General features: G+C 68.8%; 47 protein-coding genes and 4 pseudogenes (2 of these 51 cut by a window edge). 22 read left to right on the top strand and 29 right to left on the bottom strand.

All coding sequences use genetic code 11. From position 1 onward, the window contains the following. From asnB to HAV39_RS26770, 3 genes are all read right to left on the bottom strand, one after another. A protein-coding gene (asnB, locus tag HAV39_RS26780; protein WP_239120804.1) for an asparagine synthase (glutamine-hydrolyzing) crosses the window boundary here: on the bottom strand, nucleotides 1-1,090 show its 5' portion. The gene continues 836 nt to the left of window position 1, outside the view; the window shows 1,090 of its 1,926 coding nt (coding positions 1-1,090); it begins with the start codon at nucleotides 1,088-1,090; its stop codon lies off the left edge, out of view. A gap of 280 nt (nucleotides 1,091-1,370) precedes the next feature. Beyond that, the gene (locus tag HAV39_RS26775; RefSeq protein WP_191841923.1) at nucleotides 1,371-2,819 is read right to left on the bottom strand and encodes a putative bifunctional diguanylate cyclase/phosphodiesterase; all 1,449 of its coding nucleotides are present in this window, start codon (nucleotides 2,817-2,819) and stop codon (nucleotides 1,371-1,373) included. 247 nt (nucleotides 2,820-3,066) lie between these two features. Then, nucleotides 3,067-5,865, bottom strand: a complete 2,799-nt coding sequence (locus HAV39_RS26770) for a helix-turn-helix transcriptional regulator (RefSeq protein WP_191841922.1) — start codon at nucleotides 5,863-5,865, stop codon at nucleotides 3,067-3,069. 326 nt (nucleotides 5,866-6,191) lie between these two features. Between HAV39_RS26770 and HAV39_RS26765 the strand changes: the two genes are divergently transcribed. After that, nucleotides 6,192-7,409, top strand: a complete 1,218-nt coding sequence (locus HAV39_RS26765; RefSeq protein ID WP_191841921.1) for an epoxide hydrolase family protein — start codon at nucleotides 6,192-6,194, stop codon at nucleotides 7,407-7,409. Between the two features lie 58 nt (nucleotides 7,410-7,467). On the opposite strand, the gene HAV39_RS26760 is transcribed toward HAV39_RS26765, so the two are convergent. Continuing rightward, on the bottom strand, nucleotides 7,468-8,286 hold the full coding sequence (locus tag HAV39_RS26760) for an alpha/beta fold hydrolase (protein ID WP_191841920.1): 819 nt from the start codon (nucleotides 8,284-8,286) through the stop codon (nucleotides 7,468-7,470). A 189-nt stretch (nucleotides 8,287-8,475) separates the two neighbouring features. On the opposite strand from HAV39_RS26760, the gene HAV39_RS26755 reads away from it, so the two are divergent. Then, nucleotides 8,476-8,736, top strand: a complete 261-nt coding sequence (locus HAV39_RS26755) for a hypothetical protein (protein WP_191841919.1) — start codon at nucleotides 8,476-8,478, stop codon at nucleotides 8,734-8,736. A 154-nt stretch (nucleotides 8,737-8,890) separates the two neighbouring features. Here HAV39_RS26755 and HAV39_RS26750 read toward each other — a convergent pair whose 3' ends face one another. After that, entirely contained in the window at nucleotides 8,891-9,922 is a 1,032-nt protein-coding gene (locus tag HAV39_RS26750; protein WP_191841918.1) for a LacI family DNA-binding transcriptional regulator, read from the bottom strand. 245 nt (nucleotides 9,923-10,167) lie between these two features. On the opposite strand from HAV39_RS26750, the gene HAV39_RS26745 reads away from it, so the two are divergent. The 7 genes from HAV39_RS26745 to HAV39_RS26715 all read left to right on the top strand — a co-directional run bounded on the left by HAV39_RS26745 (nucleotide 10,168) and on the right by HAV39_RS26715 (nucleotide 19,585). After that, on the top strand, nucleotides 10,168-11,706 hold the full coding sequence (locus HAV39_RS26745) for a sugar ABC transporter ATP-binding protein (protein ID WP_191841917.1): 1,539 nt from the start codon (nucleotides 10,168-10,170) through the stop codon (nucleotides 11,704-11,706). Next, nucleotides 11,703-12,665: an ABC transporter permease gene (locus tag HAV39_RS26740; protein ID WP_191841916.1), complete on the top strand. Its 963-nt coding sequence runs from the start codon at nucleotides 11,703-11,705 to the stop codon at nucleotides 12,663-12,665. Before HAV39_RS26745 ends, HAV39_RS26740 begins: the two co-directional genes overlap by 4 nt. Further along, a complete protein-coding gene (locus tag HAV39_RS26735) occupies nucleotides 12,662-13,678 on the top strand; it encodes an ABC transporter permease (RefSeq protein ID WP_191841915.1) in 1,017 nt (338 codons plus the stop codon). The genes HAV39_RS26740 and HAV39_RS26735 overlap by 4 nt, the downstream gene beginning before the upstream one ends. A gap of 92 nt (nucleotides 13,679-13,770) precedes the next feature. Then, nucleotides 13,771-14,745, top strand: a complete 975-nt coding sequence (locus HAV39_RS26730; protein ID WP_191841914.1) for a substrate-binding domain-containing protein — start codon at nucleotides 13,771-13,773, stop codon at nucleotides 14,743-14,745. 86 nt (nucleotides 14,746-14,831) lie between these two features. Beyond that, nucleotides 14,832-15,998, top strand: coding sequence for an L-rhamnose isomerase (rhaI, locus tag HAV39_RS26725; RefSeq protein WP_191841913.1), 1,167 nt, complete (start codon nucleotides 14,832-14,834; stop codon nucleotides 15,996-15,998). Then, complete coding sequence (locus HAV39_RS26720) at nucleotides 15,995-18,043, top strand: bifunctional aldolase/short-chain dehydrogenase (protein ID WP_191841912.1); 2,049 nt, start codon at nucleotides 15,995-15,997, stop codon at nucleotides 18,041-18,043. Before rhaI ends, HAV39_RS26720 begins: the two co-directional genes overlap by 4 nt. A gap of 39 nt (nucleotides 18,044-18,082) precedes the next feature. Continuing rightward, complete coding sequence (locus HAV39_RS26715) at nucleotides 18,083-19,585, top strand: rhamnulokinase (protein ID WP_191841911.1); 1,503 nt, start codon at nucleotides 18,083-18,085, stop codon at nucleotides 19,583-19,585. Nucleotides 19,586-19,613: 28 nt separating this feature from the next. On the opposite strand, the gene HAV39_RS26710 is transcribed toward HAV39_RS26715, so the two are convergent. The 4 genes and pseudogenes from HAV39_RS26710 to HAV39_RS26695 all read right to left on the bottom strand — a co-directional run bounded on the left by HAV39_RS26710 (nucleotide 19,614) and on the right by HAV39_RS26695 (nucleotide 22,868). Further along, nucleotides 19,614-20,252, bottom strand: a complete 639-nt coding sequence (locus HAV39_RS26710) for a hypothetical protein (RefSeq protein WP_191841910.1) — start codon at nucleotides 20,250-20,252, stop codon at nucleotides 19,614-19,616. Between the two features lie 74 nt (nucleotides 20,253-20,326). Continuing rightward, nucleotides 20,327-21,337 (bottom strand): LacI family DNA-binding transcriptional regulator, encoded by a 1,011-nt coding sequence (locus tag HAV39_RS26705; RefSeq protein WP_191841909.1) that lies wholly within the window; start codon nucleotides 21,335-21,337, stop codon nucleotides 20,327-20,329. A gap of 13 nt (nucleotides 21,338-21,350) precedes the next feature. Then, on the bottom strand, nucleotides 21,351-22,295 hold the full coding sequence (locus tag HAV39_RS26700; protein ID WP_191841908.1) for an RNA-guided endonuclease TnpB family protein: 945 nt from the start codon (nucleotides 22,293-22,295) through the stop codon (nucleotides 21,351-21,353). After that, a pseudogene (locus HAV39_RS26695) lies at nucleotides 22,292-22,868 on the bottom strand (IS607 family transposase). The gene HAV39_RS26700 and the pseudogene HAV39_RS26695 overlap by 4 nt, the downstream one beginning before the upstream one ends. A gap of 425 nt (nucleotides 22,869-23,293) precedes the next feature. On the opposite strand from HAV39_RS26695, the gene HAV39_RS26690 reads away from it, so the two are divergent. Continuing rightward, nucleotides 23,294-23,671 carry a cysteine hydrolase family protein gene (locus HAV39_RS26690; RefSeq protein ID WP_203736463.1) on the top strand — a complete coding sequence of 126 codons (378 nt, stop codon included), beginning with the start codon at nucleotides 23,294-23,296 and terminating at the stop codon, nucleotides 23,669-23,671. A 12-nt stretch (nucleotides 23,672-23,683) separates the two neighbouring features. Here the strand turns inward: HAV39_RS26690 and HAV39_RS26685 are convergent, their stop codons facing one another. Both HAV39_RS26685 and HAV39_RS26680 read right to left on the bottom strand, forming a co-directional pair. After that, nucleotides 23,684-25,045, bottom strand: coding sequence for a PQQ-dependent sugar dehydrogenase (locus tag HAV39_RS26685; protein ID WP_191841907.1), 1,362 nt, complete (start codon nucleotides 25,043-25,045; stop codon nucleotides 23,684-23,686). 46 nt (nucleotides 25,046-25,091) lie between these two features. After that, a complete protein-coding gene (locus HAV39_RS26680) occupies nucleotides 25,092-25,988 on the bottom strand; it encodes a helix-turn-helix domain-containing protein (RefSeq protein WP_191841906.1) in 897 nt (298 codons plus the stop codon). A 147-nt stretch (nucleotides 25,989-26,135) separates the two neighbouring features. Here HAV39_RS26680 and HAV39_RS26675 point away from each other — a divergent pair, with 147 nt between their 5' ends. Both HAV39_RS26675 and HAV39_RS26670 read left to right on the top strand, forming a co-directional pair. Continuing rightward, complete coding sequence (locus tag HAV39_RS26675; protein ID WP_191841905.1) at nucleotides 26,136-26,993, top strand: aldo/keto reductase; 858 nt, start codon at nucleotides 26,136-26,138, stop codon at nucleotides 26,991-26,993. Between the two features lie 35 nt (nucleotides 26,994-27,028). Continuing rightward, nucleotides 27,029-28,012 carry an aldo/keto reductase gene (locus HAV39_RS26670; RefSeq protein ID WP_191841904.1) on the top strand — a complete coding sequence of 328 codons (984 nt, stop codon included), beginning with the start codon at nucleotides 27,029-27,031 and terminating at the stop codon, nucleotides 28,010-28,012. 33 nt (nucleotides 28,013-28,045) lie between these two features. Here the strand turns inward: HAV39_RS26670 and HAV39_RS26665 are convergent, their stop codons facing one another. Continuing rightward, nucleotides 28,046-28,828, bottom strand: a complete 783-nt coding sequence (locus tag HAV39_RS26665; protein ID WP_191841903.1) for a hypothetical protein — start codon at nucleotides 28,826-28,828, stop codon at nucleotides 28,046-28,048. Nucleotides 28,829-29,174: 346 nt separating this feature from the next. On the opposite strand from HAV39_RS26665, the gene HAV39_RS26660 reads away from it, so the two are divergent. Beyond that, entirely contained in the window at nucleotides 29,175-30,008 is an 834-nt protein-coding gene (locus HAV39_RS26660) for a hypothetical protein (protein WP_191841902.1), read from the top strand. Nucleotides 30,009-30,263: 255 nt separating this feature from the next. Here HAV39_RS26660 and HAV39_RS26655 read toward each other — a convergent pair whose 3' ends face one another. Next, complete coding sequence (locus HAV39_RS26655) at nucleotides 30,264-30,959, bottom strand: hypothetical protein (protein WP_239120803.1); 696 nt, start codon at nucleotides 30,957-30,959, stop codon at nucleotides 30,264-30,266. A 31-nt stretch (nucleotides 30,960-30,990) separates the two neighbouring features. On the opposite strand from HAV39_RS26655, the gene HAV39_RS26650 reads away from it, so the two are divergent. Beyond that, on the top strand, nucleotides 30,991-31,587 hold the full coding sequence (locus tag HAV39_RS26650) for a TetR/AcrR family transcriptional regulator (RefSeq protein WP_191841901.1): 597 nt from the start codon (nucleotides 30,991-30,993) through the stop codon (nucleotides 31,585-31,587). Here the strand turns inward: HAV39_RS26650 and HAV39_RS42880 are convergent. Both HAV39_RS42880 and HAV39_RS42875 read right to left on the bottom strand, forming a co-directional pair. Further along, nucleotides 31,563-31,667: a hypothetical protein gene (locus HAV39_RS42880; protein ID WP_239120802.1), complete on the bottom strand. Its 105-nt coding sequence runs from the start codon at nucleotides 31,665-31,667 to the stop codon at nucleotides 31,563-31,565. The genes HAV39_RS26650 and HAV39_RS42880 overlap by 25 nt on opposite strands. Further along, nucleotides 31,667-32,107, bottom strand: coding sequence for a cupin domain-containing protein (locus HAV39_RS42875; RefSeq protein ID WP_239120801.1), 441 nt, complete (start codon nucleotides 32,105-32,107; stop codon nucleotides 31,667-31,669). The genes HAV39_RS42880 and HAV39_RS42875 overlap by 1 nt, the downstream gene beginning before the upstream one ends. A gap of 334 nt (nucleotides 32,108-32,441) precedes the next feature. Between HAV39_RS42875 and HAV39_RS26635 the strand changes: the two genes are divergently transcribed. Next, nucleotides 32,442-35,414: an NACHT domain-containing protein gene (locus tag HAV39_RS26635; RefSeq protein WP_191841899.1), complete on the top strand. Its 2,973-nt coding sequence runs from the start codon at nucleotides 32,442-32,444 to the stop codon at nucleotides 35,412-35,414. 26 nt (nucleotides 35,415-35,440) lie between these two features. Here the strand turns inward: HAV39_RS26635 and HAV39_RS43350 are convergent, their stop codons facing one another. From HAV39_RS43350 to HAV39_RS26620, 3 genes are all read right to left on the bottom strand, one after another. Further along, nucleotides 35,441-35,842 carry a transposase gene (locus HAV39_RS43350; RefSeq protein ID WP_191841898.1) on the bottom strand — a complete coding sequence of 134 codons (402 nt, stop codon included), beginning with the start codon at nucleotides 35,840-35,842 and terminating at the stop codon, nucleotides 35,441-35,443. Nucleotides 35,843-35,951: 109 nt separating this feature from the next. Then, nucleotides 35,952-36,431 (bottom strand): peptidoglycan-binding domain-containing protein, encoded by a 480-nt coding sequence (locus tag HAV39_RS26625; protein ID WP_191841897.1) that lies wholly within the window; start codon nucleotides 36,429-36,431, stop codon nucleotides 35,952-35,954. A gap of 826 nt (nucleotides 36,432-37,257) precedes the next feature. Continuing rightward, the gene (locus HAV39_RS26620; RefSeq protein ID WP_191841896.1) at nucleotides 37,258-37,968 is read right to left on the bottom strand and encodes a hypothetical protein; all 711 of its coding nucleotides are present in this window, start codon (nucleotides 37,966-37,968) and stop codon (nucleotides 37,258-37,260) included. A 222-nt stretch (nucleotides 37,969-38,190) separates the two neighbouring features. On the opposite strand from HAV39_RS26620, the pseudogene HAV39_RS43770 reads away from it, so the two are divergent. Together HAV39_RS43770 and HAV39_RS26610 are read left to right on the top strand one after the other, a co-directional pair. Next, nucleotides 38,191-38,385, top strand: a pseudogene (locus HAV39_RS43770) (IS701 family transposase); the annotation flags it as partial. Between the two features lie 406 nt (nucleotides 38,386-38,791). Next, entirely contained in the window at nucleotides 38,792-39,526 is a 735-nt protein-coding gene (locus HAV39_RS26610; RefSeq protein ID WP_191841894.1) for a DUF1963 domain-containing protein, read from the top strand. Nucleotides 39,527-39,537: 11 nt separating this feature from the next. Here the strand turns inward: HAV39_RS26610 and HAV39_RS26605 are convergent, their stop codons facing one another. The 5 genes and pseudogenes from HAV39_RS26605 to HAV39_RS42865 all read right to left on the bottom strand — a co-directional run. Then, on the bottom strand, nucleotides 39,538-39,732 hold the full coding sequence (locus tag HAV39_RS26605; protein WP_191841893.1) for a hypothetical protein: 195 nt from the start codon (nucleotides 39,730-39,732) through the stop codon (nucleotides 39,538-39,540). A gap of 199 nt (nucleotides 39,733-39,931) precedes the next feature. Continuing rightward, a complete protein-coding gene (locus HAV39_RS26600; protein WP_191841892.1) occupies nucleotides 39,932-40,882 on the bottom strand; it encodes an RNA-guided endonuclease InsQ/TnpB family protein in 951 nt (316 codons plus the stop codon). Continuing rightward, entirely contained in the window at nucleotides 40,879-41,427 is a 549-nt protein-coding gene (locus tag HAV39_RS26595; protein ID WP_191841891.1) for a hypothetical protein, read from the bottom strand. Before HAV39_RS26595 ends, HAV39_RS26600 begins: the two co-directional genes overlap by 4 nt. Further along, nucleotides 41,363-44,938: an NACHT and WD repeat domain-containing protein gene (locus HAV39_RS26590; protein ID WP_239120800.1), complete on the bottom strand. Its 3,576-nt coding sequence runs from the start codon at nucleotides 44,936-44,938 to the stop codon at nucleotides 41,363-41,365. Before HAV39_RS26590 ends, HAV39_RS26595 begins: the two co-directional genes overlap by 65 nt. A gap of 260 nt (nucleotides 44,939-45,198) precedes the next feature. Further along, nucleotides 45,199-45,481 (bottom strand): annotated as a pseudogene (locus HAV39_RS42865) (DDE-type integrase/transposase/recombinase); the annotation flags it as partial. A gap of 248 nt (nucleotides 45,482-45,729) precedes the next feature. Here HAV39_RS42865 and HAV39_RS26580 point away from each other — a divergent pair. Continuing rightward, complete coding sequence (locus HAV39_RS26580; RefSeq protein ID WP_191841888.1) at nucleotides 45,730-48,102, top strand: endo-1,4-beta-xylanase; 2,373 nt, start codon at nucleotides 45,730-45,732, stop codon at nucleotides 48,100-48,102. Nucleotides 48,103-48,206: 104 nt separating this feature from the next. Continuing rightward, nucleotides 48,207-49,091 (top strand): tetratricopeptide repeat protein, encoded by an 885-nt coding sequence (locus HAV39_RS26575; RefSeq protein WP_223124433.1) that lies wholly within the window; start codon nucleotides 48,207-48,209, stop codon nucleotides 49,089-49,091. A 427-nt stretch (nucleotides 49,092-49,518) separates the two neighbouring features. Here HAV39_RS26575 and HAV39_RS26570 read toward each other — a convergent pair whose 3' ends face one another. From HAV39_RS26570 to HAV39_RS26555, 4 genes and pseudogenes are all read right to left on the bottom strand, one after another. Next, entirely contained in the window at nucleotides 49,519-49,827 is a 309-nt protein-coding gene (locus HAV39_RS26570) for a hypothetical protein (RefSeq protein ID WP_191841887.1), read from the bottom strand. Then, a pseudogene (locus HAV39_RS26565) lies at nucleotides 49,824-50,414 on the bottom strand (transposase); the annotation flags it as partial. The gene HAV39_RS26570 and the pseudogene HAV39_RS26565, both read right to left, overlap by 4 nt. After that, the gene (locus HAV39_RS26560; RefSeq protein WP_191841886.1) at nucleotides 50,413-50,568 is read right to left on the bottom strand and encodes a hypothetical protein; all 156 of its coding nucleotides are present in this window, start codon (nucleotides 50,566-50,568) and stop codon (nucleotides 50,413-50,415) included. The pseudogene HAV39_RS26565 and the gene HAV39_RS26560, both read right to left, overlap by 2 nt. A gap of 86 nt (nucleotides 50,569-50,654) precedes the next feature. Further along, complete coding sequence (locus HAV39_RS26555) at nucleotides 50,655-51,884, bottom strand: barstar family protein (protein ID WP_239120799.1); 1,230 nt, start codon at nucleotides 51,882-51,884, stop codon at nucleotides 50,655-50,657. Between the two features lie 558 nt (nucleotides 51,885-52,442). Between HAV39_RS26555 and HAV39_RS26550 the strand changes: the two genes are divergently transcribed. Then, the gene (locus HAV39_RS26550) at nucleotides 52,443-52,997 is read left to right on the top strand and encodes a hypothetical protein (RefSeq protein ID WP_191841885.1); all 555 of its coding nucleotides are present in this window, start codon (nucleotides 52,443-52,445) and stop codon (nucleotides 52,995-52,997) included. Between the two features lie 143 nt (nucleotides 52,998-53,140). Next, on the top strand, nucleotides 53,141-53,998 hold the full coding sequence (locus HAV39_RS26545; RefSeq protein ID WP_239120805.1) for a TrmH family RNA methyltransferase: 858 nt from the start codon (nucleotides 53,141-53,143) through the stop codon (nucleotides 53,996-53,998). Between the two features lie 199 nt (nucleotides 53,999-54,197). On the opposite strand, the gene HAV39_RS26540 is transcribed toward HAV39_RS26545, so the two are convergent. Further along, nucleotides 54,198-55,265: a hypothetical protein gene (locus HAV39_RS26540; protein WP_191841883.1), complete on the bottom strand. Its 1,068-nt coding sequence runs from the start codon at nucleotides 55,263-55,265 to the stop codon at nucleotides 54,198-54,200. A gap of 7 nt (nucleotides 55,266-55,272) precedes the next feature. Here HAV39_RS26540 and HAV39_RS26535 point away from each other — a divergent pair, with 7 nt between their 5' ends. Further along, nucleotides 55,273-55,710 carry a winged helix-turn-helix transcriptional regulator gene (locus HAV39_RS26535; RefSeq protein WP_203736458.1) on the top strand — a complete coding sequence of 146 codons (438 nt, stop codon included), beginning with the start codon at nucleotides 55,273-55,275 and terminating at the stop codon, nucleotides 55,708-55,710. 334 nt (nucleotides 55,711-56,044) lie between these two features. On the opposite strand, the gene HAV39_RS26530 is transcribed toward HAV39_RS26535, so the two are convergent. Beyond that, nucleotides 56,045-57,671: the 3' portion of a WD40 repeat domain-containing protein gene (locus tag HAV39_RS26530; RefSeq protein WP_191841881.1), read on the bottom strand. It continues 563 nt past the right edge of the window; only the last 1,627 of its 2,190 coding nucleotides appear in the window; its start codon lies beyond the right edge, outside the window; the stop codon is at nucleotides 56,045-56,047.

Genomic DNA, 57,671 nt, shown 5'->3' with positions numbered 1-57,671 from the left:
CGGACAGCACCACGGTGACGTGCTCGGCCGCCGACCTGGCCAGGAAGTACAGCGGCACCAGCGACGGATCGGCCACCGGGTCGTCCAGGTGCCACACGATGCGGGGCAGTGCCGCCATCACCTCCTGCGCGGTGACGACGGTCGGGATGGTGCGGACCCCCAGGGCCTGGGCGGATTCGCGGGCGACGTCGGTCTCGGAGTAGCCGGCGATGTCGAAGCCGACGGTGAAGGTCTTCAGGTCGGGGTGAGATTCGCGGGCCAGGGCCACGATCGCGGTGGAGTCGATGCCGCTGGACAGGAACGCGCCGACGGGCACGTCCGCGCGCAGGTGCATCCGGACGCTGTCGCGCAGCGCGTCGGCGATCTGCTCGTACAGGTGCTGCGGGGCCGGTTCGGGCGCCGGTGCGAACTGCGGCCGCAGGTAGCGGCGTCGGCGCAGCCCCTGGGCCGGTGTCCAGGTGAAGCACTCGGCGGCGGCCAGCCGCTCGACGCCGAGGTCGAGGGTGCGCGGTTCCGGCACGTACTGATACGTCATGAAGTACTTGAGGCTGGTCGGGTCGACGCGCTGCGGTGCGGCCGAGGTGCGGTCCAGGAACGGCAGCAGCGCCTTCTTCTCGCTGGCCAGGTAGAGGCCGGTCCGGTCCTGCATGAGGTACATGGGTTTGATGCCGAACTGGTCGCGTGCCCCGAACGCCTGCCTGGCCTGCCGGTCCCAGATCACGAAGGCGTACATGCCGCGCAGCCGGTCCAGCACCGTCTCGCCCCAGTAGTGGTAGCCGGCCACGATGACCTCGGCGTCACCGTCGGTGCTGAACTCGGCCCCGCAGTCGCGCTGGAGTTCCTCGCGCAGCTCCAGGTAGTTGTAGATCTCGCCGTTGAAGGTGAGCACGTAACGGTCGTCGCGGTAGTACAGCGGTTCGTGTGATCCGGCCAGGTCGATGACGGCGAGCCGTTTGTGGGCGAAGACCGCGTCGCCGTCGATGAGCACGACCCCGGTGTCGTCCGGGCCCCGGTGGTGCAGGCCGCGCAGCGCGTCCGCGATCGCGTCGACACACGTGCCGGCGGTTCCGTCGGTGCTGAAGTGAGCCAAGATTCCGCACATCGTGCTGCCCCCGTTCCTCTGTGGCCGCACCGGAGCGCAGCAGCGCTGGCTCGGTGCGGTCACGGTCACGCCGGTCCCTGCTCGACGAGCACGCGTTCCACCTCCGTCCGCGCGTGCCGTGCGTGGGCGCTGAACTCGGTCAGCACTCGCTTCTCCTCCCTTAGACGGAAGTTTCGTGGCCGAAGGTTGTATCGCCGCCACGATTCGTCACGCGTCACGGTGCGGCCCGCGCGTACGTCCGTGACGTCGGCAGTCGGCCGCAGGACGCTCAGGGCGCGCGGCCGGGCGAGGCGCTGAGCCGGGCCTCGATGGCGTCAGGCGACTGCGGCTTGCCGTACACGTATCCCTGGAAGACGTCACAGCCGAGCCGCCGCAACAACGTCGCCTGCGCCTGCGATTCCACTCCTTCGGCGATGACGCCGAGCCCGAGGCTGCGGGCGAGCCGGACGACCGTGTCGACCAGGGCGCAGTCGACCCGCTCGGCGAACTCGTCGACGGGCGCGGTGACGAACTGCCGCGGTATCTTCAGGTGGTGCACCGGCAGTGACCGCAGGTTCGTGAGGTTGGCGTAGCCGGTGCCGAAGTCGTCGATGGCGATCCGCACGCCGAGGCGGGCCAGGGCCCGCAGCGTGTCGAGGGCAGGTCCGGCGGTCGGCATCATGCTGCTCTCGGTGATCTCCAGCTGGAGCATGGCCGGGTCAATGCCGTGCTGTGCCAGCAAGCCGGCCACCAGGACGGGCAGCGCCGGGTCGTCGGTCTGCGCCGGGGCGAGGTTGACGCTCATGATGAGCCGGCGTCCCGGATGGCGGGTGTGCCACGTGCCGGCCTGCGCGCAGGCGGTGCGCAGCACGAACCGGCCGACCGCGCCGATCATCCCGTGTTCCTCGGCCACGGGGATGAACTGCGCCGGTGCGACCAGGCCGAGCCGGGGATGCCGCCACCGGGCCAGTGCCTCGACGCCGTGCAGCCGGCCGTCGTCGGCGCGCACCATCGGCTGGTACTCCACGAACAGCTCGCCGCGGGCCAGCGCCTGCGGCAGCGCCCAGGCGATCTCGTGCCGTGCCTGCTGGCGGGCGTGCAGGTCGGGGTCGTACCGGCGGTAGCGGTCGCGTCCGGCGGCCTTCGCCTGGGCGAGGGCGGATTCGGCGGCGCTCATCAGCTCGGCGGCGGAATCGTGGTGCGGTTCGCAGGCGACCACGCCGATGCCGGCGGTCACCTGCAGCCGCCGTCCGGCCAGGCGCACCGGCTGCCGGATCGCCCGCAGGATCGTCTCTGCGATGTCAGTGATGTCGGCGGTGTGTGCGGACGCGGTGACCAGGATGGTGAATTCGTCGCTGCCGGTGCGGGCGAGCAGGCAGCCGTCGCCGAGCCGCTGGGAGATGCGCCGGGCGATGGTCTGCAGCAGCTGGTCGCCGATGTCGTGTCCGAGGATGTGGTTGATCGCGGCGAACCCGTCGACGTCCACGTGGCACAGCCCGATCGGGCGCTGTGCGGCCGTGGGGGACAGGGCGGCGAACAGGGCCTGCTTGAGCATGATCCGGTTGGGCAGCCCGGTCAACGGGTCGTACGTGGTGTGCCGGCGCGCCAGGGGCAGGTGCTGCGGCGGCGGGTGGAGGTCGTCGCCGCGGCGTTCGGCGAGGTATGCGCCCAGCGCCAGGTCGCCGGGGCTCGCGGCGTCACAGGGGTTGCGGGTGATATCGATCTCTGGAAGATTCACGTGCTCATGCCCTCCGGGGGTGGCGCCCGTGCAGGCTCGCCATGGGGAAGCCGGGCGGTGTCGCGCCGACGGGATCCACGATCGCCGGGAAGCACCGGCGTCGCCCCCGGGTCGCTCCCGGGGTCGCGCCCTTGGCCGGGAACCCCGGGTGCTCGGGACGCCGCGAATGTCGAACGGTTCGTGGCAGTGAGCGACCTGGTGAGATGGGTGTCCGATTCCGGGTGCCGGCGCGACAATGTCGGCCGGGTCACGCGGGCGTCGCTGCCGGGTTCGGGGCGAGCAGCACGGAACGCAGCTCCTTGCGAGAGCTGACCCCGAGCTTCGTGAAGACGTTGCCCAGGTGCCATTCCACCGTGCGCGGGCTGATGAACAGCTGGGCGGCGATCTCGGAGTTGGTGTTGCCGTCCCTGGCCAGCCTGGCGATCTGGGCCTCCTGGCCGGTGAGCTCGGCGATGGCGCTGACCGTCCGCTTGCGGACCGTCTCCCCGGTCGCCTGCAACTCCCTGCGGGCGCGTTCGGCGAAGCCGGCGGCCCCGATCCGGCTGAACGTGTCGTACGCCGAACGCAGGTGTTCCCGGCTCTCCTGGCGGCGGTTGTGGCGGCGCAGCCACTCGCCGTACAGCAGGTGCGCGCGGGCCAGGTGCATGGCCATCCGGCAGCTTCCGAGCTGGCCGATCGCCTCCTGGTAGAGCGCATCGGCGTGCTGGTCGTCGCTGAGCAGTGCGCGCGAGCAGGCCGCCACGCCCGCGGCCCAGGCGGTTTTGCTGGCGTCGGTGCGTGCGGTGAGCTGGTCCAGCGCCGCCGCGGCGGTCTCGGGCTGCCCGCTGCGGGCCGCCGCCTCGATCAGTTCGACCAGTGCCCAGCCGTAGATGCCCAGATCCTGGTACTCGCAGGCGCGCGTCGCGGCGGCCAGTGCGGCGTCATAGCGGCCGAGACCGTTGTACAGCACCGCGGTCGCGTACTCGGCCAGGCCGAGGGCGCGTCCTTCACCACGGGCGCCCACATCTTTGACGCTCGCTTCGACGAGGTCCATGGTCTGGGACTCCTGTGCCCGCCAGGCGCTGAGCACCAGGGACGGATACGTCATGGGCGCGCTGTCCATCGCTGCCGAGATCGCCGTGGCCTCGTCGATCAGGGCGGACGCCGTGTCGAAGTCGCCGGCGTGCACGTGGAAGCACGCCTGGTAGGTCAGCGCCATCGGGAGGACGCCGAGCGTTCCGGCTTCGCGGGCGAGGTGCACGGCGCGGGTCACCAGTTCGTGCCAGGCGTCGTCGTCCCACAGCTCCGGTGCGAGCGGTTCGGGGGTCACCGGGCACGCCAGCCACAGCCAGCGCCTGTCCGCCCCGGCGGTGCCGGAGTTCTGCTCCTGCCGCACGGCGCGCAGCGCCCGCCGTAGCGCGTCGACGCTGCCGGGATAGCCGTCGATGATCAGGCTGGTGATGCTGTCGAGGACGATGTCGACCGACCGCGGGGGCGACGGTGGCGGCGGTCCGGCGCGAGCGGCCTCGGCCACCTCGCGCAGCCCGGGTTTCTCACCGAGACGACCGGCGAAGATCGCCGCCCCGGCGGCTTCGAGCAGCGCGTCGCGGGCGATGGCAGCGTCCAGGGGTGCCAGGCGTCGGGCGGCGTCGAGCAGCAGCCGGGGCGCGTCGCTGCCGCGGACCTGGGCGAACAGCAGCTTGGCGCGCAGCCGTTCGAGCCGGGCGCGCTGCAGGTCGTCGAGCGGGCCGGCCTCGGCGAGCGCCAGCATGTCGTATGCCTGGTCGGCTCCGCCGGCGTCGATGCCGGCCTGGGCGGCGGCCAGGGCGCGGGGGATCCGGCGGGCGGGGTCGGGCGTGAGCTCGGCCGACCGCTGCAGGAACGAGGCCGCCGCGGCGGCTCCGCCCCGACTCCGGGCACGTTCGGCGGAGCTTTCCAGGTCGGCGGCGACGTCTTCGTCGGGCCAGGTGGCGGCGAGGGCGCGGTGCCAGGCCCGGCGATCAGGATCGAGCCGGGGCTCGGTGGCTTCGGCCAGCGCCCGGTGCGCCGCCCGGCGGTCCTGCGCGGAGGCGCGGTGATAGACGGCCGAGCGGACGAGAGGGTGGTGGAACCGCACTCTCGTACCGAATTCGACCAGGCCAGCAGCCTCGGCGGGCGCGGCGGCGTCCATCGGCGTCTGCTGCAGTCCGGCCGCGCGCCGCAGCAGTTCGACGTCGCCGGTCGGGTCGGCCGCGGCGGTCAGCAGCAGCCGGCGGCTGTCCTCCGGAAGTGATCGGAACTGCTGGTAGAAGCTGTTTTCGAGGTAGCTCGCCAGGGGGCGACCGTCCGGCACCCAGAATCCGCCTGCCAGCTCCGCCGGTGCCAGCGCGCGCGGCAGTTGCAGCAGGGCCATCGGGTTGCCGTGCGCCTCGGCCACGATCCGGTCCCGGACCGCCGGGTCGAGCGGCACGCGGAGGTTCGAGGCCAGCAGGCCGCGTGCGTCGGGCTCGCTGAGGCCCTCGACGGTCAACTCCGGCAGTCCGGCCAGGTGTCGATCCTCGTCAGGTTCCCGCACCGCGAAGATCAAGGCCACTGGCTCGGCCTGCAACCGCCTGGCGACGAAGGCCAGCACCTGCCTGGACGCGTCGTCGAGCCATTGCGCGTCATCGACGAGGCACACCAGCGGCCGGTCCCGGGCAGTGCCGGCGAGCAGGTTGAGCACGGCCAGGCCGACCAGGAACCGGTTCGGCGCCTCGCCCTGCCGCAGTCCGAACGCGACGGAGAGGGCCTCACGCTGCGGCCCGGGCAGCTCGCCCAGCCGGCCGAGCAGGGGCGTGCAGAGCTGGTGCAGGCTCGCGAACGCGAGTTCGAATTCCGATTCGATGCCGACCACCGACGTCTTGTGGAAGCCGACCGCCTGCCTGGCCGCGTGGTCCAGCAACGCGGTCTTGCCGATGCCCGCCTCGCCGCGAAGGACCAGCACCGCGCTGCCACCCGCTCTCGCGCCGGCCAGCACTCGCTCCAGCGACGCCAGTTCTTGCCGCCGGCCCCGTAGTTCGTCCCGCGCGCCTACGACGGACACGCCCATGCCTTCATTCTCCCCGTCCGTGACCCGGCCCGCTGGCGGCTGGACCCGGCCTGACGTCACCGGATGTCGCGTCTGGGCCTTTCGCTGCCTGGCCGCGGGCGCCGACGCGGGGCCGAATGCCCCAATCGGCACGGGACGTCGACAACCGTCAACCGCGTTCGGGTAGCCCCGGGCATCGGTCCCCGGCGCCGACCCCGGGGGTATCCAGGTGGCGGCTCCGGGGGCCACCGGCGTCCGCCGAAGCGATGGTTTACCGGACGGCCGGTCGAGGATGCCCGCGTCGACTCAAGCTTCTTTCCCGAACGAGCATCAGCAAGGAAGTCCACATGGCTGCCACACCCGAAACGCCCGCGATCAGGCCGTTCATGGTCGAGATCCCCGTCGGGGAACTCACGGAGCTGCGTGAGCGCATCATGCACACGCGCTGGCCCGACAAGGAGACCGCCACCGACCAGTCGCAGGGCCCGCAGCTCGCCACGATCCAGGAACTCGCGCGCTACTGGGCCGAGGAATACGACTGGCGTCGATGCGAGGCGCGGCTGAACTCCTTCCCGCAGTTCATCACCGAGATCGACGGGCTGGACATCCACTTCGTCCACGTCCGGTCCAAACACGAGGAGGCGCTGCCGCTCGTCGTCCTGCACGGCTGGCCGGGTTCGATCATCGAGCAGCTGAAGCTCATCGAGCCGCTGACCGACCCGACCGCGCACGGCGGCACCGCGGCCGATGCCTTCCACGTCGTGATCCCGTCGATGCCCGGCTACGGCTTCTCGGGCAAGCCGACGGCCACGGGCTGGGGCCCCGACCGCATCGGCCGTGCCTACGTACAGCTGATGAAGCGCCTCGGCTACGACGCGTTCGCGGCACAGGGCGGCGACTGGGGCGCGATCATCGCGGACGTGATGGCCGCAGAGTCGCCGCAGGGGCTGCTCGGCATACACACCAACCTGGCGGGCACGGTGCCGGCCGAGATCGACCGGCTGTTCCAGCAGAACATCGTCGGCGCCGCCGACGCGCTGGGGTCGCTGCCGTCCGATCTGCCCGCCGAGGAGCGGCGGGCTTGCGAGCAGCTCGACTTCCTGTGGCAGCACGTCGCGATGTTCCTGCTGCTGGGCTCGCGCCCGCAGGCCCTGACCGCGCTGGCGGATTCGCCCGTCGGTCTGGCGACCTTCGTCCTCGACCACGATCCCAAGAGCATGGCCCTGATCTCCCGGGCGTTCGCCGGGCGGCCCGAAGGCCTGACGCGTGACGACGTGCTCGACAACATCACGCTGTTCTGGCTGACGAACACCGCGGTCTCCGCGGGTCGGCTGTACGCGGAGAACAGGTTCTCGTTCCTGGGTGTCAAGGGCGTCACGATCCCGGTCGCGGTCAGCGTCTTCCCCGACGAGGTCTACCAGCCTCCGCGGAGCTGGGCCGAGCGGGCATACCCGAATCTGATCCACTACAACCGGCTCGACAGGGGCGGGCACTTCGCGGCGTGGGAGCAGCCGCAGCTGCTCGTCGAGGAGGTGCGCACCGGCCTGCGGTCGCTGCGCAGCTAGCCGATCACGGCAGGGCGGCGGCCGGGCGACTCGACACCGAGCCGCTCGGCCGCCCGCTTCAGGCGTTCACGGGGGAGCCGGCCAGGAATCTGGACAGGGGCCGGACGAACTCGTCGTGGGCGACGGTGGGGGCGTCGTGGGCCGATCCCGGGATGATGATCGCCTGCCCGTGGGGGATGGCCTCGGCCAGCGCCCGGCAGTTTTCGGCGAAATGCTCCGGGCTGCGGGCACCGGCGGCGAGCAGGACCTCGGCGGTGATCGCGGCGTAGTCGCCGGGCGGCCCGTCGTGCTCGTGGATGCGGCGGAACTCGGCGGCCACGGTGGGCAGCAGGTCCGCCAGGGCGCGGTTGCCGGGTCGGCGTAGCAGCATCCGGTTGAGCCGCAGGACGAGGCCGAACGGGAGCTTGGCAGCCGGCCCGTCCGGATGCGTGGCCCGCTTCAGCAGGGTCAGCGCGCGGGCCTGGTCACCGGCGTGCAGTGCCTGCTCGAACTGGTCGAGGAGGTCGTGGCCGGGGACGGACAGGATCGGGTCGTACACCGCGACGCGGTACAGCGGCAGGCTCAGCGCCGCGCGCAGGGCGAGGAAACCGCCGCTGCCGTGCCCGAGGATGCTGCGGGCGCCGGTGTGCTTGAGCACGGCGGACAGGTCGGCTAGGTCGGTCGCGACGGTCTCGGCACCGTCCAGCGGGGCGGCGTCCGGCAGCCCGCGGCGGTGGTATAGGTGCACCGTGAACCGGTGTTCCAGCGCCTCCGCCAGCCCGTAGTAGTGCTGCTGTGGGGCGATGCCGGCGTGGAGGACGACGACCGCCGGCCCGGTGCCGGTCGTGTGCACCGCGATCGGCACGCCATCGGCCGAGGTGATCCTGTCGACCCGCATCGAGCCCTCCTCCAGCGGCGAACCGTGACCAGCAATGCTAGAACGCCCGAGGGGGCGTGGCGGGTCAGGCATGCGGCTGCCGGCGTCGCGGAAGCAGCACTGACGGGTGGATCGTGAGTCGTGGTCACCCCACCCGGGTCCGAAGTCGGATAAGGTAGCGGGCATATGGCTACTTATCGAAGTCCCGCAGTGCTGCTGTCCGCGGACGGCACCAGAACATCCGGCACCGCCGCCCTCTTCTCCGAGCCTGGGCGCAAGGGTGGCCTTCGGCCGTGGGCGGGCGATTTCCGGGTCGCGACCGACGCCACCGGCGTAGAGATCCCGGTCGGCATGGCCCTGACGCTGGAGATGCCCGACGGCCGCTCCGGCAAGGTGATCGTCCAGAGCCGTAAGGGCGGCTCGAAGAACACCATCCTGGCGCTGCTCGGCGAGGACCAGGCTCCTTTCTGACCGGTCCGGTCTCCGCAGGTCGATCGTCGCGGCGGGGGTCCGCCGCAGGACCGCATTCTTGACGTATGGCCGAGCGCCTGGAGCGCCCGGCCATACGTGTCGTGTGCAGCCGACGCGTGGCGATGACGCCGCCGCCCGGTGCCGGGGCCTCCGGTCAGCTGCGGCCGTGGTCGGCCGGGGTGGCGGATGAGCTTGATTGGCGTACGACGAGTTCGGGCCGGAAGAGCACGTGGCGGTGCTGATGGGTGTCCGGCTCGGTGACCTCCTCCAGCAGCAGCCGGGTCGCGGCGCGGCCCAGCTGCTCGCGTGGCTGGCGCACCGAGGACAGCGGCACCGCCGCCGCGGCGGCGAACTCGATGTCGTCGTAGCCGACGATCGCGACGTCGTGCGGCACTCGGACGCCCCGGGCGGTCATCTCCTGTAGCACCCCGAGGGCGATCAGGTCGTTGGCGCAGAACACCGCGGTCGGGCGTTCGCCGGCGGGCAGGTCGGCGATCTCGCGGCCCGCGTTGCGTCCCGCGGCGACGCTGAGGTTCGCAGTGGTCACCAGGCGGGGCGGCGGGCCGTCGCCCAGTGCGGCCGTCAGGCCGGTGTGCCGGTCGGCGACCTGGCGGAGCGAGAACGGGCCGCCGGCGAAGGCGATCCGGTGATGGCCCTGCCCGCGCAGGTGGTCTCCGGCGAGCCGGCCGCCGAGGACGTCGTCGACGGCGACCGAGCAGCGGTGGAAGCTGCTGGATCCGCGGTCGACGAGGACGACCGGGATGCCGCGCTCGACCAGCCCGTCCAACTGCGCGTCGTGGGTCTCGTCCACGGGGGTGATCAGCACGCCGAGCACCCGCTGCTGGCTGAGCAGGTCGAGGTGGCGTCGTTCGCGCTGGGGGTCTTCGCCGCTGTTGAAGACCATGACGTTGACGCCGCCGTCCTCGGCGGCGATCTCGGCGCCGCGCATCACGTCGGTGAAGAAGGGGTTGGCCAGGTCGAGGGCGACCATCGCCACCGTCCGGCTGCGTCCGGCGCGAAGCTGGCGGGCCGAGTCGTTGCGGACGTAGCCGAGTGCGGCGATCGCGTCGAGCACGCGGCGCCGGGTCGCGGCGGCGACGGTGGCGCGGCCGTTGAGCACATTGCTCACCGTGCCGACCGAGACGTGCGCGCGGCGGGCGACCTCCTTGATGCTGACGGTCGCCATGGCTCCTCCCGGCGCATGTGGATGCGGGCAGCCCCAGGTCCGGAGCGGGCTTCAGCGTACGCCCGAAATGAAACGTGTCAACCTACATCGGACGGACGCTGAGTAGTGGAAAACGCACTTCCATAACGGCAAGGCATCAAAGTATTGACAGGTCTGCAACCGGATCGTAGCGTACGTCGCACTCGCTATGAAAAACGATTCAATTTGACCTTGAACCCTGGGTGCCGAAGGGACGGAGGTGCGCGGTGGCGGACAGCAGCACCCCGGCGTTGCTACGGGTCGACGGGCTGACGGTCGAATTCCCCGGCGTGCGCGCGCTGGACGGGGTGCACTTCGACGTCGTTCCCGGCGAGGTCCACGCGCTCGTCGGCGAGAACGGAGCAGGCAAATCCACCCTGCTCAAGGTGCTCGGTGGCCTGCACCAGCCCAGCACGGGCACGATCGGCCTCGCCGAGCGGCCCTACCGTCCGCGCCGCCCCGCCGACGCGACCCACGCCGGGATAGCCGTCATCTACCAGGAGTTCAACCTCTACCCCGACCTCACCGTGGCCGAGAATGTGTTCTCCGGACGCGAGCCGTTCCACCGCTTCCACCGCGGCATCCGCTACCCCGAGCTCAACCGCCGGGCCGCGGAACTGTTCGCGACGCTCGGCGTGCGCATCGACCCGACCGCGCCGGTGAGCAGCCTGACCGTCTCCGAGCAGCAGCTCGTCGAGATCGCCAAGGCGCTGTCGGTCGACGGGCGCATCATCGTCATGGACGAGCCGACCGCCGCCCTGTCGGCCGACGAGGTGACCCGGCTGCTCGACGTCGTCCGGCGGCTGCGCGCGGAGGGTCGCAGCGTCGTCTACGTCAGCCACCGCCTGGACGAGGTGTTCGCCGTCGCCGACCGGGTGACCGTGCTGCGCGACGGCCGTCACGTGCGCACCACCGCGCTGGCCGACACCAGCCCCGACGAACTTGTCCGGCTCATGGTCGGGCGCGACGTGTCGGCGATGTTCCACCGCGACGACGTCGCGGGCGGGGACGTCGTGCTGGAACTCGACCAGGTCAGCGCCGGACGGCAGCTGCACGACGTGTCGATCGTCGTGCGGGCCGGTGAGATCGTCGGCATCGGCGGCGTCGCCGGTGCGGGGCAGCCCGAACTGTCCCAGGTGATCTTCGGTGCGCTGCCGCTCAAGACGGGCCGGATGCTGCTGTCCGGCACGGACTACCGGCCCCAGGGCCCGCACGACGCGATGCGGGCAGGGATCGGCTTCCTGCACGAGGACCGCAAGGCGGCCGGGATCCTGCCGGACCTCAGCGTGCGCCACAACCTGACCATCTCCGTGCTGGACAGGGTGCGCGGCCTGTTCGGCCGGCTGCTGTCGCCCGCGGGCGAACTCGGCGTGTTCGACACCTTCCGCAAGCGCCTGGCCATCCGCACCACCGGCCCGGACCAGCTCATCGGCCAGCTGTCGGGCGGCAACCAGCAGAAGGTCCTGTTCGGACGCGCCCTCGCGCCGGGCGGCAGGCTGCTGATCCTCAACGAACCCACCCGCGGCGTCGACATCGGGGCCAAGGTCGAGATCCACCACCTCATCAACGAGATCACCGCGGATGGAGCCGGCGTGGTCATGATCTCCAGCGACCTGCCCGAACTGCTCGGCATCAGCGACCGCGTCTACGTGCTCGCCGCCGGCCGGATCGTCGGCCACCTGACCGGAGACGACCGCACCGAGGAGAACGTCATGCGGTGCGCCACCACCGGACAGCGGGTCTTCTCCGCGGCGGTGGCCGGATGACCGCCGTGCTGCGCCGCTTGCCCCTGCTGCTGCCGCTGCTCGGCACCGTCGTCGTGCTCGCGGTCGCCACCGACAGCTTCCTGACCGGCGCGAACATCGAGAACGTGCTCGTCGCCGCGGCCATCGTGGCCGTGCCCGGCCTGGCCATGACGTTCTGCCTAGCCATGGGCGAGTTCGACCTGTCGATCGGCTCGACGGTCTCCCTGGCCGGGGTCGTGTGCTGCAGCGCCATCATCGCCGGGCAGCCCGCGCCGGTGGCGATGGGCATCGCGCTGGCCGTCGGTGCGGCGATCGGACTGGCCAACGGCATGGTCATCACTAAGCTCGGCGTCACCCCGTTCATCGCGACGCTGGCGACGCTGGTCATCGTGCGCGGGCTGTCGCTGGCCTACTCCGACGGCCACGACCGGATCGTCAGCTCCGCCGCGCTGAAGTACCTCGTCGGCGGTCGGCCGCTCGGCGTGCCGATGCCCATCGTGCTGGCCGTCGTCGCGACCGCCGCCGGCTGGTGGGCCATGAACCGGACCCGGTTCGGCCGCTGGGTCTGCGCCATCGGCTCCAACCGGGAGGCCGCCCGGGTGTCCGGCCTGCCCGTCGACCGCGTCCGCATCGCCGTCTACGTCCTGGTCGGCGTCGCCGGGGCCGGCTGGGGCCTGCTCATCTCCAGCCAGCTGCAGAAGGGCAACGGCCAGCTCGGCATGGGCTTCGAACTCGACGCGATCACCGTCGTCGTCATCGGCGGCACCGCCCTGCTCGGCGGCCGCGCGTCGATCGTGGGGACCGTGCTGGGCGCGGTGCTGATCGAGACGATCCGCAACGGCCTCAACCTGCTCAACACGCCCCCGGCATACCAGCGCATCAGCGTCGGACTCCTGCTCATCGCCGCGCTCGCGATCAAAGGCATCCGCCGCGCCGAGGCCCGAACCATGCCCGTCCCGGCGCCGGAGGCCGCCCGATGAAGAGCTCGACCTCGCTCGGGTCCCTCTGGGACACCTGGGGGATCACCGCGATCCTGGTGCTGCTGCTGGCGGTCGCCCCGGTGCTGACGCCCGACTTCTTCAGCCTGGACAACGCGCAGTCGGTGCTGCGCGAGAGCGCCTACCTCGGCATCGTCGCGGCCGGTATGACGTTCGCCGTCGCCAGCGGGGCGTTCGACCTGTCCGTCGGCGGGCAGCTGGCGCTGTGCAGCGTGGTGTCGCTGATCGGCTTCGCCGCCGGCGGCACCGTCCTGGCGATCGTGGCGGCACTGGCCACCGGGCTGGCCTGCGGCCTGCTCAACGCGAGCCTGATCACCAGGCTGAGCGTGCCGCCGTTCGTGGCCACGCTCGGCACGCTGTTCGTGTTCCGCGGCGTGTCCTACATCCTGACCCAGGACGGGCCCAAGACCCTGCCGTACGACCAGATCGGCTCCCCGTTCGTGAAGATCGGCGGGCTCAACGTCGCGGGCGTGCCGGTGCCGTTCGTCATCATGGTCGGCGTGTTCGCCGCGGCGTGGCTGCTGCTGCGGCGCACCGCGACCGGCCGCCGGGTGCTCGCCTACGGATCGTCCCCCGAGGCGGCGAGGTTCTGCGGCATCTCGGCGACCCGGCTCCGGCTGTTCGTGTTCGCCCTGGTCGGGGTGAGCGTCGGCATCGCCACGCTGACCTACATCACCCGGGTGTGGACCGCGGACGGCTCGGCCCAGGACGGGTTCGAGCTGAAGGCGATCGCGGCCGTGGTGCTCGGCGGCACCAGCCTCAAGGGCGGCAAGGCCACGCTGATCGGCACGTTCTCCGCGGTGTTGTTGATCAGCGTGCTCAACGACATGCTCGTCAGCGAGGGCGTCCCGTCGGCATACCAGCGCATCGTGCTCGGCGGCGTGCTGATCGTCGCGCTGACCATCGACGGGCTGCGGACCCGGTTCGCCGCACCCGGTTCGCTGCGGCGGGCACTGTCCGGCGGTCGAACACCCCAGCCGGGCCCTGCCCGGTGAACCACGACGTGAGGCTCCCGGCGTCACGTGCACCAAGGAATTGAAACGATTTACCTCCCTGCACCGTCCACCTCCCCAGGGAAGGGGTATCCGTGAAGAGCAGGATCCTTGTTTCGCTCGCCGTGGCGGGCGCGCTGGTCACGGCGGGCTGTTCGGACTCGAACGCGCCGTCCGGCAACCAGAACGGCTCCGACCAGGTCGTCGTCGGCTTCTCCGTGTACGACATGCAGTACGAGTTCTTCCAGAAGATGGAGCAGGGCACCCGCGCGGCGGCCACGGCCAAGGGCTGGGAGTTCAAGCTGCACGACGAGAAGAGCGACGAGAACGAGATGGTCACCGGCGCGCAGGCGCTCATCGATCAGGGCGTCGACGTGCTCATCATCAGCCCGTTCAAGCCCAGCGCGCTCGGCCCGATCATCGCCAAGGCCAAGGCCAAGGGTGTGCCGGTGATCGTCGACGACATCGGCGGCGGCGGCGCGCCGTACGACGCGATCGTCATCTCCGACAACGCCGGCGGCGGCAAGCTCGCCGCCGAGTTCATGGCCAAGCAGATCGCCGCCAACGGCAAGACCGGCAAGAACGTCGCCTCGATCACCTGCGAGCCGTCGGCCGTCTACGCCGCCCGCCGCAACGCGGGCTTCAAGGCCGAGATCGAGAAGCAGGGCTTCAAGGTCGTCGCCGAGCTGTCCGGCAACTCCAAGGCGGAGGAGGGTTACAAGGTCATGAAGGACATCCTGGCAAAGAACCCCGACGTCGCGGGCGTGTTCTCGTGCAACGACCCGATGGGCGTCGCCGCCGCCAACGCGGTCAAGGACGCGGGCAAGGACCCGGTCAAGGACATCGTGACCGTCGGCTTCAACGCCGACCCCGAGGCGATCACCGCCATCAAGGGCGACGGCCTGGCCGCCACCGTCGCGCAGGACCCGGCCGCGATGGGCGCGCTGACCGTCAAGCTCGCCGACCAGGCCCTGGCCAAGACCGCCCTCACCTTCGACAACGCGGCCGAGCGTGAGGTCTACAACCCCGTGCAGCTGATCTCCAAGGAGAACGTCGACACGGTCAAGTGACGCCCCTGGGCGGGTGGCGCGTTTCGGCGCCGCCCGCCCCACCCTGCCTGGCACTCATCGCCGGCGAAGCTCAGGAGAAGAAGAAGATGAAGGACCACGCCGCCGTCAAAGCCGCCCTGCGCGCCATGCGCATCGAGACGCCATCGTGGGCGTACGGGAACTCGGGCACGAGATTCAAGGTGTACGCGCAGGCCGGGGTGCCCCGCGACGCGTACGAGAAGGTCGCCGACGCGGCGATGGTGCACCGCCTGACCGCAGCCGCGCCCAGCGTGGCGCTGCACATCCCCTGGGACCGGGTCGACGACTACGCCGACCTGGCCCGCTTCGCCGCCGACCAGGGCATCCGCATCGGCGCGATCAACCCCAACGTGTTCCAGGAGAACGACTACAAGCTGGGCAGCGTCTGCCACCCGGACCCCGGCGTGCGCCGCAAAGCGGTCGACCACCTGCTCGAATGCGTCGACATCATGGACGCCACCGGCTCGCAGGTGCTGTCGCTGTGGTTCGCCGACGGCACCAACTACGCCGGACAGGACTCCATCGCCGCCCGCCAGGACCGGCTCGCCGACGCGCTGCGCGAGGTCTACGACCGGCTCGGCCCGGACCAGCGCATGCTCGTCGAGTACAAGCTGTTCGAACCGCACTTCTACAGCATGGACGTGCCCGACTGGGGCACCTCCTACGCGCACTGCGTCGCCCTGGGCGACAAGGCGCAGGTGCTCGTCGACACCGGCCACCACGCGCCCGGTACCAACATCGAGTTCCTGGTGACCGTGCTGCTCCGGTTCGGCAAGCTGGGCGGCTTCCACTTCAACAGCCGCAACTACGCCGACGACGACCTCATGGTCGGCGCGGCCGACCCGTTCCAGCTGTTCCGCATCGCGCACGAACTGGTCCGCGCCGACGCGATCCGCCCCGACTCCGGCGTCGAGTACATGCTCGACCAGTGCCACAACCTGGAGGCCAAGGTCCCGGCACTGATCCGCTCGGTGCTCAACGTCCAGGAGGCGGTCGCCAAGGCGCTGCTGGTCGACGCCGACGCGCTCGCCACCGCCCAGGGCGCCGGGGACGTGCTGGGCGCGCACGGGGTGCTGATGGACGCGTTCAGCACCGACGTCCGGCCGCTGCTGGCCGAACTGCGTACCGAACTCGGCGTCGACTCCGACCCCATCGCCGCCTACCACGCCAGCGGATACCAGCAGCAGATCGAAGCCGCCCGCACCGGCGGACAGCAGGCAGGCTGGGGAGCATGACGACCGACCACGACAGCGCTACGCCCTCGCGGCTGGTGGACCGATCCCGGCGGCTGGGCGCCGACCCCCGCAACACCAACTACGGCGGCGGCAACACCTCCGCCAAGGGGCCGGGCCGCGACCCGGTGACCGGTCAGGACGTACCCCTGCTGTGGGTGAAGGGATCCGGCGGCGACCTGGGCACCCTGACCGAAGCGGGCCTGGCCGTGCTGCGCCTGGACCGGCTGCACGCCCTGGCGCAGGCCTACCCCGGCGTCGAGCGCGAGGACGAGATGGTCGCCGCATTCGACTACTGCCTGCACGGCCGCGGCGGCGCGGCCCCGTCGATCGACACCGCGATGCACGGGCTCGTCGACGCCCCCCACGTCGACCACCTGCACCCCGACTCCGGCATCGCGCTGGCCACCGCAGCCGACGGCCCCGAGCTGACCCGGCGGTGCTTCGGCGACCGGGTGGTCTGGGTCCCCTGGCGGCGTCCCGGGTTCCAGCTCGGCGTGGACATCGCCGCCGTCCGGCGGGCCCACCCGCAGGCCATCGGCGTCATCCTCGGCGGACACGGCATCACCGCCTGGGGCGACACCAGCGACGAGTGCGAAGCCAACTCGCTGGAGATGATCCGGGTGGCGGAGAAGTTCCTCGCCGAACACGGACGGCCGGAACCGTTCGGGCCCGTGCTGGACGGCTACCAGCCCCTGCCCGCCGAGCAGCGGCACCAGCGGGCCGCCGAACTCGCCCCGCTGCTGCGCGGCCTGGCCTCCACCGACAAACCGCAGGTGGGCCACTACACCGACAGCGACACGGTGCTGGACTTCCTGGCCCGGGAACGCCACCCGCAGCTCGCCGCGCTCGGCACGTCCTGCCCCGACCACTTCCTGCGCACCAAGGTCCGCCCGATGGTGCTGGACCTGCCGCCGACCGCCCCGGTCGAGCAGACCGCCGCCCGGCTGCGCGAACTGCACGCCGCCTACCGCGCCGACTACTCCCGCTACTACGAAGAGCACGCCGAACCCGGCTCGCCGGCCATGCGGGGCGCGGACCCCGCCGTCGTACTCGTGCCGGGCGTCGGCATGTTCACCTTCGGCGCGACCAAGCAGACCGCCCGGGTCGCGGGGGAGTACTACCTCAACGCGATCAACGTGATGCGCGGCGCCGAGGCGGTGTCCCGCTACGCCCCGATCGACGAGCGGGAGAAGTTCCGCATCGAGTACTGGGCCCTCGAAGAGGCCAAACTCGCCCGCCTGCCCAAAGCGAAGCCGCTGGCCACACGGATCGCGCTGGTCACCGGCGGCGGATCGGGCATCGGCCGCGCCATCGCCCACCGCCTCGCCGCCGAGGGCGCCTGCGTGGTCGTCGCCGACCGCGACGCCGACGCCGCACAGCGGGTGGCCACCGAGATCGGCGGCACCGACGTCGCGATCGGCGTCCGCGCCGACGTCACCGACGCCGCCGCCGTGCGCGACCTGGTACGCGGTGCCTGCCTGGCCTTCGGCGGCGTCGACCTCGTCGTCAACAACGCCGGCCTGTCGATCTCCAAGCCGCTGCTGGACACCACCGAGGCGGACTGGGACCTGCAGCACGACGTCATGGCAAAGGGCTCGTTCCTGGTCGCCAGGGAGGCCGCCCGGGTCCTGATCGCCCAGGGCATGGGCGGCGACATCGTCTACATCGCCAGCAAGAACAGCGTCTTCGCGGGCCCGAACAACGTCGCCTACAGCGCGGCCAAGGCCGCCCAGGCGCACCAGGTGCGGCTGCTCGCCGCCGAGCTCGGCGCGCACGGCGTCCGCGTCAACGGCGTCAACCCCGACGGCGTCGTACGCGGATCAGGCATCTTCGCCGGGGGCTGGGGCGCGCAACGGGCGGCCGTCTACGGCGTGCCCGAATCCGAACTGGGCGCCTACTACGCCAAACGCACCCTGCTCGGGCGGGAGGTGCTGCCCGAACACGTGGCCAACGCGGTCTTCGTCCTCACCGCCGGGGAACTGTCCCACACCACCGGCCTGCACATCCCGGTCGACGCCGGAGTCGCCGCGGCGTTCCTGCGCTGACCCGCCCGGCCCGACCCGCCGCACGAAGGAGCCCGCACCATGCCCCGACCGCAGCCCGCCACCGTGGCGGCGGCAGACCTGGGCGCCTCCAGCGGCCGGGTGATGCTCGCCCGCGTCGGCCGCGACGTGCTCGAACTGACCGAGGTCCACCGCTTCCCCAACGAACCGATCCAGGTGGGCGACACCCTGCACTGGGACGTGCTGGCCCTCTACCGCGGGGTGCTCGACGGGCTGCGGGCAGCCGGCCGCGCAGCCCGGGCCGGCGGCACCCCCGGCCAGGGCCTGGACGGCATCGGCATCGACTCGTGGGCGGTGGACTACGGCCTGCTCGACGCGACCGGGGCGCTGATCGGCAATCCGATCAGCTACCGCGACCGGCGCACCGAAGGTGTCATGGAACGTGTCCACGAACAGCTGGACGTGGCACGCCTCTACGCGATCACGGGGCTGCAGAACCTGCCCTTCAACACGATCTACCAGCTGGCGGCGGCCCACGGCACACCCGCTGCCGCCGCCGCCCGCCGCATGCTGCTGTTACCCGACCTGCTGGCCTACTGGCTCACCGGCCAGGAAGGCGCGGAACTGACCAACGCGTCCACGACCGGGCTGCTCGATGCCCGCAGCGGCACCTGGTCGACGGAACTTATCGCCGTGCTGGGCTGGGACGAGCAGCTGTTCGCGACACTTCGCCGGCCCGGCGACACGATCGGCCCGCTCACTGCGGACGTGGCCGCACACACCGGCCTGGACCCCACCGTGCCGGTGCTCGCGGTCGGCTCCCACGACACCGCCTCGGCCGTGGTCGGGGTGCCCGCACGCGACGAACGATTCGCCTACATCTCCTGCGGCACGTGGTCACTGGTCGGGCTGGAGCTGGGCAAACCGGTGCTGACCGAAGCGAGCCGGAAGGCGGGTTTCACCAACGAGGCCGGCCTCGACGGCACCGTGCGCTACCTGCGCAACGTGATGGGCCAGTGGCTGCTGCAGGAGTCGATGCGCACCTGGCAGGCACACGGTGAGCCCGCGGACCTTGCGGCGTTGCTGGCCGAGGCGGCCGCGCAGCCGGCCTTCGTGAGCGTCGTCGACCCGGACGACCCGGTCTTCCTGCCGCCGGGCGACATGCCCGCCCGGGTCGCCGACTACTGCCGACGGACCGGTCAGCCGGTGCCCGCCTCGCGGGCGGCCATGGTGCGGTGCATTCTGGAGAGCCTCGCACTGGCGCACGCCCGTGCCGTACGCCAGGCGCAGGAGCTGGCCGGCCACCCGGTGGACGTCGTGCACCTGGTCGGCGGAGGGTCACGCAACGAGCTGCTCTGCCAGCTCACCGCCGACGCCTGCGGCCTTCCGGTGACGGCCGGACCGGTGGAGGCGACGGCGCTCGGCAACGCGCTGGTGCAGGCGCGCGCTCTCGGCGCGATCACCGGGGAACTCCGGGACCTGCGCACCCTGCTCCATCGGCACGTCACGCCGAGGCGATACCTGCCGCGATCCGGCCAGAGCGCGACAGCGTGGGCGGGCCTGGCGGCGCGCCTGGCCGGTTGACATCGCGCTGTGGAAAGGGCCCGGTCGGTCACCGAGGATCTGGGCGATCCAGATTCCAGTGCCGGTTGGCGGTCAGTGCCCAATCGTGCTCGGTGGAATCCTGCACGGGGCTTCGCGTCACCACGAAACGGGTGATCACGCGTTGGGTGCGCTCGGCGTCGCCGTAGAGCAGGTCAAGCCACAGGTCGCCGCCTGCGGAAGCGATATCGCAGATGGTTCGGAACTCCTGGCATGTCGGATCGCGTACCGTCACCTGACTGAAACCCTGGTCGCCGGCAGGAACGTAAACGTCGCGGGTCAAGCGACGGAAGTCGGCCGGGTCGCGGTGCGCACTGTGCTCCTCGGCCGGCATGTCCCAGCCGTGCAGAACAGCAAGTCCCCGTCCGACGTTACGCACAGACATGGCTATATATACGACGTTATCGGTGGTTTCCAGGACGGCGCGTCCGCCGTACACAAGAAACCACCGGCCGTCCAGGAAGCGGATCTCCTGCGTGGGGTCCTCCCACCGTGAAGGCACGAGGATCGGGCGCAGGCTTTCCAGCAGCGCCCGCTCAGCAGTCGCCGTGGCCCGGCTCGCCGAGCGCGTCGCGGCAAAGGTCGCGACCGCCAGCAGCGCGGTCCCGGCGGCCGTGCCAAGATCGGCGACCGTCACCCAGTCAATCATCAACCCTCCCGGCTCATCACACCAGGTGGCACCCGGTTTATCTCATCAACGCGCTTGACCGCGTGCCGTACGGGTCAGCGCCCGGGGCGGGCCGTCGACTTCCGTGCCACCAGCTCGGGATGGAACACCAGGTTCCGGTGCGCGTGCGTGTCGGGGGACCTGGTCTCCTCCAGGAGCAGTTCGGCAGCGGCACGGCCCAGGTGCTCGCGAGGCTGGCGAACCGACGACAGCGGCACTGCCGCGGCCGCCGCGAAGTCGATGTCGTCATAGCCGAGGATGGCGACCTCGTCGGGCACGCTGATGCCGCGCTGCGTCATCTCCTGCAGCAGCCCCAACGCCAGCAGGTCGTTGGCGCAGAACACCGCCGTCGGCCGGTCGGGCGAGGCCAGGTCCGCGAGCGCGTGCCCTGCCTGCCGCCCGGCCGCGACCGTCAGCTCGGGGGTCAGGAACGTGCGCACCCGGATGCCGGACAGCACCGATTCGAAGCCGTGCTGCCGGTCGGCGACCTGGGGAATGGTCAGCGGGCCACCGACGAACGCGACGTGATCGTGGCCGAGCTCGCGGAAGTGCTGCCCGGCGATCCGTCCGCCGAGGACGTCGTCCACCGCGACGGAGCACCGGTCCGACTGCCAGATGCCGCGGTCGACCAGCACCACCGGCACCCCGCGCTTGATGAGGTTGACCAGCTGAGAGTCCCGCCCGCCGTCGACCGGGGTGATGAGCACGCCCTGTACGCGCTGTTCCTCGAGCAGTTCGAGGTGCCTGCGCTCGCGGGCGGCGCTCTGACCGCTGTTGCAGACGACCGCCACCGCGCCGGCGGCGTCGATGGCCTCCTCGGCGCCGCGGATGACGTCGGTGAAGAAGGGGTTCGAGACGTCCAGCACGACGATGGCGATCGTGCGGCTCCGGCCGGCGCGCAGCTGACGTGCGGAATCGTTGCGGACGTAGCCGAGTTCGCGGATGGCCTCCAGGACGCGCTGCCGCGTCGTGTCGGCCACGAGGTGCGGGCGGTTGAGCACGTTGCTGACGGTGCCCAGCGAGACGCCGGCCTGGCGTGCGACCTCCTTGATGCTCGTCGTCTCCATGCTCCGTCACCCATCAGTGAGCGAACGTGAGTTCGCGGTCGGCAGTCGGCCGTTGCCGGCCGACGGTCCCCGGACGGGGTGGACGCTTCACAGCCACCTGCCCCGCAAGCGGGGTCCTACGGTCGGCTCCACGTCCGTTGAAGCCTCGCGGCTCCGGGTCTCGGGCCACTCCGGTACCCGCCTCGCGTTCCACCAGTCGCGCGAGATTCCTGGCCGCGTTCAGGTCCCGGTCCAGGACCATTGCGCAGGCGTCACACACGAACGTCCGGACGCGCAGCGGCAGTTTGGTTTTCACTTCGCCGCAGTCCGAACAGGTCTTACTCGACGGGCACCAGCGCCCGGCGGTGACCAGCCGGCCACCATTCCACGTCGTCTTGTAACCGAGCATGGCACGGATGGTCGCGAAACCGCAGTCGGAGACGGCCTTGGCCAGCCTGCGGTTGCGGACCATCCCCGCGACGTTCAGGCCTTCCACCACGATCGTGGCGTAGTCCGCGGCCAGCGCGGTGGTGAGCTTGTGCAGGCCGTCGCGGCGCAGGTTCGCCACCCGGGCGTATGCCCGAGACCGGTCCGCGTTGGCCTTCTGCCAGCGCTTGGACGCCTCCCGGCCGGTGCGCCGGTCCGGGCTGACCCGCCGCGACAGCCGCCGCAGATGCTTGGCCCCGCCCGCAAGATGCCGCGGGTTGTCGATCACGTCCCCGGTCGACAGCACGGCCAGGTGCTTGATGCCGACGTCCACGCCGACCACGGGACCGTGCCGGGCGTGGTCGGTGATCGGGGTGAGTAGGTCGTCGGTCAGGCCGTAGGTCTTCTCCGCGGCACGCTGGTCCAGCTGCGCCTTGACCAACCCCAGTGCCCAGTTGAACGCCTTACGGCTCGCCCCGGCATGCGAGGCCAGCGCAGCCATCTGGGTGGCGTTCGGGTCCAGCGCGAACCGGTACGCCTGATAGACGATCACGAGTCGTCCTCGGAAGTGGCCGCGGCGACGGCGCGGCGTGCCCGGTTCACGGCGGCACGGCCGCCGTATAGCCGCGCGCACAGCGAGGTCAGGATCTCCGTGACGTCCCGCACGAGATCGTCGTCGACCTCGGCCGGATCAGCCACCAGAAGCCGCCGGCCCTGCGCGGACAGCGCAGCCTCAACGTACTCCGCGCCGAACCGAGCGAACCGGTCGCGATGCTCGACAACGATCACTGTCACGGCCGGGTCGCGCAACAGGCTGAGGAACTTCCTGCCACGACCGTTCAGCGCCGAACCGACCTCGGTCACCACGCGGGTGACGGCCAGGTCCCGGGCGGTCACCCACGCGGTCACCCGCGCGATCTGCCGGTCCAAATCGTCTCGCTGGTCCGCCGACGACACCCGGGCGTAGACGACAACCTGGCGCTGCGGAGCGGCCTCGGCCACATCGACCATGATCGTGCCGGAGGGCAGCCGCCGAGCGGGAACCGGCATGGTTCCCTCACGGAACCACCGGTACGCGGTCTGTGGGGTGCACCCCGTTCCGGCGGGCCCACTCGGCAAGCTTCATCTTGCGATACTAACGCTCACATACGCACACGTACACTCAGCTATGAGTGAGCTACTGCGTGCCCCATTCCATGCTCACCGGGGCCGTGCCCACCACGTACGCGACGGTTGAAACGCGTCAACGCTGCCCGCACCTGCCGGAAGCCATCGCGCCGACGTTGCCGTCAGCACGTTCCACCGGTGCGCGGCGGTGACGGGAGACCCGTGGCCCGGCCGGGACGAGGTGGACGGCAAGGGACCGCAGCAGCGGGATGAAAGTTGACATTCGGCCCAGGCAGAACGCTCGATCGTGGCGCGTTACCCCGATCCGGACTACCTGCGCCGGCTCGGCACCGCGATCGACGTGGCTCGGGCAGCCGGACTGCCCGTGATCTACGTGGTCGTCGGTCCCGTCCCGGGCAACCTTAGGGCAGCGCCCGCAACAAGATGTTCGGCAGGCTCGCGGGGGTCGCGATGCCCGCCGGCGACGAGGGCGCGCAGATCCACCCCGACGTGGCGCCCGCCCAGGGCGACATCATCCTCACGAAGCGGGGGGTGAGCGCGTTCGCGGGTAGCGACCTGGACGTGGTCCTGCGTGCTGGCGGCATCGAACACCTCGTCCTCACCGGCATCGCGACCAGCGGCGTGGTGCTGTCCACCCTGCGCCAGGCCGCCGATCTCGACCTCGCTCGCACCGTCCTGGCCGACGGCTGCCTCGACAACGATCCCGAGGTGCGTCGGGTCCTCGCCGAGAAGGTGTTCCCGGTCCAGGCGGACGTGACGACCGTGGCCGACTGGGCGGCGGCCACTACCGCGGCGCTGTGATGGGTCCTGCCGTCACCGCCCGGGCGTGAGCCGGTAGACGAGCCCGGCGGCGTCGTCGGTCACGTAGATGGACGCGTCCGGTCCGGGCACCGCGTCCACGCAGCGACCCCACCGGGTGCCGTCCGCGTTCTGGAATCCCGTGACGAGGACCTTGGCCGGGGTGAGGGAGTTGCTGCCGGCATCCCAGGCGCTGTAGGCGACGTAAGGCTCTCGTGGCGGCCGGCGGTTCCACGAACCGTGTGCGGTGATCAGCGCACCATCGGCCAGCGCTTCCGGCAGGCCGGAGCCGTTGGTGAACACGAATCCGACGGGGGCGCTGTGCGCGGGCAGTCCGAGTGGGGTCCGGTCGATGCCGGCGCAGTCGAGCTCGTCGCCGTCCGGGTTGGTGACCGGGTGGTCGACGTAGCCCAGGTCGGTGAGGTCGTCGTGCCCGCGGATGTCGGGCAGGCAGTAAGGCCAGCCCAGTTCCGTGCCGGCGGTGATCCGCGAGATCTGATCGACCGGGTTCTCGTTCACGTACTCCGGGACGGTCTCGCCGTAGTGCCCGCTCGAGTCGCGGAAGGGATAGGGCTGGTTGTCGGCCTGGTTGATCGCGGCGAACAGCGTGCCGTCGGGGGCGAAGGACAGCCCTTCGCCGTTGCGTACGCCGGTCGCGAGTGTCCGGTTGCCGGTGCCGTCGAGCCCCACCTGGGCGATCGTCGCCCGCTGCGGCGTGGACGTGCGATCGACCGCGTCGCTGTTGGTCGCCGATCCGACGTTGTAGAAGACCTGCCCGTCGCGTACCGCCACCATCTTGCTGCCGTGGCCCCCGCTGGGAAGGCCGTCGAGGATCACCCGCCGGTTGGTCACGGCGCCCTTGGCGTAGTCCCACGCCACGAGGCGGGTCTCCTCGCCGACCACGATGATGTCGCGCCCGAGCTGCGTTGTGAGGGCGACGCCCTGCGGATTGTCGAGGCCGTCGAGCAGGGGCGTCACCGCCGGCCCGCGCCCGTCGGGCTGCGGCGTCAGGAGCACCAGCGAGCCACCGCGGCCCGTGGAGACGAGGAGGCGGCCATCGGGCGTCCACGCCGCCAGTCGTGCGCCCGGCACTGCCGCCCAGACCTCCGCAGACCAGCCTCGCGGCAGGTTCAGCGACCGGCCGGCGGCCGCACCGGCAGCGACGCCCCGTGCGGTCGACAGCGGCACGGGCGACAGCGCGCTGAAAGCCTGCAGGGTGGGCGCCGTCGTTGCGCCCGCGGGAAGGGGCGGGTCGCTGCTGTCGTCCGCCGTCGTACACGCGCTGAGAGCCAGCATCAGCCCGGCCGCGAGCGCTGCTGCCGCGGCGATCCGTGGCTTCGGCCGGACACCTGCGGCGTGACGCGATGAAGGAGGCATGAGGGGTGCGCCTTTCGTGTGGAGCCCTCGGCGCCAGGGACCGCGGCTAGCGTGCCGCGGTGCCCGAGCGCGCGGGCTGATCGTCGAGGTCGCCGGCGGACCGGGGGCTCCAGGAGGCGAGGAACGCGAGCGCCTGCTCGGTGGGACCGGACGGCTCGAACGTGTAGGTGATGATCGTCAAGTCGGGGTCGCCGGGCAGTTGGAGGGCTTCGCCGGTGAGTTCGAGGTCCCCGGCGATGGCGTGGTGCATCGTCTTGGTGGCGGTGTGGTGCAGTTTCACGTTGTGCGTGGCCCACCAGGTGCGGAACGGTTCGCTGCGGGTGCTCAGCTCGCCGATCAGGTCGGTGAGGCCGCGGTCGTACGGGTTGCGCCCGGCGTAGGTGCGCAGTGCGGCGACGCAGTCGGCGGCCACAGTCGGCCAGGCGGGGTAGAAGTCCTGCGCGCGGGGGTCGAGAAACAGGTAGCGGGCCAGGTTGAAGCTGTCGCCGGAGCCGAGGGCGTCGGCGAACAGTGCCCGCCCGAGCCGGTTGGTGGCCAGGATGTCCATACGTCCGTTGCGGGCATATGCGGGGGCATTGATGGTGTCGAGGATGCGCTGTACGCCCTGCCGCACTGTCGTCCGGTTCGGCACCCGCCGGGGTGTCCGTCCCGCGGTGGGGGTGTTGGCGGTTTCGGCCAGGTCGAGCAGGTGCGTGCGTTCGGCCTCGTCCAGTCGCAGGGCACGGGCCAGGGCGTCGAGCACCGAGTGGGAGACGCCGGTGAGGTTGCCGCGCTCCAGGCGGGTGTAGTAGTCGGTGCTCATCCCGGCGAGCATGGCGACCTCTTCGCGGCGCAGCCCCTTGACGCGCCGCCGGCCGCCGAAGAACGGCACCCCGGCCTGCTCGGGGATCAGGCGCTCGCGGCGAGAGGTGAGGAAGTCGCGTACCTCGCTGCGGTTGTCCATGGCTTCGACCGTACGGCGCGGCCCGGTTGCGGAGGGAGGGTCTGGCATTACCGGGCAGGAGCGTCACTGCCTGCCGCGCCGGAGATGAGGTTCGGTGGAGTCAGGGCAGGCGACGGGCGCGTCGCGAACCGGTGGAAAGGATTCGTCATGGCAGCACAGCACCGCATGATCACGCTCAACAACGGGGTGGCGATGCCGATCCTCGGCTTCGGTGTCTTCCAGGTCCCCGACGAGCAGACCGAGCAGGTAGTCACCGACGCCCTCGCTGCCGGCTACCGGTCCATCGACACCGCCGCGTCGTACGGCAACGAGCAGGCCGTCGGGAGGGCGATCGCGGCCGGCGGCATCGCCCGCGAGGACCTGTTCATCACCACGAAGTTGTGGATCCAGCACACGGGCGAGGACACCGCCCGGCGCGAGTTCGACAAGTCGCTGGCCAACCTGGGCCTGGACTACCTCGACCTGTATCTCATCCACCAGCCGCTGGGCGACTACTACAGCTCGTGGCGGGCGATGCAGAAGCTGCACGGCGAGGGTCTGATCAAGGCGATCGGGGTGTCGAACTTCTTCGGCGACCGGCTGGTGGACCTCATCCAGCACAACGACGTCACCCCGGCCGTCAACCAGGTCGAGACGCACCCGTTCTTCCAGCGTCAGGCCGACCAGCAGCTGATGCGCGAGCACGGTGTGCAGATCGAGTCGTGGGGTCCGTTCGCCGAGGGCAAGAACGACCTGTTCACCAACCCGACCCTGACCGCGATCGCCACCGGGCACGGCAAATCCGTCGCCCAGGTCGTCCTGCGCTGGCTGATCCAGCGCGACGTCGTGGTCATTCCCAAGTCGGTGCGGCCCGACCGGATGGCCCAGAACCTGGACATCTTCGACTTCGAGCTCGGCGACGACGAGATGGCCCGCATCGCGGGCCTGGACACCGGCAAGTCCATGTTCTTCGACCACCGAGACCCGGCGATGGTCGAGTGGCTCGGCGGGCGGCGCGTCGACTGACGCATCCGGCCCGTGTCGATACGCGAGGAGACCTCATGCACACGGCACACCTTGGCAAGCTGGAAGTATCCCGGATCGGCCTGGGCGCGATGGGCATGTCCCACGGCTACACCGGCGCCGGAACCGACGACGCCGAATCGATCCGCACCATCCACCGCGCCCTGGACCTCGGCGTCACCTTCATCGACACCGCCGAGATCTACGGCCCGTACACCAACGAAGAACTGGTCGGCCGCGCCCTGAAAGGCCGCCGGGACCAGGTGGTCCTGGCCACCAAGTTCGGGCTCGTCGCCCATGACGGCCGCGGCCCGTGGACCCTCGACAGCAGTCCCGCCAACATCCGCATCGCCGTCGAAGGCTCGCTGCGGCGGCTCGGCACGGACCACATCGACCTGTACTACCAGCACCGGGTCGACCCCGGCACGCCGATCGAGGACACCGTCGGGGCGCTGGCCGGACTCGTCCAGCAGGGCAAGATCCGGCACATCGGCCTGTCCGAGGCGTGGACCGACACCGTTCGCCGCGCCCATGCCGTCCACCCGATCAGCGCACTGCAGTCGGAGTACTCGCTGTGGACCCGAGACCAGGAACAGATCCTGCCGCTGCTACGCGAGCTCGGCATCGGCCTGGTCGCCTACTCGCCGCTCGGGCACGGGTTCCTGACCGGCACCATCCGCACCGCCGAAGACGTCCAGCGCCTGGACGACAGCGACTTCCGCAAGAACAATCCACGCTTCACCGGCGAGAACCTCGACGCCAACCTGCGTATAGCCGACGAGGTCCAAGCCGTCGCCGATCAGATCGGCGCCACCCCGGCCCAGGTCGCTCTGGCCTGGCTGCTGGCCAAGGGTGACGCCATCGTGCCGATCCCCGGCACCAAGCGTGTCCACCGGGTGGAGGAGAACACCGCCGCCGGTGCCGTCGCACTGACCGCCGAGCAGGTCGCCGCCCTGGACCGCCTGACCCCGGCCGAAGGCGGCCACCATACCGACGCCCAGATGAAGATGATCGAGCGCTAGCCCGGTGCTGTGGGTGGCTTTCCATGAGCGTGGTTACTTCGGTTGGTTTGCCGGAGACTCGGTTCGCGCGGTGATGACCACGGCGCTGACCGGCAGCGGCCACTCGGTTTGGGTGTTGGCCAGCCAGAGCTGGATGCCCGTACCGTCCAGCTCGAGAGCCAGCTCCTGGTCCGTGATCGGATGCCCTTGGGCCAGTAAGGTCTGCCGCACCGAGTCGTACGGCACCGTATAGCCGGGCTTGATGTTGATGCCGGCGTAGCTCACCGCGTCGGCCTTCACGACGAGGATGCGGCTGACCCGCTCGCGATCGTCGTACTGCACGACGAGACCGTCCTCCCAGAAGATGTCCTCGACTGGTTCCCTCGAGCCGGGCGGGCCGATGTGCGTCATCGCATCATGCAGGCGCTGGCGGACGTCGGCCCGGGGTTCGCCGAGTGCGATGAGGCCGATGCCGTGGCCAGGCTTGACATCGTGCGACAGCGTCGGCGATCGGGTCGCACCACCCGGGATCGTGACGATCTCACCCACGGTGTGTCCCGGCGCGAAAAGCGTCACGGCCTCCACGACCGCGTCCCGCTCGTTGGAGGGGACATAGAGGGCGACGGTGCCGTCGGCAAAGGTCCAGCCGCTGTCGTCCTGTTCCAGCGCCAGGCCCGCGCGCCGAAGGTCCGCCACGACCCGCTCGGCCGACCCGCCCAGCGTCACGCCGTGGCACCTCACATAGCTCGGATCGGGCATTTCGATCAGGTACAGGCCCTCGCCCGGATTGCAGGTCAGCATGAGGCCGAGTCGGTGGTACTGATCGGTGAGGTCCACTGACCAGCCCCGACGAAATGCGCGGTACGGCCCGAGCGATGTATGTAGCTGCTCACGATGAGTGCCGAATCGAAGCGGACCGACCCCGACACCCGGCACGACTTCCCAAGCCTCATCCGCCACGGGAACAGCCTATGCTGCCCCGATATTCACGAAGTACGCCCGGCACCGGCTCGGACCTACGGACCTCGGCAGATCAGGCTCGAAGCCATGCCGGTGACCTCCGACATACCCGTGGCCCGGAGTAGACCTGTCTGTTCGGGAAGGCAGGGCTTACCGTACGGTATGAAGCTTCTCGCCATGCGGCAACTTGTGGCGAATCCATTGGCGTTCAACCATTTTGGCTATGAAACAGTGGAGAATCTTCCTGACGGTGGCGGCGGTCATGGGCGCCGCGACGATTCAGAGCCCGGCCGAAGCGGTTGCGGGAATCCAGTACGTGACGTCGACGAGTGCGACCGACAGCTCGGCGGCCAAGACCGTGGTCCTCTACTGCCCGACCGGCACCGTCTCGATCGGCGGCGGAGCGTACTTGACCGGCGCGCTCGGGCAGGCGACCATCCGGCAGATCACGCCGACCACCGTGCTCGGCCGCAACGCTCTGGTCGTGATCGGTGCCGAGGACTCGAACGGCTACTCCGGCACGTGGCACATCACCGTCACCAACGTGTGCATCCCGACCCCGGCCGGCTTCCGCTATGTCCGGGTCACCGTCAGCGATCCGTCGCTCGTCTGGGCCACCGCAGAATGCGCCGGCCAGCGAATCATCGGTAGCGGATACACCGTCTCGGCTACGGCCAAGGCGATGGCCACCGGCATCGAGATCGACGTCCGCAACCGGGCCTACCTGAGCGTCGAGTCCAGCAACGTTCCGGGCGCCGTCACACCGATCACTGGCACGGTCACCGCCGTGTGCGCCGGCAGTGGGCTGCCCGGCATGGTGCAGACCTCGGCGAGCACGCCGCAGGACTCCTCGAACCCGCAGACGGTGACCGTCACCTGCCCGGCCGGCACGCAGATCATCCACGTCGGCGGCGACCTGTGGCGCGTACGCGGGCACTCGGTCATCGACGACTTTCGGATCATCCGGCCGAACATGGTCGCCGTGACCGGATACGAGGACGAGCTCGGCAACCCCGACGTCTGGGCCGCCGAGGCGTACGCCACCTGCGCCACCTAGAGTCGCGAACGCCGGCGATGCCGCCAGGCCGCGCATGTCGCCTGGGAGAGCTTCCAGCTGCGCTGGACCCGGCGGCCCTGGGCCTGGCACCCGGCCAGCCGGCCGCGGTCACCCTCGATCTGCAGGCGCTCGCCACCGACCGGCTACGGCTCGAGAACGGCGGCGGTCAGACCACCCGGCACGACCCGATCGGTGATGTTCTGCCTCACCGGTCCCGTGCCGATGATGACGCTGTCGTGCGAGATGTGTTCCATGTCAGCTTGCCTTCGCTGCGCGGCCGAGTCGGATGGCCGCGATGAGGAAGAAGACGGCTCCGGGAATCGCGTACCCGATCGCGTTGGTCAGCGCCGGGTTGTCCGCGGAGGCAGCCGCGAAGAACGACCCGCCGGCGAGCATGGAGAGGCCACCACTGATGATCATCGACCACTGGCCGCCCATCCTGCGGCGGGTGGCGCCCACGATCAGCTGAACCAGGCCGGCCACCACTGCCCAAGCGCCCCACACGCGCAGGACCTCCGGGATGCCGGACGAGCCGGCGACGGCCAGCCCGACCGCGGCGAGCAGGCTGACCGCGACGTTGACGTACAGGAGGGTGGGCGATCCCGTGGAGCGCGACGAGCGGGCGTCGATGATGGCGGCGGCCACATCGACCAGCGGGTAGAGCACGAGCAGCGTGACTGCGAGCGGGTTGAGGCCGTCGGCGACCGTGAACGTCACGCCGGCCCAGATGGTGGCGAATACGAAGCGGGCGAAGTACAGCCGCCGCAGGGCAGCCGCCGCCGTCGAGATGGCGGGGGAGGCAACGGTGGTCATGTTGATCTTTTCGGTGGTCATGGTGGTCCTTCCGGGGGTGAACCAGAAACCCGCTACCAGCGGGTTCGCAGCGAAGTGACGAGAGAGAGACCGAACGTTCCGTCCCCCAACAATGGCGGCCTTGGTGCTGGAAGTCAAGACCGAACGTTCTATCGTTTAGAGTGGGCTCATGGCACGCACAGAGACCGAGTCCCGGCCGTCCGAGGCACGGCTACGGCTGCTGACCACGGCGAGCAGGATTTTCTACGCCGAAGGGATCCACTCGGTCGGCGTCGACCGGATCATCGCCGAGTCGCAGGTGACCCGATCCACCTTCTACCGGCACTTTCCCAGCAAGGAAGACCTGGTGCTGGCTCACCTGGAGAGCGCCGACCTGGGCATCCGCAGCCAGGTGGAAGCGGCTATCGCCGCGAGCACCTCGGCGAGTGACGCCGTCCGGGCCGTTGCGGCAGGGATCGCCGAGTACATCCGGTCCTCCGGCTTTCGCGGGTGTGCCTTCCTGAACGCCGTAGCCGAGTATCCCGATCCCGCCGATCCCGTGCATCAGGCCGTCCTCGCTCATCGGCGATGGTTCCTCGACACGATCAACACCCTGATGGCGAGCATCGAGTCGACCAAGGCTGAGCCCGCAGCGCAGCACTTCGTGATGCTGCGGGACGGGGCCATGGCGGCCGGCTGCCTGTTCGACCCGGTCCTGATCTGCGAGACCTTCCTGCGCGGTGTCGACGGACTCGTTCAGATTCACGGCTCGCGCCAGCCGTCCTGACTCCAGCCGCAGAGTTCCACGCCGAACTTCCCGCTGTGGAAGTCGCGGAAGGCATCCTGAATCTCCTGGTTGGTGTTCATCACGAACGGTCCGCCCATGACGATGGACTCACCGATCGGACGTCCACGTTGCCGCGTTGTCGCCGTGTTCGAGAACGCCGTCGAGCGGTCGTGACGGTCTCCAGGCCGCGGTGCGGGTGCCATTCAAAGCCCGGCGACGAGAACCAGTCTTCGCTGAGCAGCAGGAATAAGTCTGTGAGTGCGGGCCCTCTGTCGTGCCAGAGCACCTGTGAGACGACGACCATCACCAGAGCGCCGAGTGCCGGCAGCGGTGCGGTCAGCCGTGAAGAGAGGACACGGCCGAGCCAGCGCCCGAGCATCCCCGCCGCCGCGATGCCCAGGCCGACCAGCACCGGCCAGTACCAGCCCGTGGGCTGGTACGACATGGTTCGGGCCGCGCGCACGACGCCGTCGAGCAGGCTCAGCGCATAGCCGACGGCGAGGCATCCGGCCAGCACCACGGCCAGGGGAGCCGGCTGGGCCGGGCCACACGGTGTCGACTGTGCAAAATGCCGCCGAGGGCAGGTCGTAGGTTGTGGTCGGCCGCGCTGGCCGAGCTGGAACTGCTTGCCGCGCACCTCCATGTTCCCGCTGGGCGGCGGCGAACGAGCGCACCCGCGCCCGACAGATCGCGACCAAGGCACACCCACAGGCTCAACGCGCTTGACCCTTCGGGCGATGACGCATCGATACGCCGGGACTTACTCTCTGCGGGTGCCGGATCTACAGAGTGTATGGCCCTACGGTCTTGGACTGTTAGCCCTGGCCGCAATCGGCTGGGCCATCCAAGAGTATGTGTCCGGTCTGCTGCAATTGGCCGCACAGCAGACCCATGGCTGGTGGCGCAGCAGGGCCTTCCGCCACGCCAAGCTGAACCAGTATCGATCATCCATTCTGGCGAACGACCGACACCAGCCGCTCGACTTCCTGAGCACGGCAGTCGACATCGACGACACCTATGTGCAGACTCAATATGTAGTCGATGGAGTGCGGCGTGACTTGTACTCCGGCGTTCGAGACGCGTCGCGTGCGGTAGTGCTCGGAGCAGCCGGTGCCGGAAAGTCGATATTCTTTCGGTATTGGGTCGTCCGATGGGCTCGCCGGCCGCAAGACTTCCATCGGTTGCCCGTAGTCGTGGACCTGCACCTATATCGCTCACGGCCCGAACTCGGCTCAATCGAGCAGCTGGTCCTGGACAAACTCGCCCGCCGTGACTGCCGGGAGACGCTCGCCGCGCTAGAGCATGCTCTGCAGTCCGGAAGGCTGAGTCTGCTGCTTGACGGACTGGACGAAGTCGTCGACAGCCACCGGGATCCGCTGATAGCCGAACTTCGAGGATTCGCCCAGAGATACCCCACCACCCAGATCGTCGTCACCTGCCGCGACGCGGTGTATGACGGTCGTCTGCAGCCGGTCTTCGAAAACCAGATGCACATCTCGGGTTTCGACGACGCCGGTATGCGCCGCTTCCTTGGACAGTGGTTTCGTTTCCGACGCCACGACGGTCGCCAGGTGCAGCCGTCCACCGACGAGTCGATCCGGGGGAACATCAGGGAGCGAGTTGAGCAGGTGATGGCAGAACTGCACGCAAGCCCAGCCCTGTACCAGCTGGCACGCACGCCCCTGCTCCTCACCATGATGGCCTACCTGCAGGTGGACGACCCCGGCGCGGGCCCACTGCTGACCAACTCTCGCGCGGACTTCTACAAGCTCGCCATCGAGCACATGCTGCGCCGTGACGTCACCATGGGTCGAACCGGCGGCATCGCGAGGTTCCGGGCTGCCCACAAGAGCGTCGCGCTGCAGCGGATAGCATTGGCCGCACAGAAGGTCACAGCATCCGGCGCCCGAGCGATCGACGAACACGAGGTGATCGAGCAGATCGCCGCCGTACTGGAGCGCCTCAAGATGGCCGACAGCCCGCGGGCCATGCTCGACGAGATCGTCGAACGCAGCGAACTGCTTGCACGAATCGACGAGCAGAATCTGCTCTACCAGTTTCCGCATATGACGCTTCAGGAGTACCTTGCAGCGCGAGCGCTCGCGGACGCACCCGCCGAACTGCTCGCCCGCTACAGGGAGAACCGTGGTCGGTGGCGGGAGACTCTGAAGTTGTGGTGCGGCGCGATCGATCGCGACTGCGGTGACGTCGTCCAGAGCGTTTTCAGTGGCACACCGGACCACCCGGCCACGTATCAGGACCGCCTGCTGGCGCTTGAATGCATTCCGGAAGCCCAGGAGATTCGGGACGAGGTCGTGAACACCATCGTCGGGTACTTCCATGGTCTCGGCGTCACGAATGATGGAACCATCGACGATCTTCGCATCGCAGCGTTGGGGGCGATAGCCGCCGACCCCCGACCGTGGGGTGTCGACACGTACCGCTACCTCACGGCAACCGCTTGGGATGGCACACCCTTGGAAAGGGTCGCAGCAATGCAGGCTCTGGCTGCGACCCGCCAGCCCCGCGCCATCGAATTGCTGCGCTCGCTCGCCCACGACACCGCAGTCGAAGCAGACGCACGTGCTGCGTTGCGCTCGGTAGGCGAGCAGGCGATTCCTCACCTCCTGGCACGTGCGGTCGAAGGACACGAGCAAGATGTTCACGACCTTGCCCAGATCGGCACCGCTGGCGCAGCCTATGCCCTAGGGGAGATCGTGTGGACCGACGGTCCCGCTGCCCCAGTCGCCGCATGGCACCTGGCACGCATGTTCCGCGATCGCAGTATCGAAGACGAACTTCGTCGCACCCCACCACCGAAAGGCACCACCCCAGGGCTGCCCTGGGCATGGGAGCCCTTCGCCGAGGCAAGTGCGGAGGAGTTCTCCGCGCTCGCGGGCAGAATCTCCTACCTACTGGCGGAAGAACACGTCGAACCGGTCACGGGCGAGGAAGCGATCGATCCACGGCTGGGGCTGGCTGCCGTCATCGCACGCGGTCCGGCGAGGCGAGCACTCACATATGACAAGATGGACGATGGGAGCAGGCAGCAGGTCCTGGATTCGATAAGTGCCACCGTATTTCGGCGGGGTCGTCTATTCAGGCAAAGAAAGCGGCTGTCGTCACTCTTGGACGCCGCTATCGACAGCGCGACCACCGATCTCATCGCCGAAGACCTCCAGACACTGTTGCGCCTTTGTCGTCTGGATCCAATCGACCGTCATCTCATCCGCGCATTCGGCCATCTTCATGGGGCCATGGTGTTGCTGGTCCTGTACGTTCGACGAAGGACACATGCAACGATCAAGGATTGGCGCACAGTACTGGATCGACCGGAGGAGCCGCGTCTTCTGAGGCGGATCTACATGAGCATCGGCTTAGGAGCCGCTTCTGCGGCGCTTGCCACAGGGATTGTTCGGTGGACGGGCGAACTGTTCGGTTGGTGGCCTTGGGGGCCGTCATGGTTGGCCTTCGCGACACTTTTCGTGCTGGCACTGGGGATCAGTGGCATCCTCGTGTTCATGCGCCGCCTGGAATTGCAAATTGAGAGGTTGTTCGACGACAACAGCGTGGACTCCGAGACTGGGCGTCGAGAGTTCCTCCGCTGGACTGGTTGCCTTCTCTCCCCCATGCTGGCTCTCGGCGTGACGCTTCTCGTGTACGCAGCGGCCAGTCTGGCCGACGTCGTTGGGTGGACGGCGTCTCTTGGTGTCATAGCCGGGTTATGTGCGGCAAATCTGCTACTGCGGCACGTGTACCTGTCCCGGAAACGCAAGTTCGACAACCCTCTACGAGACTTGCTGCACGAGATGCGGAGGTCCTCCTAAACTAGCGCCGTTGCACTCATGAATCGTCAGGCATGGACATCGTGATAACCAGCGGGTCTTCCACCGTGATCATCGTGGCTCACACTGAGCAGGTCGAACGCGACCTGGATCGCGGCGGGCTGCGCTGTTCTGTCAGCGGCGTGCCGCAGGTCATACGGTCGCATTGCCAGCGGCGACCCAACCTCCGCCGGACTGAGGGCGGCGCGCTTACGAGCCTCCGCCCACACCGCCAGGTAGCTGGATTCGGTGGTTTTCCAAGGGCCGTAGCGTTCCGGCAGGTCACGCCACGGTGAACCGGTCCGCTTGATCCAGCAGATCGCGTTGACGACCTGCTGGTGGTCGCGCCATTGACCGCCACGAGCGGGCTGCGCCGGCAACAACGGCTCCAGCACAGCCCACTCGGCATTGCCCAGGTCAACACGGGCCATACCCGCCTAACGAACGAGATTCATGATCCGCGGTACAGAACATGGCCGACTCCATGCACAGAGGGTGGCGGCAGTCGATGGCCGCCACCACCCTTGTCACCGGTGAAGCTCACGGCTGACCAGCGAGCTGGCCACATCCACCGTCCACGTCAAAATACTCCAGCCACTTACGGGTCTGCGGCCCATAGCCACCATCGGTGGCAATGCCGACCCCAAGTTCCCGGTTGATGGCCTTCTGAGCCTTGATGAGGGCCGCCTTGGTGTTCGGGCCGAAGTCGCGGTCCTCAGAGAGCGTGCTGAACTGCAGGTCGGTCCAGCCGCTGTTGTTGATGAACACCCTGGCACATCTGTTCAGGTTCTTCTGCAGACCCAACACGCCGTTGTTGGTATCTCCTGGGGTGAGCTTGCACGTTTCGTTGTTGTTGTAGAGCGGGACGTAAATGCCGTCCTCCTGGTGCTCGAGCAACGCCCGCCCGTAGCTGTTGCACGTCGGTTCCGCAGCCTGCACCGGGGCAGCGACTCCGGCCACGGCCGCACCGGCAACCACTGCAGCCGTGAGGACCTGCCTCATCATCTTCTGAAACATCATTCGCGCATCGTAGACGGATGAGCGCTGCCGCGTAGGGCGGCATGTGACCTCAAACCGATGCGCAATAATGCTGACCTGCCATTTTAAGTCACAACTTAAATTCGTTGGAAGCACGTCGGGTCACTTATATGCTCGCCCAACGCGGCAGTATGGGTGCAGGTATCGAATCGGTCCTTCCGATGAGACCGATACGGGGGCACGGGGATGAGATTTTGCGTGAGCGCTGACATCATCGGCGTAATTTCCACTACCTGGTCGGCCGATAAGTCGCCCGTTCGGCACTGGCGCTTCGGCGAGCCTGCAGCGTATTAGTCTGCGGTATTCGCTTACGGAGGATTGAGCTAACTCAGAGGCTTAATTGAAGGGCTTTCTAAAGGCTGCACTGGCTTCGGCTATGGTGCTAGTGGCGCTGGGGTCAGCACCCGGCGTGGCCTCAGCGGCCGCGACGGCCACCAATCTCAGCACCAACATATTCTCAACCGATGCGGCGTACTGCCACAGTCGAAGCATCACGTTGGATAAGGGCCTGTACCAGTGGGAGTACTTCTTCTCCGGCAACGTCACATCTAGGTTTGGATTGCTTCGGGAAATCAGACTCGGGAAAGGCAACTACACCTGGGAGGACTGCACCCTCAGATCGGCGGCGGGGCCAACCCACCATGACTACTACGTGCAATCGGTGCTGACGTGGGACGGTAATCCGGATTCGCCTGCGGTGACGAGCACATACTGGAATGTGTCACAAGTCGCCACTTGGTTTCCTGCCGAAGTTACGTGGGGAACGAAGCTAGTACGGCAGTCCTGGTTCACCAGTTGAGCTGCGGATTCAGACGGCGGCGTGCAGGCGGTCAAGTTCGGCCTGGGTGCCGATGGAGGCGCGATGCCCGGGATGGTCGACGTACCAGCGAATGGCGTCGGCGAGAAGCCACGGATGAACGTCCCAACCGAGATCGATCATGCGGCTGTCGCGAAGGTGTTGCGGCAGCAGTTCGGGCAGCTCTGAGATCAACTGGAGCGTCCGGGCGTTGGGGTGCGGTCGCAGCGGAGTCCCCGGTCGTAGCGCCGCCCAGGGCACCGTAGTAGTACGCAGGTGGGCCAGCCGTATGCCTTCCGGCGTCAGCTCCAGCCGCGGCAGATCAAGCGCGGTAAGGACAAGGTAGAGCAGGACCACCAGCAACACCGGCATGCCGAGGGCCGCGTCGAGCCAGTCGGTGCCCTCGGCCGCGCCGTCCAGCAGCGATCCGGTTACCAGCGAGCCACCGGCGAACATCCAGAACCACGTCATGTGGCGCCACATCCGTGACGATGTCACGAACGCACCGTCGCGCATGGCGAACCGGGCGACCGATCCGTTGGGCCGCAATATGGCCAAGCCCAGAAACACTGCCGCAGCAAGCAGCGACGCCAGCTCGAGCAGGATTCCCCAAGGCACCGGCCGGTCAGGCAAGCGCGTAGCGAGTACCTGCATTAATACGGCGACGCCGAGCAAAGCCGGCGTCAGGCTACGGACCCGAATGGTCGGCTGGTCGATGGTCATGGCGGGCATCGTACGGAATGGGCTCGCGATGCGTGGCGGTCATGTCACAGTTCTACGTCACTCAACGCTAGTACGCCAGTGCCGGGTCCGGGCTCTGAGCTGCCCAGATGTGCGTGGGCGGCCACCGCCTGAACATCGAATGCTGTGGACAAGCCGACAAGTAAAATGGTGGCCGATGCGCACAGCGTAGGGCCTGCCGCGTCGCGGGTGGTCGACGAGGTGATGGCTCGGATCGCGGTCCGGTTCACGCGGGTCGAGCCGCGGCTGGCGGTCAGGGACTTCGTACGGTCGCTGATGGCGGCAGTCGACAGAAAGAACTGCTGGCAGTTGGCCGAGGGGGCCGGGCACGAGCGGTTCTCGCGGATGCAGCGGCTGCTGCGTGAGACCGTGTGGGACGCCGAGGCGGTCGTTCAGGATGCGCCGCAGCGTCCTTCGCGGTGCGCCCGATCCGCTGTAGCCGCTGACCCTCGGCCATCGTGATCGGCCGTACGAACACTTCCGGCGGACGAGCCATAGCCACCTCTGCAACCCGAGAAACAGGCGCAGCAAAGCCTGCCGCACCGACCGCCAGAATCACCGGATTACACGACCAACCCCGTGGGACGAGCCACTGGCTTCCCACCGGCCGAACGCCTGTGCGACGACGTAGTCAAGCTGTCGCAGCACAGGGGCACGGATACGCCCAGTGCATCCTCCGCGTATCCAGCATCGGCAGACTCGCCGATATGCGTCCGTGGGGCGCGGGTGATCGCTGGTCAGGAGTCAGGAGGGGCATGCCGTACCCGCCTGCAATCGTCGGCGAGGTCCTGGGATCATGTCACACATGATCATGCTGGATGCCTTCCGGACTGCCGCCCAGCAGGAGGAGATGCCGCACGACGCCATCGAGTGGTGGCTGCGATTCGCGCGCCCCTGCCTGTACCTGAGCCGTGATGAGTCCGGCCCGGTGGTCGGATATTTCGGTGGCCGCCCGGCGCTGCCCGCCACGGTTGCCTGGCCCGAGGGCATGGTTCACCTGGCTACGCTCGACCTAGCCGCGATCCCCCATGGCTCGACGGACCTCGATCTTCCCGCTGACGGCACCCTGCTGTTCTTCTCCGCGCCGGCCATGACCTCCACGGTCGGTCGCGTCATTCACGTGCCGGCCGGAGCTGCGGTCATCGAAGCCGAGCCACCCGGCCCCGGCCTCACCGTGTACGACCGGTTTCTCCTGCACGCCAACCCGGACTGGAGCCTGCCGGGGGATCCCGCCGACAGCCCCGGGTACAACTATGATCGATCCGACGAGGACGAATACATCGACATCGTGTGGGACCTCGGCAGGCCCGACGCCGTGTTGGTCCTCGGTGGCTACGGCACCGCGAACACCGGTGGATTGGGCGTTCCGGTCAGGTTTGCGGACATCGAGATGTTGCTGGCCGAGTTCTATCTGGGCGAGGCCGAGGTCGGCGAGGACTTCGAGACCGACTTCGCCACCGTCTTCTACGTGATCGGCCGCGACGATCTCGCCGCTGGGAGGTTCGACCGAGTGTCGATGTCCACCGACTTCCACGGATGAGGGGAACGGAATCAGCTTGCCGCCGGCCCGCGTGCCTCAGCTAACTGATTAGTACTCCAGCCGAACTTCGCTGAGGCAGAGTCTTCACTGGTAATGGCTGGTTTGGGATCTGAACTGGTGTCGTTGGCGCCTTCATGATCGGCGACCTGGTGCTCGCCTGCGTCGAAGGCGACGAGGTTGAAGACGATGTGCTGTTGTTCAGCCACACCCCCTGCAGGACTATGGCCTGTCGACACCGGGTCGCCTGTGGCCATCAGCGCGGCCCGGCCACCGGACCGGGAAGCCGTCCGCACGGCGATCGCCGACACCAAGCCGGGCGACGTTCAGCTCCTGTCCGGACCGTCGGAGTTCCGCCGGGACGGTACGCAGGTGAACCCGACCTTCCTACTGCTGCTACGGCCTGTTTCATAACTCGGTGGAGTTGTGAGACAGCGCCCCTCTCGGGCGTCCACGCCTGGCCCGGGGTGGGGTCGGTGCGGTTCCCGCGTCATCGGGGCTGGTTTCGCCTGCGCGTGTGCGCGGGCCAGAGCCTTCCCCTCGGCGGGCGTTGGTGACCGGGCCCCCTGCGTGGAGGTCCCGGATCTGAGCGTGGTGCTGCTCGGCCCAGATGGCGAGGTTGACCGCGGCATTGAGATCCCGGTCGGCCTGGTAACCGCATGCCCCGCAGACGAACGTGCGCTGTTTCAGGGGCATGGCCGGGGCCACCGTCCGGCAGGGAGCGCGGGTTTTGGTCGACGGGTACCAGCGATCGACCGGGGTGAGATCACCGCCGCGCCACTGCTGCTTGTAGGACAGTTGCCGGCCGAGTTCGCCCCAGGCGGCGTCGGCGACCGCTGCGGCCAGGCGCCGGTCGGTGAGCATGCCGGTGATGGTAAGGGTCTCGATCGCGAGCCGGTCGTGGGTTTTGACCAGCTCGTTGGAGACCCTGTGCAGGAAACGGCGCCTGATCGCGGCGACCCGGGCGTGGTGGCGGCCCAGCCGGGCCGCGGCGCGGTTGCGGGAGCCGCGCTGTTTGCGGGTGACGGCGCGGGCCAGGCGACGCTGACGTGCCATGCCGGCCCGGGAAGGCCGTGGCCAGTCGTCGACTCGTGCGACTTCGGTGCCGTCGGCCTGGCCGGCCACGACGAACGCCGCCGGCCCGCGGTCGACGCCCACCCAACCGGTCCCGCTGGCGTCGAGCTGGTGCCGGACGGCATCGTGCAGGTCGGCGGCTTCGCAGGTCAGCGACACCGTCCACCGGCCACCGCGGTGACCGACCGTCGCCGACACGATCTTCGCCCGTCCTTTGGCGAGCATCCGCCGCAGGCGGCGGGTGTCCGCACGGACCGTCAGGGTGCCCAGGCCGGGCAGGGTCACGGTGCGCGGCGAGTGGTCACCGACGCGGATATTGGCCCGGCCCTTGTCCGAGGTTCTGCAGCGGATACGAAAGGACAGCGGAGCACGCTTTTGGACTTGAACCTGGGGAACCCAACCCGGCGACCCCCACGGTCGCCGTTGCGCGATGCCGTGTACGCGCTCAGGCCACGGCCGAGGTCGACCGCGGCCTCCTCGAACACCTGCTGGCACACCTCGGCCCGCCAGGCCGGGCCGGTGGTCTGGACCGTGGTGGTGCCGTCGGCGGCGGCCACCAGCAACCTGCCCGCATCAGCCGAACGCTTCCACGCGTTGAACGCGTTGACCAGGTCGAAGCCCGACCACGGAACCTTGCCCACCGCTCCGCGCTGCTTACCGTCCAAGGCCTGCTTGACCAGCCGCAGGCACTGGTTGTAGCCGAACCTGGCCGCACCGCATGCCGACGCCAACTCGAGGTCGCTCCGGTTCGTTTCACGACTCGTGTCACGAGTGCCGCTGATCCGCGTCGCCGGCTTCGTCGTCCAACGGCGGCGGTGGTAGAAGCGCACGTCGGCGCTCCTCGGAGGAAAGCCTCCGAAAGGATGGGACAAGACTGACCTCGATAAGGTCGGCGAACTGTAGCGACACTGACCGCATCAGCACCGTACCGTCGCCACTGCCGCTGGCAAGTAGCCCGTTCGGAGCCCATGCCAGCGAAATGATCGGGTCCTCGTGACCGGTCAAGATACGCAACAGCTGCCCGTCGCGAGACCAAACCTGCACCGTACCGTGCTTGCTGCCGCTGGCCAGCAGTCCGTCCGCAGACCACGCCACCCTGTGTATTTCGTCATTGTGGCCGGTCAAAATGCGCTGTAGCTGCCCGTCGGCAGACCACACCCGCACGGTGCCGTCCTCGCCGCCACTGGCCAATAGCAGCCCATCCGCAGACCACGCCACCGAACGAACTGCACCTTCGTGGCCGGTCAAAGTGTGCAGGACCTGCCCATCTGCCCACACTCGAACCGTCGAATCCGCGTTGCCGCTCGCCAGCAGCCCGTCCACAGACCACGCCAGCGACCACACCCAGCGGTTGAAGCCGGGCCAGCGGCGCACTAGTTCTCCCTCGGGGGGCTGCAACGGACCATCATGGCTGATCAAGGTACTTAGCAATTGCCCTTCGGCAGACCACACCCGAACCAGCCCTTCGTGCCCGCCGGTCGCCAGTCGGCCGTCTGCGGACCAGGCCACCGACCGTACGTCTTCGTGGTGGCCGGTCACGACACACAACAACTGGCCATCGGCAGACCACACCCGCACCGAACTGTCGTCGCCGGCGAATGTCTCGGCACTGAGGGTCGCTAGCAGCCCGTCCCCAGACCATGCCAACATATCCACTACGTGCACGGGTCCGATCAAGGTGCACAGCAACTGGCCATCAGCAGACCACACCCGAACCGAACTGTCGTCGGCGCCGGTGGCCAGCCGACCGTCCGCGGACCATGCCACGGACCCCACCGCACCTCCGCCAATGTCCACCAGGCGTAGCAGTTGTCTATCAACTGACCACACCCGCACCATCCGATCCTGGGTGCCGCTGGCCAACAGACCGTTTCCTGCCCACGCCACCGCAAGCACCCAGCCACCGGGGCTGGCCACGGTGTGCAGCGTCTGACCATCCTCAGACCAGACCCGCACGGTGCTATCCTCGCCGCCGCTGGCCAGCAGACCATCCTCAGACCACGCCACAGACCACACCCAGCGGTCGTGGCCAGTCAAGACATGGAGTATTTGGCCTTCGGGAGACCACACCCGCACCGTGCCGTCTTCGCTGCCGCTGGCCAGCCGGTCACTTCCGGACCAGGCCACCGATCGCACCGGGTCTTCATGACCCATCAACGTGTGCAGCATCTGACCATCACCAGACCATATCCGCACCGTGTTGTCCTGGCCGCCGCTGGCCAGCAGACCATCCTCAGACCACGCCACAGACCAAACCCAGCTCTCGTGGCCGGACAGAACATGAATTTGTTGACCGTCGGCAGACCACACGCGGATCGTGCCGTCCTTACTTCCGCTGGCCAGTCGGCCGTCGACAGACCACGCCACCGACCGCACCGTGTCTTCATGGCCCATCAATGTGTGCAGCAGCTGACCATCTGTAGACCACACTCGCACCGTATGGTCTTCGCCACCGCTGGCCAACAGGCCGCCCGAAGACCACGCCACCGACCACACCGCCTCCTCATGGCCCATCAATGTGTGCAACAACCGCCCATCAGCAGACCAAACCCGCACCGTCCTATCCCCGCTACCGCTGGCCAGCCGACCGTCGACGGACCAGGCCACTGACAGCACCACGTGGTCATGACCGCGTAGTGCCGCGCGTAGCCCGGCTGCCCATGCGTCGTAGAGCGCATGGCGAGCGATCGGGGTCTGTGACACCTCGAGTAAGGCGGCCCTCGCGAGCTGCACCGCGGCTTCGGGGTCCAGCTCCGCCATTGACTCGCGAGCTGCGGCATCTGCGCGCCGGTCGAGCTCCATCCGCTCATATTCTCGTGCGGCTGTCAGGAACTCTTTAACCAGGGTTGTGGCGCCCGTGGCATGCTGCTCAGCCTGCCGGAGGCGCTCGCCACTGATCAGATAGTCGACTCGACGGTCGACCGCATCCCAGGCCCTGGCGAGTGGCTCCAGCTCCGTACGACGCAGCAACATCTCGGCATGCCGTGAGATCTGGTCCGCAAGCGGTTGCCATTGCCGCAACAGTGCCTCGTGCGCCAGGTCAATGACCTTTACCCCGGTGCGCGCCACCTCATGACTGGTCAACAGGTACGCGTCCACAAAGTGATCGACAACTAGCTGCGCCTCCTCGCTGAGCTCGGCATAAGGCTGGCGCCTCCGAGTCGCCCTGATGTCAGCGCCATCGGCGTCCTCTGTGTTTTTTAGGGTGACGAACCCGAGAAGCGTTTCGAGTACAAGGCCACGGGGGTCGACACATCCACGCGAGGTAAGCTCACTGACCGCTTGGACCAGTGCGGCGTCCGCGCGATTCGCAATCGGCCCATCATCACCACTGGCGTCGCGATATTCCCGAATTGAAAGGAATTTGTCGCGCGCGTGCCGGGCGTACAGTTCATGCAGAAGGTAGCTGAGCAGGGGAAGGACATCAGCTCCGCGATTCTCCGCGATGATCAGATCAGTTAAGCCAGCCTCAAGTGTGACGCCGGCGGCAATGGCTGGTTTCTCGATGACCTCGCGCAACCGGGCTGGGGACATCACGTTAACTGGGAACGGATTCCGGAACATGCTCGATCCAGGGCCTTGCTGAAAATGACCAAGGAACTCTGAGCGCAAGGTGCATAGGACGAGAAGTCGAGGTGTGTGGCGCACTGCGGCCTCCAGGAGCGCCACGAACTTGTGCCGGTCTTCCTTTGCCGCCGACGTCACCGCTTCTTCGAGCTGGTCGACCACAAGAACGATCCGGCCAGCACTAGCTCGCAAACGCTCAAGGCACATTACGAAGGTCGTGGGACGAGGCATCATGCGGCCAGCGCTGAAAGCAGCCACCGCGCCCTCAGCTTCAGCGGCGAGTTCTCGAGCCAGTGACGCCTTCGCCAACGGCGTGCCCGGATTCGGCGCTGTCAAAGCCCCCGCAAGGGCGTCGACCGGCGCCGTTCCCGGAGTGATCGGCTCAACGATCCGCCAACCCCGCTGACGCGCGAGTAGCGGGAGGGCGCCGGCAAGGACCAGCGAAGATTTGCCGGCGCCCGAAGGGCCCACCACCGGAATGAACCTTCGTTCTGGTGTCTTGTCCATGGTCCGGGCCGCGAGCTCATGGACTTCATCACTGCGCCCAAAAAAGACCGCCGCCCGCTCCTCGGTGAATGCCTCCAAAGCCGGATAGGGATTATCGCCGCTCCAAGGCGGCCGCGGAACCCGCTGGTAATAGCGACGCACAGCTGCATGGGTGCCGACGCCGAAAAGGGTTGCGGTCGCTAGCGCCCATGCGTGGTCGGCGACAGGCCGAATCGGCGCCGGCCACGAGTCCGGATTGGCGGTGAGCAGGTTGGTGTACAGGCCCATCGAGGTACCGACGAGAAAGGCGCCGAACCCCGTGCTTGATCGTTCGCTTCTCGGCGCCACGAAGTCCTCCAGAAGTCGGCGGAGGAATCATCTCGAATCGGCGGTGCCGCGGCAAGGCTGCTCGGCTAGCTGTTCTGCCCCGTGAGGTTGGGGACACGGCTTGATGATAGGCGGCCGCCGAGTGCTGTGTGTGCTCGGTGATGGTTGTACATGTGCAGCCAGGCCGACAATGCTTTGCGCGGGGATGTCTCCGACGGGTAGTTGGTCTGGGGCCGGTAAGGGCGGGTCTTTCGACCGTGATCCCAGCTGTGGTGAGAGTGTCGCGCCACAGCCGGGATCGGTAGCAGCTGCCGTGGTCGGAGATCACGTGGCGCACGGTGATGCCCTGGCCGGTGAACCAGGCATGGGCTCGCTGCCAGAAAGCAGTTGCGGTCTCGCGGGTCTCGTCGGCCAGCATCTCGGTGTACGCCAGCCGCGAGTGGTCGTCGAGGGCGGTGTCAGGTAGCCGTAGCCGAGTACGGGGTGGCGGTGTTTGGTCCGTGTGGTGCTGGGATGCTCGTTGTTGTTGCGGTTTGCGGGACCGTGCGAACAGCCGATCGCACAGCTGAACGCCACCGGCGGCGGTCAGCCCTGACCAAGCCGGGCAAGCGAATCGAAGGATGTCAACGCCGGTCCGCCCGGCATCGAGGCCGGTGTCAAGCTCCTGCCGCGACCCTGCCGGGTCAGCGCCGATCCGTCTCCAAGACCTATGATCCGTGGACATTCCATTGATGATCCACACGGGGGTCCACATGAGAAGATGGAGCGCGGCTGCGCTGGTGACGCTGCTGCAGGCTTCGACACTGGTCGTCGGCTCGCCCCCGGCCGCTGCTGACCAGCCGACGTTGCGACAGCTCGCCCAGGCACGCGGCATAGCGTTCGGCTCCGCGGTATCCCAGCAGCAGTTGGCCGCCGACACCGGCTACCGCGACTGGGCGGGCGCGCAACTCGGTCTGCTCGTCCCGGAGACCGAGTTCATCTGGGGGCACCTGCAGCCTTCTCAACTCCAGGGGCCGAACTTCGACGACACCGACCAGCTCGTGGCCTTCGCGGAGAGCCACGGCCAGCAGGTCAGGGGTCACACTCTCACCTGGCACACCGACCTGCCGTCATGGCTCACCAGGGACGTGGCGGCCGGCGTCATCGGCCCGGAGGCGCTGAAAGACCTGCACCGCCGGCACATCGAAAGCGTGGTCGGCAGGTACAGGAACCGAGTCTCGATGTGGAACGTCGTCAACGAACCACTGGCCGAGAACGGTTCGCTGCGCACCGATGCGAAGACCGGCTTCTGGGCGTTGAACGCCTCGGCACCGGGCGACCCGCAGGAATACATCAGAAACGCGTTCCACTGGGCCCGCGAAGCGGACCCCGATGCGAAGCTCTACCTCAACGAATACGGCGCCGAGTGGGGCAGCGCCAAAGCGCGCGGACTGTACAACCTGGTCAAGGATCTGATCGCGGCCGGGGTGCCGATCGACGGGATCGGGTTCCAGACGCACGCTCCAGTGTCGAGCCGACTCTCCGGCCTTGAGGACACGATGCGCCGCTTCGCCGCCCTCGGCCTCGAAGTCGCGATCACCGAACTCGACGTGCGGGTGCCGATGCTGGCCGACAGCGACGAACTGGCCCAGCAGGCCGAGGTCTACGGGCAGGCCGCCAAGACGTGCCTGTCGCTGGCGCCGGCGTGCACATCGGTCACGACATGGGGCTTCACCGACGCACACTCCTGGTATCCCAGCAGCGAGTTCCCGAGCTGGGGGGCCGCGACCCTGCTCGACGCTTCGATGAATCCCAAACCCGCCTACCACGCGCTGAGCGCGGTGCTGTCCAGCTGGTCCCGGCCGACCACCTCACCCGTCGGCTGGTGGCGGCTCGACGACTGGTGGAACGCCGGAACCGCCGGCGGCGTGGCGACCGACGCCTCGGGACGCGGCCAGCACGCCACCGTCACCGGACCGGCGCTGGGCGCGCCAGGGCGTACGCCCGCCGCCTCCGCCTTCCTCGGGGACGGGGGCAGCACCCAGGCCAAGACCACGGCAGCCGTGCTGAACACCGCCAACTCCTTCACCGTCTCCGCCTGGGTCTCGATGTCGACCCGCGGCCAGGACAAGGTCGTCGTCAGCCAGGACGGCGCCACCCTGAGCACCGTGCGGCTCGGCTACGACGCCGCCACGGACAGGTGGATCTTCACTGTGCGCGACACCAACGGCACACCCGTGTCCGTCGTGTCGAGCGCAGCACCGACCTTGGGCACGTGGACGCACCTGACCGGGGTGTGGAACAAGGGATGGGGCCGCCTGCTGCTGTACGTCGACGGAAAGTGGCAGCTCCAGCAGGCCACCGAGATCGGCGCCCTAGCCGCCGCCGGACCCGCGCCCGACGCGCTGCGCATCGGCCGGTCGCAGACCGGCGACGCCTGGTCCGGAGCCATCACCGACGTGCGCGCCTACGACCGCGCCGTGCCGGACGCCGAGGTCGCGCAGCTCGCCGACCCGGTCGTCGGCCGGTGGACCTTCTCCGGCGACCCCGGAGACGAGTCCTGGTTTATGCGCGACGCATGGCCGCGTGAGATCGACGGGTGCAAGCAGGACCCGAAGGTCTGCAACGACAACAGCGTCCTGCACCTGACCGCTGACCGGCACGGCGCCGGCTACAGCGCGCTCGCCCTCACTGGCAACCACATCCTCGACGTCCGGCCGACCGGCCTGTTCGCCGATCGCTCGTACACCGTCTCCGCGTGGGTGAAGCTCGGCAGCAAGGCAGCCGACGGGGTGCTGATGAGCCAGCCACTCGGCGACTTCAACGCGTTCGCGCTCAAGTATCAGAAGAGCAACGACAGCTGGGTCTTCAAGGGCAGCTCCACCTCGATCGGCTCACCCAGCGCGCCGATCGGGCAGTGGACGCACCTTGCCGCCGTCTGGAACGCAGGCTGGGGCCGTATGCAGCTGTACGTGAACGGCGTCCTCACCGCGCAGAGCGGTGCGACGACCAACGTCGCGTCCACGCCCGGCATGACCATCGGCGTCTCAGCCGAAGGTGGGCGGCTCGTCGGCGCCCTCGACGACCTCGCACTGTACCAGCGGGTGCTCACCCCAGCCGAGATCACCGCGCTCGCCCAGCCCTAGCCGGGCCGTGGGGCAGAAGCCGCCCGATCGTTCGGTCGGCTTCTGCCTCACGCCAGTCAAACGCGAGTCCGGCCGCACCTGTGCACAGCCCGAGCCCGCAGAAGGTGGGGCTACCGCTGTCGCCGATATGGCGGGGGGTGGGTGGTGATGCGGTTGCGGCCGTCGCCGCGTTTGAGGAGCTGCTGACCGACTTCATTCGGGTACTGGGACCCGACCACCCGCACACCTTCACCACTCGCGCCAATGCGGCCCACTGGCGGGCGGAGGCTGGTGATTCGGTTGCGGCCGTCGCCGCGTTCGAGGAGCTGCTGACCGACCGGCTGCGGGTTCTGGGGCCCGATCACCCTGACACTCTGACCACCCGCAGCAACGCGGCCTACTGGCGGGGGGTGGGTGGTGATGCGGTTGGTGCCGTCGCCGCGTTCGAGGAGCTGCTGACTGACCAGCTGCGGGTTCTGGGGCCCGATCACCCTGACACTCTGACCACTCGCGCCAACGCGGCATCCTGGCGAGGGCGGGCCGGTGGGGCGGTTGCGGCCGTCGCCGCGTTCGAGGAGTTGCTGACTGATCAGCTTCGGGTTCTGGGGCCCGATCACCCTGGCACTCTGACCACTCGCGCCAACGCGGCATCCTGGCGAGGGCGGGCTGGTGATGCGATTGGGGCCGTCGCCGCGTTGGAGCCGTTGCTGATCGACCGGCTGCGGGTTCTGGGACCCGACCACCCGCAGACCCTGACTACCCGCGGCAACGCGGCTAACTGGCGGGGGGTGGCTGGTGATGCGACTGGGGCCGCCGCCGCGTTGGAGCAGCTGCTGACTGACCAGCTGCGGGTTCTGGGACCCGACCACCTGCACACCCACAACACCCGAAACAACTTGGCGTACTGGCGGAGGAAGGCTGGCGATGCGGCTGGGCAGTATGTAGCTGGGGAGATCCATACCTCGCCGGTCGCCGAAGAAGTTCCGCTTCCGGCACACGACCTTGCCTGAACCGTACGATCCGAGGGCGCGTCGGCGGGACCGGTGGCTGTCCGGGCGTGTGGTGTCCACCGGCCTACGGCCAGCGGGAGACCACTGGCTGGTCGCGGTGCGCTTCCAGGGTAGCGGTGTAGTACGCAACCGGCTTGCCGGCCGCGAGAGCGCGGATATGCATCAGGCAGAAGAAGAGAGGTAGAGCAGTTGCGGCGGGATGCTGCGAGGCTTCTAGCTGCGATACGGGCTCGCGGCGGGCACCGACAGAGCGAAGAGCCCGCGATGGCACGGTGACAACGCCCCGAGGTGCCGCTGCCACGGCAGGTCAAGACCCCGAATATCTGTCACCGTTCTGTGGGGAAAGCGGTGATAACGGTGACAGCAAAGATCACTTACGGTATGACGTCGAGGAATTGTCAATACCTGTGGATCGGTGGCCCCGCAATCACGTCCTGAGGTGGCCGCCCTCGATGATCAGGCCGGGATAGACGGTCTTTGCCCCGGTGCCGGTGAGGGTGACCATGGCGGTCCAGCCGAGGGCGAGTTCGTCAACGGGCGCGTGGTAGACCTCGATCTTCGTGAGCGCGAGGTCGATCGCCTGGTCTGCGTGGCCGATGCGCTGGAACCGCGTACCGAGCCGAGCGGGTCCGGCCACGCACCTGACGATGGCGATCAGCTGGTCGGCGGTGGCCAGCTCGACGGCGTGGATCTGCAGCCGGACGTCACGCTGGTCGCTGTCATGGTTGGTCGTCACGCCGCCGCCTGCTCGTAGCGTCCGACGAGCTTGCCGGCCTCGAACCGGGCTCCGGCGCGGACGAGGGCGACCAGGTGGGGTGCGTTGACCGCCCGCCACCGGTCCTGGGCGGACTCGATGAGCTTGAACGCCATGGCCAGGCCCGCGGCGCGGCTGCCGGGGCCTTTGGTGACGCGGGTGCGATGCCTGACGGTGGCGAACGTCGACTCGATCGGGTTGGAGGTGCGCAGGTGCACCCAGTGCTCGGCTGGGTAGTCGTAGTACGTGAGCAGCACCTCCAGATCGTCGGTGATCTTCGCGGTCGCCTTGGCGAACTTGATCCCGTAGGCGGCGGCGAACCTCTTGGCCGCGGCCTGGGCGCGGCGCTTGTCCTCCGCGTCCCAGATCTCTGCGAGGGCGGCCTTGGCGCCGGGGTGTGCGGACTTGGGTAGCGCCGCCAGGACGTTGGCGGTCTTGTGGAACCAGTCGCGCTGCTCACGGGTACCGGGGAACACCTCCCGCAGCGCCGCCCAGAACCCCAGCGCGCCGTCACCGACGGCCAGGACCGGGGCGCGCATCCCACGGCGGGCGCAGTCGCGCAGCAGGTCAGTCGTCGCCGAGTTCGGCGAGGATGTCCAGCGCGATCTCCCACTCGCGGTAGCCCAGGTACTCGTGCACGTCGCGCACTGTCATGCCCGCCTCGGTGGCGGCGGCGCCGGGCACAGTCCGGCAGGCTTGCCGGAGAAGATCAGCGACATCCACGAGAGGATTGTGCAGCATGGCCGACCGCGGGGCGCTGGGGCAGCGGTGACGTCGTCGTAACGGTGCAGTCGGTCGCCCGAGCCGCATCAGCGCAGCTCCACCTCGACTCCGTGCTCGCTGAGCATTCCCAGCAGATACTCCATGGTCACTGCGGTGGCCCAACGCTGCCGGTCGTAGCCGGGCACCAGGTGTCGCTTGGCTACCTGCGCGTCGTGCCACACGAGCGTGAACGGCGTTCGCGCGCCCCACCCACCGGTCAAGCAGTCGTGCAGGGCGTCCAGGTTCCAGCCGAAGTAGCCGCCGGGGCCGTTGACCGCTTCGCCGATCGCGCAGTAGAAGCCGTCGAGGTCGGTGACGAACCGCCCGTCGAGGTGGTATACCTGCTGCGCGGCACGGTCTGACGTCCGGCGGCGGTGGTGTGCGAGGGCGGCACCAGCCCACTCGTGCCGCAATGCGCGGTCGTAACCCGCCCAGGCGTTGCGCTCGGCAGGGCCGCCCGCGTGCCAGAGATCCCAGATCTCTCTCGCGCGGGCGGGAAGCGGCTCGGCGACCGGACCGTCGAACATGACGTCCACCAGGCCGCCGCCGATGGATGACGGCCGGACTCCCGTCACCATGGCGAAGATGCCACGTGAGAGCGTCGAAACGACTGTCCCGTCTGCTTCCACAGCCAGCAGGGATGCCGTAACCCGGCGGCGCCGGGCGGAGCCACCGCCGGCAAGGGCAGCCAATGCGGTGTGCAGAGGCGGTTCGGGACGGCAGCCCACCAGGATCGCAGGGGGATAGGAAGGGTCGGGCCGCTCGACGAACAGGCCGCTGATGTCGAGGCACTCGCCCAGGTCGTCGTCATCGTCTGGGCTGGTCATGTGGAAGCCGATCGCGTCCGGACGCTGGGCCAGTGTGCGGCCGGTGTACCTCGGTTCGTGGCGGACCAAGCCCTTCAGGTCGATGTCGACCAGGCCGTCGCCGTGCGCGGAGGGGCGGCAGCCCAGCACGGTGACGTCGAGAAGTTCCTCCATGCAGCTGCACCGGGTCGTTGCGCAGTCGCAGCCGGGCGGCAGCGTCCGGTCAGGATCATGCTTGCTGTCCAGGACGATGTTGCCCAGCGAGTTTCCATAGCCGTTCCGGCCGATCGCCGCCGCCAACCGACCCGTGGGCCGGCAGCCGAGCAGCGTGTATTGCTCATACCGCCGGGGCGGGGGATCGACGAAGAGTCCCTGCACGTCCGAGCAGTGGGCGACGATACGGTCCGGGTCGCCGAGGCTGCCGGTGTACTCGTCGAGGAGTTGCCAGCGCATCGGCACAGGCTCGATCACGACCCGACCCTACGCGACGAGCTGGCAGCCGGCTGCCGCTCCCCGGCCGTTCGTGACCCACACGAACGACTGAAGAGCCAGTCTGACCGAAAGGCCGTCTGCACAAGAGCGCGACCGAGGTGGCCCGTCCGGGCATCGGTCAGGGATAGCGACGTCAACGTCGAACTGCGCTAGGAGCACCAGCGTGGCGAAGGCGCCTGCTGGGTATGAGAGGGGATGCCCCGAAGCGGGGCACACTCAACGGCCTCACGAGGTTACGGCGGTCAGTAGCCAAGCGGGTCGGACGGCGACGGACGATCACCGTGCCGTCCGACCGCCACGATCATGAAAGCAGCAGATCAGCGTTCGTGAGAACCGGCGCCAGTTGTTGATCACGGCTTGCTCGGGTCTCCGAGTAGGACGACCGGATCTGCCACTCTCCGTGGGGTTGATCAGCGTGCCTTCCGCCCGGCGTGAACACGAAACTGGCCGATGAGCGGGCGCTTGCTGGCGTGGAGATGGCGGAAACCGGGTGGCGTGCTGTGCGGCTGCGCTGATACATACTTCTGGTGAGCGCCGTTGAGCCGTAGCCTGCACACCGACCCGTACCCGATGCGCGCCAGCCGTCGGGCCGGGGCACCCGTACCCGTACGAGTCTGCCCGCCGCGACGCGGGTTCGTGCATCCAGCCGACCCGGCCGCCATCGTTGAGGTGCTGACCTTCTTCGGGCCCACTGCGGCCTACGGCCTGCGTGGTATCGAGCTGCGGCAGCAGCCGGCGGCCGGCACCGGTCCGGCTGTCGCGGCGCTGCGCGTGCCAGGGCTCGTGCTGCTGTTCGAGCAGCCCGCGCCCCCGTGGGATCTGTTCGGTCGGCTCACCGACGTGGCTACCGCACGCCTGCGGCGCGCCGGCGCCCGGGTCGTGACCAGCCAGGCCGGCACCAGGGTCGACTGGCCCGGTAACAGCCTGCGCGACTTCATGCTCTTCGACGGCCTCATGCACGAGATCGGCCACCACGTGATCCAGCACGCCGCCCGCAAGCACCGCACCCGTGCGATGCGCACCGCCGACCATGAACGCCGCGCGGACGCGTACGCCGTGCGCGCACGGCACGCCTGGGCGGCACAGTGGTGAGCCCGCGCGCTCGCCTGGTCGGCGATGGTGTGGAGAACCCCGCCAATGCGCAGGCCCTTGCCGAAGCCGCGCGGATGTTTGCGGTACCGTGCACCTTCCGCGACAGCCGTGGTCTCGGCGAACAGCTTCCGAGTTTGTCCACTGTGGATACCGCTGCGCTGCTCGGCGGCCCAGGCCCGCTCGTCGCCGTGGACAACACGCCAGGGGCCGAGTCGGTGTACCGTGCCGGGCCGCTGCACGTCGGAGCATCCATCGTGGTCGGCAACGAGCGCCGCGGCATCCGGCCCGACGTCCTGCGCGGGGCAGCGAAGACAGTGCAGATCCCGATGCCGGGCCGCAGCGTGAACACCCTCAACGTGGCTACCGCGGCGGCCGTGGCCCTGTACTACCTGCTCGACGCGAACGGCCGCCGCCAGGCACGCGCCCCGCGCCCCGAGTCGCACCGCCCAGCCATACTGCTCGCCGCGCCGCGCGACCACGTCGAGGCCGGAAGCTCACTGCGTTCGGCAGCCGCGTTCGGCTGGCAGACCGTCACGGTCGACGACCGCGAGAAGGTGTGGTTCGGCACGCCGCGTCCGGTCCGCAACGAGGCCCGAGCCGCCGCTCGCAGCCACCGCAACCCGCTGCGCGTCGTGCCGGCCGGCGACGCATGGTCGCCCCCGCACGGCAGCCGGGTCGTCGTCTGCGCACCAGACGTCGACGGGCCTGCCCTGCACCGCACCGAGCTGACCGGCACCGGCACTGTGCTCGTCATCCCAGACGGCGACGGGTGGGAGCCTCCGTCGGACGCCGAGTTCGCCCGCGTCGCCGTGCCGGGCGAACCTGGCCGCTACCGCCTCCTCAGCGGCATCGTGCTCGCCGAGGCAGCTCGCCAGCTCGGCACGCGAACCAGCGCAGCGCTCCGCCCGCCACGGCGCGGCCTGTCGTACGGGAGCATGCTCGGCCAGACGGCCCTGCCGGACACCGACCTGGTTCAACCGTGGGAACTCACGCAGTACTGAGCCGCATGGGCCCAGCTCTCGGCTGATCCGGTTCTTGCTTCGCTAGCGCGCAGCGCCTGGTGACGGCATTTGTCGACCTCCGCACGGAGTCGCCTCAGCCTGCGGCTCGACAGGGTCAGGTGGATCGGCCGGGCTCTGCGGGCCCGGCCGATCGCGCCGGCACGCGCCTCGACGGTCTTCCACGACGCATTCGCACCTCTCAAGCGAACGTCGGCAGCGCCGGCCTGCGTTGCTGCTCGGTGCGCTGTCGCAGCAGCACGAGGGCGAGGCCTGCCAGGAACCAGACGGCGAGGATGGCGAGCGGCGCTGCCGTATGGGATCCGTCGAAGTAGCCGAACTTGTTGACCGCTCGCACGGCCGCGCCGGGCGGGAGCTTCGCAGAGATCGCTTGGGCCCATCCCGGCAGTAGGTCGAATCCGATCGCCGCGCCGCTGGTCGCGTTGCCGATCGTGGTGAGGGTGAGTACGGCCAGACCGATGCCGGCCGGGCCGAGCCAGGCGCCTAGGGCTTTGGTCGTGAAGGCGCTGGCTGCCGACAGGAGGATCAGTGAGAGCGCGAGCAGTGGGAACGGGGCTGTCAGCGAGCCGTAGACGGGACCGGCGATGGTGGCCGCGACCAGGCCGATCGCTATCGCGAATCCGCCCATGGCGTAGAGCCGGTGGCGCAGGCGCACCTTCGTGACGGCTGCGGTGAGGCCCTGCGCGAGGACGAATGACGAGAGGGTCACGCCGAACACCACGTAGAAGGCCGACAGCCCTCGGCTGTCGTAGCTGGTCAGCGGCACGATGTCGTACTCCTGGACGGTCGCTCCGACGTGCGTTGCCAGGCCCGCGACGAGTTGACGTGCGGCGCCGCTTTCGCTGACCCCGCTGGCACCGGCGTAATCGAGTCCGAGGGTCGTCGGGGAGGTGGCGTCGAGCACGGCGATGGCTTCGCCTGAGCGGACCAGGGCCCGGCCGTCCTCGATGCTCGTGACGGGGGTGACGGCGACGGCGTCGGCGAAACCGGTCCGGGCGGCGCTCGCCAGTTGCTCGCCTACCACCGCGATCGGCAGCCGGCTGGGCTCGGGGTCGCGTTGCAGCCCGACATAGACGGCGATGAAGGCTGCGCCGATGACCAGGCCGGTGAGCACCAGGGAGGTCCAGGCCCGGTGCTGTGTGAGGATGGGTTTGTCGGTGTCGGCAGTCGGATCAGGTGATGAGGACATGTTCACTTCCCCGGGTAGTGTGGTTTGAATGTCAAACCAGGCAAGCTCGAAGCCTAGCACGGACGGTTTGAAAACCAAACCGACTCGTGACGCTCTGGGTGTCGCGCTGGACGTGGTCAACGACAGATGGTCGCTGCACATCGTGCGAGCGCTCGCGTTCGGCGCCTCCCGCTATACCGAGATCCTGCGGTCCGTGGGCGCACCCAGGGACGTCCTGGCCGCCAGGCTGCGCAAGCTCACCGAGTCCGGCATCCTGCGGGCTCGGCTCGCCGAGCACGACGCGACCGCGGGATACGAACTCACCCAGAAGGGGAAAGACCTGGGCCAGGTCATTCTGGTGCTCAAGCGATGGGGAGACACGTACCGCGACGTCGATGTGCCCGAGGTCGACTTCATCCACGACGTCTGCGGGCAGGTGTTCGTCGCCGAGGTCTGCTGCCGCGCCTGCGGCAAGCCGGTGCGGACCGGCGAGCTGTCCCCGGGTGACGAGTCAGCCGAATGCTGACACGGCGGGCGCCTGCGGTATTTGGTAGTGCCTGGCCGCCCGATCGGCGATTCGGGTCGCGGTACTCCCGGTTCCAAGGGCGATCAGCACAACTGCAGGTCAGCAGCCATCCTGATCATGTAGTTGGGGTTCAACTCGCCCCGGAGACTCCAGCGACTTCATCTCCGGAGCTGTTTTCGCTTTTCAGCGGCGTTTGCAGGCCGCGTTTCGGGCGCCTCGCTCAATAGGTGGGAGGAGGCGACGCTCCTTCGACCTCATGTGATGTCGCGAGGCTTGTGGCGAGGATAGCTGCCGGGGTGAGAACGGCGAAGACCTTGTCTACGGTGCTGGTTCGTCAGGCGTGCTGGCGGCCGCCGAGACAGGTGAGTCCTTCGGGATCGAGGAGCACCAGATCGTCGGCGGCTGTGGCGAAGATGCGCCTGACTGGGCGGGGCGTCGGGATGGTGTCGAGGATCTTTCCGTCGAGCAGGCTCCAAATGCGCAGGGTGCGGTCTTCGCAGGCGGTGATCGCGGTGGGGATGCCGCCGAACGTGGTGGCTAGTAGCGCGTTGACCGGGGCAGGATGGCGCAACTTCGGCCCGCGGCGCTCGCCAGTGTGCAGGTCCCATGCGGCTGTCTGGCCGTCGTCGCCGACGGTGACGGCTGTCGGGCGGCCGTCGATGTCGAGGGTGTCTATCGCGGTGATGGGGCCGCGGTGGGCTGCGATTGGGGCGGCGTGGGCGGTCAGGTCGGTCTCCCATCGGCGCAGCTTGCCCTTTCTGCTTGCGCTCAGGATGGTTGTGCGGCCTTCGATGGCGGTCACTGCCAGGCAGGCGTTGGAGCCGGGCTTCTTGCTGGGTCGGTGGCCCAGCAGGCGCATGGTTTGCAGGTCCCAGGCGATCATCGAGCCCCATTGGTCGCTGAGTACAACGATCTTGGTGGTGCCTGAGGCGTCACAGGCAAGGCCGGCGAGGGCGGCGCGTTGCGGGCCCTGGTCAGGCAGGGCCAGATGGCTTCCATCGTCAAGGTAGAGAGCAGTGAATGGGCCTGGGGTGGCGGAGATGCCGACAGGCCGGCTGTCCAGGGTCAGGCATCGCAGGCGGACCCCGTAGGGGGTTCTCATGGCGGAGACGGTCAGCGGCCGGCCTGCCTGCTCGCCGTCGCTGACGTCGTGAAGGCGCAGTGTGGCATCGTCGCCGATCACGGCGATGATCTGCCGGCCGCCGACGGTCACGATGTCGGCGTCGAGGTAGACGGGCGCCTTGCTGCCGCTGCTCACGTCGCTGCCTGCGGTGGGACCGTCGCCGGTTGGAGCGGGGTTCAGGTCGAGGATGTTGACGCGGCCTTCAGTGCTCGAACCTTGGACGGCGATGATGGACCTGGTCGAGGTGTTCGGTGGGCTCACGGCGACGTGTGACGCGTCCTGCGTGAAGTCGGTCATCGTGTCGCCGGCTGGCAGGCCGGTGAGCAGGTCCACGAGACGGACTCGTCCGCCGCTGGACAGGACGGCGACAGGCCGCTCTTCGACCACGGTGCAGGCCAGGCCGCCAACAGAAGCGACCCCGGTTGGGTAGGACGACACTGGTTCGGGCTGTTGCGGGAGCCACAGTTGCAGCAGGCCGCGCTCATCGACGGTCACCGCGTGCGGCTGGTCTGCCAGCCGGGTCCAGCCGACTTGGCTGATGTTCGCGGTGGGGCGGGGCTGCCCGATCTGTTGCCGGGTGGCCAGGTCCCAGAAGCACACGGTGGCGGCTTCGCCTCCGCTGCCTGTCACCGCTATCGGCGGCCCGTCGGTGCTGATCGCGATGCTCGAGACGTAGCAGGAGTGCCCGTCGTTGAACTTCGCGATGCGTTGCCCGTCCGGGACGCTCCACAGCAGCAGGTATCCCTCCCGGGTGCCGGCGAGCGCGACGCCGGTGCCGGCGACGTGTCCGACGGCGACCGAGGTGAGGTGGCCCGCGGGTCGGGGGATGTCGTCGGGA

This window comes from Catellatospora chokoriensis, assembly GCF_011297315.1.
Lineage (GTDB): Bacteria > Actinomycetota > Actinomycetes > Mycobacteriales > Micromonosporaceae > Catellatospora > Catellatospora citrea.
Note: the sequence above shows the minus strand (reverse complement) of the source record. Positions and strands in the feature narration are given on the sequence as shown.

What these genes read in the sequence shown, in the direction of transcription:
- HAV39_RS26770 (WP_191841922.1), bottom strand. Translation starts at nt 5,865, where the DNA reads ATGGGCGTGTCCGTCGTAGGCGCGCGGGACGAACTACGGGGCCGGCGG.
- HAV39_RS26765 (WP_191841921.1), top strand. Translation starts at nt 6,192, where the DNA reads ATGGCTGCCACACCCGAAACGCCCGCGATCAGGCCGTTCATGGTCGAG.
- HAV39_RS26760 (WP_191841920.1), bottom strand. Translation starts at nt 8,286, where the DNA reads ATGCGGGTCGACAGGATCACCTCGGCCGATGGCGTGCCGATCGCGGTG.
- HAV39_RS26750 (WP_191841918.1), bottom strand. Translation starts at nt 9,922, where the DNA reads ATGGCGACCGTCAGCATCAAGGAGGTCGCCCGCCGCGCGCACGTCTCG.
- HAV39_RS26740 (WP_191841916.1), top strand. Translation starts at nt 11,703, where the DNA reads ATGACCGCCGTGCTGCGCCGCTTGCCCCTGCTGCTGCCGCTGCTCGGC.
- HAV39_RS26735 (WP_191841915.1), top strand. Translation starts at nt 12,662, where the DNA reads ATGAAGAGCTCGACCTCGCTCGGGTCCCTCTGGGACACCTGGGGGATC.
- rhaI (WP_191841913.1), top strand. Translation starts at nt 14,832, where the DNA reads ATGAAGGACCACGCCGCCGTCAAAGCCGCCCTGCGCGCCATGCGCATC.
- HAV39_RS26720 (WP_191841912.1), top strand. Translation starts at nt 15,995, where the DNA reads ATGACGACCGACCACGACAGCGCTACGCCCTCGCGGCTGGTGGACCGA.
- HAV39_RS26715 (WP_191841911.1), top strand. Translation starts at nt 18,083, where the DNA reads ATGCCCCGACCGCAGCCCGCCACCGTGGCGGCGGCAGACCTGGGCGCC.
- HAV39_RS26710 (WP_191841910.1), bottom strand. Translation starts at nt 20,252, where the DNA reads ATGATTGACTGGGTGACGGTCGCCGATCTTGGCACGGCCGCCGGGACC.
- HAV39_RS26705 (WP_191841909.1), bottom strand. Translation starts at nt 21,337, where the DNA reads ATGGAGACGACGAGCATCAAGGAGGTCGCACGCCAGGCCGGCGTCTCG.
- HAV39_RS26690 (WP_203736463.1), top strand. Translation starts at nt 23,294, where the DNA reads ATGTTCGGCAGGCTCGCGGGGGTCGCGATGCCCGCCGGCGACGAGGGC.
- HAV39_RS26685 (WP_191841907.1), bottom strand. Translation starts at nt 25,045, where the DNA reads ATGCCTCCTTCATCGCGTCACGCCGCAGGTGTCCGGCCGAAGCCACGG.
- HAV39_RS26680 (WP_191841906.1), bottom strand. Translation starts at nt 25,988, where the DNA reads ATGGACAACCGCAGCGAGGTACGCGACTTCCTCACCTCTCGCCGCGAG.
- HAV39_RS26675 (WP_191841905.1), top strand. Translation starts at nt 26,136, where the DNA reads ATGGCAGCACAGCACCGCATGATCACGCTCAACAACGGGGTGGCGATG.
- HAV39_RS26670 (WP_191841904.1), top strand. Translation starts at nt 27,029, where the DNA reads ATGCACACGGCACACCTTGGCAAGCTGGAAGTATCCCGGATCGGCCTG.
- HAV39_RS26660 (WP_191841902.1), top strand. Translation starts at nt 29,175, where the DNA reads ATGAAACAGTGGAGAATCTTCCTGACGGTGGCGGCGGTCATGGGCGCC.
- HAV39_RS26650 (WP_191841901.1), top strand. Translation starts at nt 30,991, where the DNA reads ATGGCACGCACAGAGACCGAGTCCCGGCCGTCCGAGGCACGGCTACGG.
- HAV39_RS42880 (WP_239120802.1), bottom strand. Translation starts at nt 31,667, where the DNA reads ATGAACACCAACCAGGAGATTCAGGATGCCTTCCGCGACTTCCACAGC.
- HAV39_RS43350 (WP_191841898.1), bottom strand. Translation starts at nt 35,842, where the DNA reads ATGGCCCGTGTTGACCTGGGCAATGCCGAGTGGGCTGTGCTGGAGCCG.
- HAV39_RS26625 (WP_191841897.1), bottom strand. Translation starts at nt 36,431, where the DNA reads ATGATGTTTCAGAAGATGATGAGGCAGGTCCTCACGGCTGCAGTGGTT.
- HAV39_RS26620 (WP_191841896.1), bottom strand. Translation starts at nt 37,968, where the DNA reads ATGACCATCGACCAGCCGACCATTCGGGTCCGTAGCCTGACGCCGGCT.
- HAV39_RS26610 (WP_191841894.1), top strand. Translation starts at nt 38,792, where the DNA reads ATGATCATGCTGGATGCCTTCCGGACTGCCGCCCAGCAGGAGGAGATG.
- HAV39_RS26590 (WP_239120800.1), bottom strand. Translation starts at nt 44,938, where the DNA reads ATGGGCCTGTACACCAACCTGCTCACCGCCAATCCGGACTCGTGGCCG.
- HAV39_RS26580 (WP_191841888.1), top strand. Translation starts at nt 45,730, where the DNA reads ATGAGAAGATGGAGCGCGGCTGCGCTGGTGACGCTGCTGCAGGCTTCG.